Here is a 56,674-nt window from a genome sequence, read left to right as displayed (position 1 = left end):
CTTCACGCGCAATTCGAGGTTGTTCACTAAAGCACTTGTTTGAATTGGCATGGTTCAAATCAATGATAATTCCCGGATTATGAAAATCTCTTTTTTGATACATTTTAATCAGACGTTTAATATCCTCATAATGGTAGTTGGGAAAATTTCGACCATGCTGATCCACTGAACCTCTTAAAATAGCATGGGTCAGGGGATTCCCTGATGTTTTTACTTCCCAGTTTCGATAGATGAATGTATGGCCCGCCTGTGCGGCCTGGATGGAATTCAGCATAACAGTAATATCACCACTGGTGGGATTTTTCATACCTGACGGTATTTCCAGACCACTGATGACCAGACGATGCTGTTGATTTTCGACCGATCTTGCTCCAATTGCCACATAACTGAGGACATCCTCTAAATATGCGTAATTTTCGGGATAAAGCATTTCATCGGCGCAGGATAAACCGGTTTCTTCAATTGCTCTGATGTGCAGTTTCCGAATGGCTTTGATGCCTTCGACCATATTTGCCTTTTTATTCGCATCCGGTTGATGCAACATTCCTTTATATCCTTCACCGGTTGTTCTTGGTTTATTCGTATAAATTCTCGGGATAATAATGATTTTGTCTTCAACTTCTTTTTGAATTTTACTTAATCGACTCACATAATCGATAACCGCTATTTCATTATCAGCCGAACAGGGGCCAATAATCAATATAAATCGATCATCCCGACCTTCAAAGACATCTTTGATGATGCGATCACGTTCTGCTTTTATTTTTTTTCCTGCCTCTGACAAGGGTAGTAATTCAAATATTTCACTTGGGGACGGAATCTCCTGGATTAATTCAAAGCTCATTTTTCACTTCCTTATTCTAATATTGATAAGCTTCTAAATTATTAGTTTGTTTCGCATTAATATTCAATCGAGCTTACCATTCTGTAACTATTATAGAGAGTAATTCAACGCGTGACAAGTTTTTTATATCTTAACCACCCTTTAATTATAAAATTAATTTCTTTGTTCAATTTAATTTGAACGACATAAAACTCTATTTTGGCTTAGTTCCTCACAAGGAACTTGCCAAAATAGAGCTATTCATTAAAGTATATTCGGTTAGGTTAAAACATTTCCTTGCTCATTTTATCGATCGCTTCATCATTTGATTCGTATACGCCTGGGAAGCAGCCAAAATTCAAGCCATGACTTGCGCCTGGAATAAAGTATAATTTGCCACAGCTTTCACAGGCTTCTTTCGTTTTCTCAAAAATGATCTCCGGTGTCCAGCCTGGGAAATCGACGACGCCACTATCGATATCACCCATGAAGGAGATTTGGCCGCCGTATTTTTTGATCAGTTCGGGAACATTATTTGTTGTCATAACTCCCTGCCAAATGTCGATTCCCATTTCAATCATAAAAGGAACAAGATTTGCAGCGTAGGAATCACTGTGATGGACAATCAGTTCAACACCATTTGCTTTATAGAAGCCATAGATTTTCTTGTATGCCGGTAAAAAGAACTCTTCAAACATTTCAGGAGAAACGAATGACGAACGTTGACTGCCCCAGTCATCATGATGAAAAATACAATCTGGATGAAGGTGATCAACTATTTGTTTTGCATATGCCAATTCGTACTCAACAAGGTAATCAATCAGGTCATGCATGTCTTCAGGTTCTTCATAAAGCGCCATTAAAGCATCTTCCATGCTCATCAGATGATGCGTCATTTCAAAAATCCCAGGAGCAACAAAACACGTTACAAATTCTTCGTTGCGATCAATTGAATTGGCATGTTCAATCGCTGCCGCCCATCTTTCTTCTGGGTAGATAGCCGAAGGTGCTTTAACGAATTTCCGCCATTCAGTAATATCTTTTAATACTTTGTGTTCATCATCATGGACAGGGAACCCGCCCAACTGACCTTCTGGCCATGTGAATGTAATGCCCCAGTCATTCACAATTGTCTGCCCTGGACCTACCATAGCGCCCATTGGAGCTTCCATTATGAAATTCATATATTCATATTGTTTTACAAAGCGATCAGGTTTGCCACCTTTAATCGTTTCCATTAAATTTTGTCTTTTAGTTAACATTATATTACCTCCTTTTTTCATAGTCTAAGATTTTGTTTAGAGTGTCAAAAATCATTTTGACACTCTAACAATTTTCTTGTAAGTAATTTATATTTAAGCGACGATTTCTTTTGCTTTTACGGCTGCCGAGCCGGCATCCGGAGCATAAGCATCAGCACCGATTTCAGCGGCATATTCTGGCGTTACAGGTGCTCCGCCAACGATGACTTTAACATTTAATCCACTGGCTTTAATCGTGGCAACAGCTTCTTTCAGTGCCGGCATTGTTGTTGTTAGCAGTCCTGAACACGCTACTAATGTTACATTTTCATTTTCTTTAATCGCGGCAACAAATTTATCAGCTGGTACATCAACACCAAGGTCAACTACTGTAAATCCAGCACTTTCAATCATCATGGCAACAAGATTTTTACCAATATCATGTAAATCTCCTGCTACGGTACCGATAACACAGGTTCCCAATGAAGACGCACCATCACCGGCAAGAAGTGGTCGAAGTACATCAACCCCTTTTGACATTGCTTTAGCAGCAATCAGCATTTCAGGGACAAATATTTCTCCTGCCGAGAATTTTTCCCCTACAACGCTCATTGAATCAACCATCGCCTGAAGAATATCTTCTGGTTTATTTCCTTCATCTAGTGCTTCCTGTACCAAACCTGGAACAAGTTTTGATTTTCCAATTTCTACCTTAGCTTTTACATCTTCAATTTTTGACATTTTTTTCTTCCTCCTATTTTTTAATTAATTTTTCTTAACTATGTGTGTAGTTAAATTATATAATTATTTTTTCTATAATTATTTTTTCTGACCAAAAATACCTTCACGATAGGCACCGATATATTCCATACAGTAGTCGTCTTCACCCAGCAGCGCTTCGGTGGCAAAAAGCATTCCCATCAGATCCTGATTCAGCGGATCCAGGATAAAGCTGTCCATCCCGGCGTTCATCGCCAGTACAGCAAAGGCCTGGTTGACGATTTTTCGGGCAGGCAGATTAAAGGAAATGTTGCTGACGGCACCGGTGACATGAATGGTGGGATACTGTTCTTTAATGCCTCTAATGACTTCGGTTACCATGCTGATGCCCTCTTCTGAGGTACAGAGCATTTCAATTAAGGGATCAATATGGATGCGGGATGGATCGATATGATATTCTTTCACTTTTGCCATTAAATCGATAAAGACATCCAAACGGTCTTTAGCTGTTTTGGGAATGCCCTTATCACTGTTTAAAAGTGCCACACATTCCCATTTCGTGTTAGCGATTTCAGAGAATGCAATGTCAACTTTATCACCTTCTAATGATACGGAATTGAATAAACCTGGTTTGTTGCAATATTTCATCGCCTCAACGCAGGTATGTACATTCGGGCTATCTACGGCAATCGGTGTATCGGTAACTTCTTGCACTAAGTCAATCAGCCATTTCATGGTATCAAGTTCAATGCTATCCTCCACCGAAGCACAGACATCAATATAATCCGCACCTGCTTCTGTTTGGATTTTGGCAAGATTTCGAATAAAGTCTGCATCCTTTTCAGCAATTGCTTTAGCTGTCGAAGGAATAGCTCCGTTGATTTTTTCGCCAATAATAATCAATACTAATCTACCTCCTCGTTAAACTTCTATGTTCTGATCTTTTCAAAAGAGCAATTGTTTATTGACTCTTTTTTACGATAAATCAATTTTAAATCAATTTAATCTTTCTGTCAATCATTATTTAATAAAATTTTAATATTTACGAATTGGCTAATAAATTCACTTTTGTAAATTACGAAAGATCACTTGAGCAATTAATACTCTTGTTATATTTTCCTTTTGCAAAGCCTTTCAAGCGATTTATTTCAAAATAATAAACACTCCTACAAATCATTATTTTTCTTAAAAAAACTTTCTAAAATTTAACAAAAGAGTTTTTTTTTCTTGTTTCTCACTTTTCGAAAGCTGTATGTTTTATATCTATTTAATTTTTCCACGTTATTTTTATTAGCTTACATTTAAGTACCCACTTTGGGGTGTCGAAATCAAAATTTTAAAATAGATTATCTTGATTCTTTAGCTCTTTGATACGATCGCAACGCGTTAGAATTTATTTTTCTTTAAAAAATGTATCTGCGCAAGCATTAATACGGTCCCGTAAATTATCCCCCCCAGAATTGGCATCACCATCATTTGCAAACCGAAAAAATCTCGATTTGTAAAAGTCACAAGAATATCATAAACCGGTGGAAAAACCCAGCTAACTAAGCGAACTAATGGCAGTTCTTTTATTAATGATCCCTTTGCTACGGCCAATACTGCAACTAAAAACACCATCAAGATCGCTATTTTTCTGTTTTTAATAATTCTCGGATGAAAAAGCGAACCGGTCATAATCCCTAAGAATCCCATCGTGCAATGCAAAAAAAGTCCAAAGATAATATCCGAGAGCATTAAGCTTCTAGTAAATAATTGAGAATGATTAATCACATTGAAAATCACCGGATATAGCATTCCCATGACACTCATGATAACCCCAACGATCAGAAGAACTGTTATCCGACTCATATAATATAAATTGTCGTTATTGACTTTCAACAGTACCAATTGTTCGGTAACCGGATTCTCCATCTCAGTATAGCTGAATCCGACATAGGTCATCACAAAAAAAAGAACCCATGCTGATTCCGAAAAACTTGAAACAATTGAATAAGGCATAATACTATATGCCGTGCATAAGTAAATCAGATAAATCAAAAAAGGCAATAATAACTTATTTGATTTGAAATATACTTTAATATGATATCTTAACAGATTTTTCATTCTTCTTTTGCTCCCATTGACCGGAGCTTAAAATCATCCTTTAACATTTGCTTTAGAACCTCATCACTCATATTTTTTCTAACAATTAATTCTAACCGATTTTCAAAATCATTCAATTGTTCAATCCCTGCCATGATGCTGGAATCAATATTCTTGTCACGGTTGGCATCAAAAACCATAAAATCATAGTCAATTTCTTTTAAGCCGGTCAAATTTACCGGCATTAAATTTTTGTCGATTATTTCATAGGCTGTGTGCGATAACTGCTTGACAAGATAACGTTCATGGCAGGACATAACAACGGTTACCCCTTGATTAGTTAATTCTTTGCTTAGGTTAATAAAGGCCATTTGAGATTGACTATCCTGCCCTGATAAAGGTTCATCCAACAGTAAAACGTCGGGAGTCTGCAATAAAGCCTGTATAACAGCAACTTTTTGAATCGTACCTTTTGACAAATGTTTAATCGGAACATCCATCATCTCGTCCATAAAAAACTCATGAAATAATTCTCGACTTCTGTCATTAACCATTTTTTCAGGCATTCCCTCAATCAGTCCCATATAGCCAATGAATTCACGAGCTGTAAGATCTATCTTGGGGAAATGTTCAGGAACATAATTAAATTTTAATCGGGCTGTATATTCAATGTTACCTGAAGTCATATTTGTTAAGCCGCAGATCATTCTTAGCAAAGTGCTTTTTCCGCTTCCATTATGTCCGAGCAGAGCAATTGACTCACCCTTCTTGATAATCAAATTGATATGCTCTAAAATGATTCTCCTGCCAAAATTTTTGGATACATTGTTTAGAGCAATAATTACACCATCCATCTTCTCTCCTTAATTATTATTTAATCGCTAATCAAAGTGATTTGTAATCCGTTTAATAATGAGTTCTTGAAAATAAATACTGTTTCTTTCTTATCGCTCACATTTTATCGCAAGCCAGCGATATATACCTTAAAAAAAGCCGTATCTGTTTGAATCGACAAAACTGATTAATTGTGTGAATTCATAAATATAAATCACCATTTATTCGACTTGAATAGTATAATAGAAGACATGAACGAGAATTAATGTTGGTAAACCGTAGAGATTGATTTTAATGTGTAACTCCGTTTTCATTTATTTCACAGCTATTGGATTGGGCTTCAGGAAAAATGATTAAATTACTTGCTAAAAATCGTGTTAGAGGAGAATGTGTATATGGGTAACAATAGCAGTTCTAAAACAAGGGTAAACTCCTTAATGGCCAATTACGTCCAGGGAGATTGTAAACGTTTTATTAATCTCCTGAATCTGATGAACGACGGATACCGAAAAGACCGTTGGCAGGATCAGGATATTGGCACCATCGAGGCTGTTTATTATGACGGTTCCGACTTAAAAGAGAAAAGTCTCGCGCCCACAAAGTCTCGCTTGATCTGGCTTGTTGAGAATCTAAATCAGGCCAATGCAGGCCGAGTTCTTCCTGAAAACAAAACAACAAAAAAGAGAAATGAACTTATTTCCGGTGAAAAGCGAACGGTTTTAGAAGCCACCAATAATATCCTTGCCCATGATGAAACCGCCGGTTTCCCTCATAAATGGTGGATATTGGAAAGCAACTCACAGCCTGATATCTTTGTTCAAACCGACAAATTTATTTTTATCGGCGAAGCCAAACAGACCGAAAACGCTTTAACGAAAAGTACGAATTTAGATACCGACCGAATTGAAATGGTCCGTCAAATTGAAGGCGCGATGAAATATGAACAAGAAAATTACAACGGCGTCAATGAACGGGAAATAATCAGCTTTTATATATTAAGTGATGCGTTCCTTAATATCGATGCCAATCTTGATGATTTGGCAAACTCCCAAAGCGGCGATGTTTCCATGTGGGACAATTCCCTGAAACACTTATCTCGCCAAAGTATTAAGGAAATCAAAGAAACCTATCTTGGTTTTACTACCTGGGAAGAAATCGCTGAAACACTCAGTTTCAATTTTGATGATGCCTGTTAATTTATTTGACAGACGAAATCTGATTATTTTCATTCTCACCGTTTCCAACCGCCGATGATTCATCAGGCCGATTCATTTTTAAACATTCATTTTAAACTTGATCTGTTTTCTGGCACATTTTTTTAAAGTATAGTATAATATTTTAAAAACAATACAGCAGCATTTTAGAAGGAGAAAAAATGTGGATCGACCTCAGAAGTGACACCGTTACCCAACCGACAGCGGCAATGCGCCAGGCGATGGCTTATGCCGAAGTAGGTGATGACGTCTACGGTGATGACCCAACAGTCAACCAATTGGAAAAATTAGCAAGTGAACGGTTTGAAAAAGAAGCGGCCCTTTTTGTTCCCTCCGGAACATTCGGAAATCAGGTGGCCATCATGTCTCATACCCAACGGGGTGATGAAATTCTCGTGGGTGATGAATGTCATATCCTCATGCATGAAGTCGGTGGCGCAGCAGTCCTCTCCGGCGTTCAAACCCGTCCCTTCCCGACCGATGACGGGCGAGTTGATGTTTGCAAGCTGGAAAAGATGATTCGCGGCAATGATATTCATTTTCCCAAGACCGGATTGATCTGTATGGAAAATGCCCATTCAGCCGGAACCGCTATTCCGCTTAAAAATATGCAGACCGTCTACCAGCTTGCAAAATCGCAAAATATTCCCGTGCATATTGACGGAGCTCGCATTTTCAATGCCGCGGTTGCCCTTGGGGTGGATGCGAAAGAGATTGCCGCCTACGGGGACTCCGTCAACGTTTGTCTTTCCAAAGGTTTGTGTGCTCCAGTCGGATCACTTTTGTTAGGAAGCAATGATTTTATCCGCAAAGCCCGTAAAAACAGAAAACTCATGGGCGGTGGCCTCCGCCAGGCCGGAATTCTAGCCGCTGCCGGGATCATCGCCCTGACTGAAATGATCTCAAGATTATCGGAAGATCATAAAAATGCCCGTTATCTGGCTGATCGTCTTGAAGAGATTGATTCCTGCCATGTTCGTCGTGATCGTTTGGACATCAATATGGTGTTTTTCACTTTAGATGAGTCCGTCATCAACGAGTCCGCTCTTGTTTCCGGCTTAAATAGTGAAAAGATCAAAATCAACGGTCAAGAAGATGGCCTGTATCGCTTTGTCACTAACCAGGGCGTATCGGCAGCCGCCATTGATCAGGTTATCGAAAAGATGAAAGCACTGCTTGCCCAATAGCCACTTCAATTTTTTTGCATTTTTTAGCACACGTCGAAACAACGTGTGCTAAATGCTTTTTACCATTAATTTTTGCATACCAGTTTGTTGGGCCAAGCAGTTTTAGTTTCGAATAATCTCAATTTTATAGCCATCAGGATCGGCAAGAAAGTAGAAGCGGGGTTTGCCATCGCCACTGAGACCCTTTAGATCTGTAGGTTTATATCCCTTTGCCTGATGCTCAGCATGAGCCGCCTCAAGATCATCCACACGCAATGCCAGATGACCATAGCCGGTGCCTAAATCATACGGTACAACTTGACCATAGTTATAGGTAAGTTCCAATTGATGGCCATTCGATTCACCATCCCCTAAAAATACCAAGGTAAACTCGCCCTCAGGCTGATCATTTCGTTTCACTTCTTCAAAGCCTAAAGCTTCCTTGTAAAAAGCAAGCGATTTCTCCAAATTCAACACGCGAATCATCGTATGTGCCATTTTAAATTTTCCCATTGTTTTCTCCTTTTATTATATATTTTTTCTTAAAGCACTAATTTAAAGTTTTGTTTTAAGGGTCACTTTCGAATCCACCCTCTAATTTATAACTGCTGGTGATCTCCGCCGCAGCCATCGGATCCATCAACCGTTTTAATCAACGCCAATTTTCGCTTTTCCAGTAACTTCAGTGCCGCTGTTCCCGAATGACCGACTCCTGAATATCTGGTGATATAAGCATCGGCCAAAACATCAAAGGCAGCTGGATTAAGTTCGCCGGTTATGATGCCTTCACAACCGAATTCAATTACTTTTTGTGCCAAGTTTTCTTCTGAAAGATCAGCTTTATTCTCGATCACATTCAAACTTAAATCAGCTGTTTCCACGACTAATAAATACTTGCATAATTCAAACCGTTGCGAGACCTTGCTCGCCAACGTTTTTCCCTCCATTGTCATTGCCAGATACATTTTTTTCTCCTTTTTCACGATAATTATTGACTCTCTTTGTACCAGGGGAACTTATTTTATTTCCGATAAAGGATTTAGCAAACTTTTATAAAAAGTGTAAGCTTTTGATGATTTCCCAACGCAATAGCCAATGTAATGGTCCAATAAATCATTGACTTTTGTTGCATCTTCGATGGAAGCATCCTGTTCTTTTAATTCTTTGATCGGTTTTCTTAAAAAATCCCGTAAGAGCTCCAGCATCCCCGGACTTAATTTATAGGAATAACCGGTCGCCTGATGCTTGCAATTTTTACATAAAATACCGTAACTTTCAATACTGAAAACAGCCGGTTCCTGGTCTGATTTACAAATCATACATTGAGTAATCCCGGGCCGATATCCCAAAACACTGACGAGTTTCAACTGAAAGGCGCCAACTAGAACAAGATCATTTTTGGCTTTTCCTCCGGATAAATAAAACAACACGTGCAATAACAGTTTAAGGATCTCGGGACTCTTTTGATAAAAATCAAAGGCATTGTTAATGAGGTCCAGCAAATAAGCGGCCAATGCCATTTTTGTCAGATCATTTCTTAACGGATAAAACGCTTCGATTAAATTTGCCTGGTTGATGATGCCAAAATTCTTCCCGGGATAATAAACAAACTCACCATAGGCGAAAATCTGAGTGCTGGCCAAAAGGCCGCTTTTTTGACGGCGCACGCCTCGGGCCATGCACTGAATCTTCCCTTCATCTTCGGTGAAAATCGTCAAAATCTTGTCCTGCTCTTTATAAGCCTGTTCTTTAATAACCAGGCCTTTTGTTTTAATCAGTGCCATAATGCGCCTGCCCAAATGGGTTATTCAAAATAGCCCAAATCCTTGAGATCAAAATTGCTTTCCCGCCAGTCAGAACGGACCTTCACCCAAAGCTGAAGATTGACCTTGGATTTTAAGAAAAACTCGATATCCCGGCGAGCCTGACTGCCTATTTTTGTCAGCATAGAACCGCCCTTGCCAATCAGTATGCCCTTATGGGTTTTTCTTTCGCAATAGATGGTCGCTTCAATATCAATGATATCTTTTCCTTTTCGCGATTTCATGGAGGTGACTTCAACGGCTATCCCGTGGGGCACCTCATCATTCAACAGGTTCAGAAGTTTTTCCCGGATGAGTTCCTGGACGATCCAACGTTCGGACTGATCAATAATCATGTCGGCCGGGAAAAACATCGGACCCGGCTCTAACAATTTGGTAACGATATCCAATAGTTCTCTGATTCCATCGCCTTTGGCGGCTGAAATTGGAATGATACAATTGAGAAAATCATATTTTTGATACGCGGCCATGGTGACCAGAAGATCTTCTCTCGGTAACAAATCGATTTTGTTGATCACCAAAATAACCGGTGTTTTACTGGCTCTCAGCTTTTCAAGAATATACTGATCGCCCGGGCCGATTTTCGTCTCCGGCTCAACCAGATACAAAACAACATCGACATCCGAAATAGTATTTTCGGCGGCTTTTTGCATATAATCACCTAGTTTATTTTTGGGTCGATGCATCCCCGGGGTATCGATAAACACCATCTGGGCATATTCATCGGTATAGATACAACGAATAGCATTTCGGGTGGTTTGGGGCTTGGCTGAAGTAATGACCAGTTTTTCTCCCATAATATTGTTTAATAAAGTGGATTTCCCAACATTTGGTCGTCCCACAATACTGATAAATCCTGATTTAAATGGTTCGTTCATCGTTCACATTCTTTCTTTGGTTAGAAAAACCAATTGACTATTTTTGGTAAAAAGATAATAAGTCCCACACAGACCGACATGATCGCGGCAACCATCACCGCTCCGGCAGCGGTATCCTTGGCAACTTTCGCTAAATGGTGATATTCTTCTGTATAAAGATCAACCAGGGTTTCAATGGCAGTATTTAGTATCTCCAATATAAAAACAAAAAAAATGACTATCACCAGTGCCAGCCATTCATAACTTGCGATTCTAAAGGCAATCCCTGCCGCGATGGTAATTGTCCCAACGCCAAGGTGAATTCTCATGTTGGGTTGCGATTTTATCGTATATTTTATTCCATCGATGGCATAAGAAAAACTTTTTGTGAGCTTTCTTCTGATTTTTCCCACCTCCTGATTTTAATTCTCTTGAAAAACTTGGTATCCTAAGCATCGCCCATAATTTCTTTTTCAATACTGCGCATCACTGCTTTTTCATTCTCCTCCATATGATCATACCCCAAAAGATGAAGGACACTATGAACCGAAAGATAGCAAAGCTCACGGGTTAGCGTATTTCCATATTCTTCCGCCTGTGTCATGGCTTGCTGAATACAAATGACAACATCCCCAAGCAGCAACGGTAAGTGCGGGTTATCTTTAAGGATCATCATTCGATCATATAAGAAATCTTCATGCATGGGAAAGGAAAGAACATCCGTGACGACATTTTTGCCCCGATAATTGGCGTTCAGTTCTTTTATTTCTTCAGCATTTACAAATGAAAAACTAATTTCACATTCAACCCCAATTTCCTGATGAAGCAGGGTTCGTTTCATGGCATCTTCAATTTCCTCCAGCACGGTTTCATCTATTTCAACATCACTTCGATTATCATAAGCTACTACGAGCATAAGTTTTTCCTCTCAATTTTATTACTTTATTATTTCATTTTTGCAAAAATCCGATCAGTCAGTTGCGATAGCCGCTTTCATTATTGATATGTTTGATTCACCTAACGACGGCTGATCCACTATTAATTCATCATATGGCGGCGTCGTCATCGATGATAACATTCCAAAACCATCATTATAATTAACAACGGTAATGCTGCCTAACTTGATATCAAAATGCCATTTGCTGTCAATCGGAAGCTCTAAAAGGTTCGTGAGCATCCCATGAACAGTTCCCCCATGAGCCACCAGCAAGACGGTTTCATCGGGATTTAACTCCGCTAAGAATTCTTTACATAAAGTGTGGTATTCCCGCTGACTTTGGCCTTCCGGCACGACATAATCCAAATAATCATCCATCCATAAATCCCACTCGGTTTTGGCGGTTTCACAGCATTCATCGCTGGTTTTTCCCTCGAAAATTCCGAAGTTAAATTCTTGCAGACGATTATCGACCTGAATTTGTTTTCCCGTTGCGGCTCCAACGTCTGCGGCAATTTTAAAGGCCCGCGAAGTTGGGCTGGCGTAGATTTTATCAAAAGTCAATTTCTCATCCAGAGCAATTAATGATTCAACTAAAAGTTCTTTCATTGCCTCACCCCGACGGGTATATTGCGATTCTGTATGGCCATTTAGTCGGCGCTCTACATTACCGAATGTTTCAACATGTCTTACTAATACGAGTTTCATCTAAATTTTCCTTATGCTATTTTATTTTTCTTAATTAGTGTGACATTCACACTAATGTTTGTTTACATTTGATCTTTTATCTATTCATTATAACCCATTTTAATCCGAGAGGCCAAAATATTTTTGCTTATCCCAATCTTTTTGGTTATAATTAATTAATAACAGTTGGAAAGGAAATCACCATGGCTAAAACTTCAAAATACCCTCTTTATGCCGATCTTGGGCTTATCGCTGTGTCCTTTGTATGGGGCAGCGGCTTTGTAGCTTCCAAAAATGCTCTAAATTCCATGACTCCGATGATGCTGATGGCCTTGCGTTTTAGCATTGCAGCGCTTTTATCGGGGATTATTTTTCGGAAGAATTTAAGAAATCTGTCTAAAGAAACCATTAAGGCTGGCTGTATTATCGGATTTTTTCTGTTCTCAGCCTTTGCCGCTCAAATGATCGGTCTTCAATATATGCTGGCTGGAAAGCAGGCTTTTTTAACGGGTACCAATGTAATCATGGTTCCCTTTATATACTGGGCGGTCAAGAAAAACAAACCGGACAAATATAATTTTATGGCGGCTTTTATTATGATAACGGGTTTAGCTTTATTGACTATTGATTTTTCGGTTGGCTTTTCCTTCAATATCGGTGATGCCCTAACCCTGCTCTGCGCTTTTCTTTATGCCTGTCACATTGTCGTAGTTGGGATATTTTCAAAGCAACATGACCCCATTGCGCTGACGGTGATTCAATTGGCTTTTGCCGCCATCATCTCGTTGCTTTATGTCTTTTGGTCTGGAGAATTTACGATCGCCATCCCCGTTCCTGGTCTTTTAAACGGCCTATATCTTGGGGTATTTTGTACCTTCCTGGCGTTTTTAGTGCAAAACCTGGCGCAAAAGCATACTAGTTCTACGCATGCGGCAATTTTCCTCAGTTTGGAATCGGTTTTTGGAAGTACCCTGTCGATTTTGCTTCTAGGGGATCAATTTTCCTTTACCATGTTCCTGGGTTGCATCATTATTTTTCTTGGCATTATCACCGCCGAAACCAAGTGGTCTTTTCTTAAGATTAAACAAAATAACCCTGAAAAAATTACCGAGCATTAGCTTTTTTCTTTACTTTTTAAGTTTAATCATGCTATGATTACCTCCAAATGCAAGACTAATTGCAGAGGAGGTTTTTTTTTGAAATATCAGTTTAATATCGGAGATTTAGAATTCTCAAAACCCATTGTACAGGGGGGAATGGGCATCGGCATTTCGCTTTCCAGCCTGGCTGGAAATGTCTCGAAAAACGGCGGTCTTGGGGTGCTTTCCAGTGTCGAAATGGGGTGTGATTACCCAAACTACAAAACGAATCGGCTGCTTGCCAACCGCCAGGCCCTAGAGGATCACTTCAAACGTGCCAAGGCGATATCAGGCAATCGGCCAATCGGCCTCAACATCATGGTTGCCCTGACTCAATACGAACAAATCGTCAAGGATGCCATCGAAGTCGGTGTCGATATCATTTTTGCCGGTGCCGGTCTGCCCTTAACCCTTCCCGAGCTAACCCGAAATTCGGCAACTAAAATAGCCCCGATTATTTCATCAAAGCGGGTGGCAAAACTGCTTTTAAAACACTGGTGGCGGCATTACAAAGTAGCTCCGGATGCCATTGTGCTGGAGGGACCTTTAGCAGGAGGCCATTTAGGCTTCAAACTGGAAGATCTGACGCCCGAAAGATTATTGGCGCAGCCTTTGCCAGGTCTTATTCCCGGTGTTCTTGAAGAAATCAAACCTTATGAAGATTTAATAGGCCGAAAAATCCCCTTAATTGCCGGCGGCGGCATCACGACTGCAGCCGACGTCAGAGCGATCCTGGAAGCCGGAGCATCAGCCGTTCAAATCGGTTCCCGATTTGTCGCAACCGAAGAATGTGATGCGGCCTTAGCTTTTAAAGAAGCCATGGTCAATGCCCAAAAATCGGATATTGAAATTATCGTCAGTCCCGCCGGATTACCAGGGCGAGCCATTCACAATCATTTTTTAGAAGAAGTTTCAGACGGTTTAAGAAAACCTAAAAATTGTCCGTTTAACTGTATTAAATCCTGTGATTATAAAACGTCACCCTATTGTATCGGTTTGGCCCTGATGGCCGGAAAATGCGGAGATTTTGAAAACGGTTATGTTTTTTCCGGAGCCAATGCCTATAAAATCACTGAGATTACCACCGTAGCATCATTAATGAATGAACTGATGGATTTTTAATGCAACGAAGAAGCCTGTAATTTTTTAATTTTTCAGCGCTTTTCTTGACAAATATTTTTTTAACATTATAATTAGTTAGACTATCTAAATAATTACGGAGGTGTGTCTGTGGAATCATTTTCTTCCCAACTCAATGAACTTTTAGTGGAGACCTTTAACAATATTCTTAAGTTTGAAGAGGATCTTATTAAACATTCTGCCAATATTGATTTATCCATTAATGAAATGCACATCATTGAGAATGTGGGAAAAAGCGATAATAACGGTAAAACCATCAGCGATCTTGCCCAAGCCCAAAAAATAACGCTTCCTTCAATGACAATAGCCATTAATAAATTGGTTAAAAAAGGGTACGTAGTAAAAGAAAAAAGCAGTATCGATGGACGAGTCGTTTATGTACGACTCATGGATAAAGGTTTAAGGATCGATAAAATTCATCATTATTTTCATATGAAAATGGTGAACGATATTTCCAAAGAAATGGCCGATGATGAAAAAATAGTTTTGATTCACGGAATGGAAAAATTAAATGGATTTTTCACAAAAAAACTATCAGGGCTGTCAGAAAAGAATGAAACCACTGCCCCTTGATGCTTGGAGGAACAAATGTCCTTTTCAATTATTGGCACAGGATCTGCATTGCCAAAAACAATTCAGACCAATGAAGACCTAACCGAATTTCTTGAAACCTCAAATGAATGGATCGTTTCAAGAACCGGAATAGAGACAAGACATATTTGTGTTGCGGAATCCATTTTGGATATTGCCCTTGATGCAAGTCTCAACGCCCTAGACAATGCCCAATTAAAGCCGCAGGATCTGGATCTTATTATCTGTCCAACGCTTGGCGGCGACACCGTTACCCCGTCCCTCGCCTGTCTTGTAGAGAAAGAACTGGGTGCCGCCTGCCCCAGTTTTGATTTAAACGCTGCTTGTTCTGGATTTGTGTACGGGTTGGATGTGGCTGATGCATACTTTTGCCGAAATAAAGACATGAAAATTCTGGTGATCGCGGTTGATGCCATGTCAAAATTAGTGGATTGGAAAGATCGCAAAACGGCGGTTCTTTTCGGAGATGGTGCCGGTGCCGCGGTTCTTTCTTCAGGCGATGATCTCAAAGCCATTCATTTAACAGCAGCCGGCAATCAACATGCCTTGTGCATCCCCTGGCAGAAGGGAAATCACCCCCTTCTGAGAAATCAGGAAACGCTACTCCCTTATCTAAAAATGGATGGATCTGAAGTTTATCGCTTTGCCGTTTCTGCCATCTGTAAAGACTTGAAAATCGTTGTCAAAGAAGCCGGGATTACCCTGGATGATTTAGATTATGTCATTCCCCATCAGGCTAACCTGCGAATCATCGAAAGCGCCGCAAAACGATTAAAGATTCCCATGGAAAAATTTGTTTTGCAGGTAAGTTCCTGCGGCAATACCTCGGCTGCCAGTATTCCCCTGGTTCTGGATGAAATGAACCGCCAGGGCAAGCTTATCCCGGGAACCCAGATTGCTTTAACCGCTTTTGGCGGCGGACTGACGACTGGCGCCTGTATCCTGGAATGGTCCTGATCTTCTCACAAAAAAGCACAAAAATTTATTCTTAATCTTAGGAGGATTAATCAAATGGTATTTGAAAAAGTAGTCGAAATTTTACGTAATTATAAAGAGGAACCGGAACTGGAAGTAACGATGGAGTCCAGCTTTGAAGAACTTGAACTGGATTCATTGGATACGGTTGAACTGGTAATGGAAATTGAAGAATCGTTTGATACAAGCATTGAAATGGATTCAGAACTTAAAACGATTGGTGATGTTGTCGGCCTTATCGAAAAAGCAATCGCATAGGTGTGACAGTATGATAAAAACACCACTGTGTGATCTTTTAAATATTGAATTTCCCATTCTTCAAGGAGGAATGGCCTGGGTATCTGATGCCCAGCTTGCCGCTGCCGTATCCAATGCCGGTGGTTTGGGGATCATTTCTTCAATGAATGCCGATGAAAACTGGCTGCGACAAGAAATACATAAGGTCAAAAGCTTGACTGACAAGCCCTTTGGAATAAACGTCATGCTGATGAATCCCCATGTTGATAAAATCGCCCAGGTTCTCATTGAAGAAAAAGTACCGGTGATCACCACCGGCGCTGGAAACCCGGGAAAATTCATAAAGCTCTGGATAGCCGCCGGCATTAAAGTGATCCCGGTCGTTCCTTCCACCGGGCTGGCCCGCTTTGCCGAACGTGCCGGTGCAACGGCAGTCATCGCTGAAGGCGGTGAATCCGGCGGTCATGTCGGCGATATGGCCACCCTGCCGCTGGTTCCACAGGTCTGTGATGCCGTTTCCATTCCGGTCATCGCGGCCGGTGGCATCGGCGATGGTCGGGGCATTGCCGCGGCCTTGATGCTGGGTGCTGTTGGTGTTCAATTAGGGACACGATTCTTAGTCGCTGATGAAACCAATATCCATGAAAATTATAAAGACAAAATTATTAAAGCAAAGGACATCGACACGGTACTTACCGGAAAATCGTTAGGCCATCCCGTTCGAGCATTAAAAACGTCATTTACCAGAAGTTTTCTTAAAGCCGAAAACGACCCCTCAACCCCCAAAGAAACCTTGGAAGAATACGGTCGAGGCGCTCTGCGTATTGCCGCCCAGGAAGGGGACTCTCAAAATGGTTGTTTTATGGCCGGTCAAATTTCCGGATTGATTAAAGAGAAACAAAGCGCAAAAAACATTATCTTAACACTGGTAAAAGAAACCGAAACCGCCTTAAAAGGAGGACTTCAATGGGTAAAATAGCCGTACTCTTTCCAGGTCAGGGATCCCAGTTTATTGGAATGGGAAAACCATTATATGAACAGAGCCCTGCCTCGAAAAAAGTATTTGATCAAATTGAATCCCTTCGTGTCGGGACTTTAAAACTATGTTTTGAAGGTCCGCAAGAAGAATTGAATAAAACCATTAATACCCAGCCTTGTATTTTTGCTGTGGAGTTAGCTGCTTTGGCGGCTTTAAAAGCAATTGGCGTAGACATTCAAGGGCTTGCCGGCTTTTCATTAGGTGAAGCAACCGGTCTGGTTGCCGCCGATATGTTATCTTTGGAAGATGGCTTGAAATTCGTTATCAAGCGTGCTCAGGCGATGGAAGAAGCTGCTCATAAAACTGATGCTGCTATGGTCGTGGCTTTAAGGCGCAACAACACTCAGGTTGAAGCATTATGTTCAGAGTTCAATCAGTGCTATCCCGTTAACTATAATTGTCCCGGTCAACTAGTGGTGTCGCTATTAAAATCTGATGTAACGGCATTTGTTAAGCGTGTTAAAGATTCAGGCGGAAGAGCTATTCCGCTGAGTTTACCGGGCGGCTTTCATTCCCCTTTTATGACTTATGCAACTAAAATTTTAGAAAAAGAAATTTTCGAATTGACTTTTTCTAAAGGATCTAATCCCCTTTACTCTAATGTCGATGCCAAGCCATACCCGGAATCGCCCTTAGCTATCAGATCTAACATTCTTTACCAGATCAATCACCCGGTACTTTGGGAAAAAACAATCCGTAGAATGATCGATGATGGCTTCAAAACCTTTATTGAGTGTGGTCCCGGAACAACCCTGGGGGGCTTTTTAAAGAAAATAAATCCTGCTATCACTTACTATCATTGCGAGTCAATTTTCAAGGATTATATTGAAGCCAAAGATGCCGGAAAGGACTGGTCTTTCAAATGTTAACAGGAAAAACAGCACTAATAACTGGCGGTGCCAAAGGAATTGGCAGGGCTATTGCTCTGAAAATTGCTGAAGCACATGGAAATGTTGCGATTGTTTATCGTGGCAGCGAAAAAAGAGCCGAAGATACCAAAAATGAATGCCTTACCCTGGGAGTCAAAGCTCAGAGTTATCAATGTGACGTATCCGATTTTAATGCAACCAAGATTATGGTTGCCCAGATTATTAAAGATTTTGGCAATCTGGATATTCTTGTAAATAATGCCGGGATTACTAATGACAAGCTTTTGATTGCCATGAAAGAAGATGATTTTGACTCTGTCATTGCCACAAATTTAAAGGGCGCCTTTAACATGACCAAACATGTGGGCGCGTATCTATTGAAACAACGGAAAGGCCGAATCATCAATATTTCTTCGGTGTCAGGCCTGATGGGCAACATTGGACAATGTAATTATGCTGCTGCCAAAGCGGGACTCATTGGTTTAACCAAATCAACGGCCAAAGAAATGGCGTTGCGTGGAGTAACCTGCAATGCCATTGCCCCTGGTTTTATTGATACTGACATGACCAAAGATCTAAAACCTGAAATTCAGGCGGAAATTCTCAAGTTAATTCCGTTGAAACGTTTGGGACAGCCAGAGGATATTGCAAACCTCTGTGTATATTTAAGCAGTGAATATTCAAACTATATTACCGGAGAAGTCATCAAAGTTGATGGCGGTCTCTATATTTAGGAGTAATTAATGAAACGAAGAGTTGTCATAACAGGATGCGGTGCAATTTCCCCAGTGGGCAACACCGTGGACACCCTATGGAAAAACCTGGTTAACGGAAAATGTGGGATTGATTTTATTAAAAAATTCGACACCACTGATTTAAAAGTAACGATTGCCGGGGAAGTCAATGATTTTGAACCCCGGGACTATATTAAGAAAAACGAAATCCGAAAAACAGATCTTTTTACCCAATATGCCTTAGGCGCTGCCGTTCAGGCGATGGAAGACAGCGGTGTTCAGGAACACGTGGATCCAACCCGTTTAGGCGTCTACATGGGATCTGGAATTGGTGGCATTCACACCTTTATTACTGAATGCGAAAAAATGACCACCAAAGGACCTGGGCGAATCTCCCCTTTCTTCATTCCGATGATGATCTCCAACATTGCCGCCGGCTCCATCGCCATTCGCTACAATGCCCAAGGGCCCTGTCTGCCGGTAGTGACCGCCTGCGCCACATCAACAAACGCGATTGGCGAAGCCTACCGCGCCATTAAGCACGGGTATGCCGATGCCATTATCGCCGGCGGAACGGAAGCCAGTATTACCCCGCTTGCCATTGCCGGCTTTACGAATTGTATGGCTTTAACGACGGTTAACGATCCTACCCAGGCATCGATTCCTTTTGACAAACGCCGAAGCGGCTTTGTTATGGGCGAAGGTGCCGGAGCGCTTATTTTAGAAGATCTGGAAACAGCCTTAAAGCGCGGAGCAAAGATTTATGGCGAAATCGTCGGGTACGGAAATACCTGCGACGCTTATCATATCACCGCTCCCCACCCGGAAGCCATCGGTGGCGCTCGTTCCATTACCCAGGCCCTGGCTGAAGCCGTTGCTGCCGGAGTCATCCTTGAAGATTCACAGTTTTACATCAATACCCATGGTACCAGCACCCCCTTAAATGACAAATCAGAAACCATTGCCATTAAAAAAGCCATGAGTGATCACCTATCACGAACGCTGGTCAGTTCAACCAAATCCATGACTGGGCATATGTTGGGTGCGGCTGGCGCCATCGAAGCCATCGCTGCTATTATGGCCTTGAAAGATGGCGTTATTCCGCCGACCATCGGGTATGAAGAACCGGATCCGGATTGTGATTTAGATGTTGTTCCCAATGAAAAACGTTTGATCCAGAGCGATGTGGCGCTATCACTATCCTTGGGATTTGGCGGCCATAACGGTTGTTTGGCATTTGTAAAATATACAGAGGTGTAAATATGGAATTAACCACGGAAACAATCCAGATATTGGCTAAAGTCATGTCTGCCGAAAAACTAACCAGTCTTTCCATTGATCAGGGTAACCTTAAAATAGAACTGAAACGGGAGATTAGTTTGACTCAACCTTCAGAAAACTATTTTCAAGAGAGCGAGACCAAAAGTGTTTCGCACAAAACACAAATAGTTGAGGCTGAACCCATCGAACCACCAATTGACACTCAATGGAAAGAAATAAAATCGCCGATGGTCGGCGTCTTTTATCAAGGCAGCCAAGCGGATAAACCCCCTTATGTTTCGCGGGGACAGCATTTTGAAGAAGGTGATACGCTGTGTATCATCGAAGCAATGAAACTAATGAATGAAATTACCGCCGAAACATCCGGTACTATTATGGAAGTATGCGTTGGAAATGGCCAGATTGTCGAATATGGGCAGGTTCTGTATCGTATTAAAGAGGAAAATCAAGCATGAAACGTGAAGCATTAAAAAGCATATTACCCCATCGAGAGCCAATGCTCCTTATTGATGAGGCTGAAAAAGTTGATGAAACTACTGCAGTTGGCCGTTACACGGTAAAAGGTGATGAGTGGTTTTTACAAGGTCACTTTCCCGGAAACCCTGTGGTACCTGGTGTCATTCTTTGTGAAATCATGGCGCAGACCACGTGTGTATTACTTGCTGAAATCACTGGCACCAATAAAACGCCGTATTTTACCGGACTTAATAAAGTAAAATTTAGAAATAAAGTACTGCCAGGCGATACATTGGAAATTACCTGCCGTATTACCCGATCTAAACCACCTTTTTATTTTGCCAGTGGTTCCGGTTCCGTAAAAGGTAAAGTTGCTGTTGTCGGCGAATTTTCATTTGCCCTAATGGACTAAGGAGGAAACCTGTGTTTGATAAAATACTCATTGCCAATCGTGGCGAAATCGCCCTGCGAATCATCAGAGCTTGTAAAGAAATGGGCATTGCCACCGTCGCTGTTTTCTCAAAAGCGGATGAAGACAGCCTTCACGTCAGCTTGGCCGATGAGAGTATCTGTATCGGTCCTGCCCCTGTTACGGACAGCTACTTAAACATCTCCGCGATTTTATCAGCCGCCGTACTCACCGGCGCCGAAGCAATTCACCCGGGTTACGGTCTGCTTTCAGAAAATCCCAAATTTGCCCGTCTATGTGCCCAATGTGGACTTACCTTTATCGGACCAAACTGGGAGATTATCAAAAAAATGGGCGATAAGGATCAGGCCAGATCCACTATGGCCGCGGCCGGAGTTCCGATTGTACCAGGGACCGATATCATTGACGATCCTGACGAAGCTCAGAAAAAGGCCGATGAAATTGGCTATCCGCTCCTTGTTAAGGCCCGTTCGGGCGGTGGCGGCAAAGGCATTCGTTTAGTTGAAAAATCAGAAGATTTTATCAACGAATTTCAGCTGGCCCGTCAAGAAGCACAAAATACCTTTAACGATGATGGCGTCTATTTGGAAAAATTTTTAACCCATGTCAAGCATATTGAAATTCAGCTGCTCTGTGACCACTTCAATCATGTTGTGGCCCTTGGTGAACGGGAATGCTCGATTCAACGCAAGAATCAAAAGCTTTTAGAGGAAAGCCCCTCCCCATCCCTGACGCTTGAACTTCGTGAGTCGATGATGGCGGTCTCGCGAAAAGCTGCTCTATCCATCGGTTACGAAAATGCCGGAACCATTGAGTTCTTAATGGATGCCCAGGGGCATTATTACTTTATGGAAATGAACACACGACTGCAAGTGGAACATCCCATTACTGAAATGGTAACCGGGGTTGACATCGTAAAATGGCAAATTCGCATTGCCGCCGGCTTACCACTGACCTTTGGTCAGGAGGATGTTCACATCCAGGGGCATGCCATCGAGTGTCGGATCAATGCGGAAAACCCACTGCTTGATTTTAGGCCGAATTGTGGAACCATTAGTTTCCTCCATGTACCGGGGGGCCCCTGGGTACGCTTTGATACCCTGCTCTATCAAGGCTATACCATCCCACCTTACTACGATTCCATGGTTGGAAAACTGATCGTCCATTCCAAAACAAGAGAACTGACCATCCGGAAAATGAAAGCAGCCTTATGCGAATTAGTTATTGAAGGAATCGACCATACCAGCCAGATACAGCTCGATATTTTAAGTCATCCCCTATTTGTTAAAGGGGATTATTACACCGATTTTATGGAAAAAGAATTAGACAAACCCTTGTCTGAATAGGAAGGGAGTTTTTAAATGATTAGCAAAGGTCTATTTAAAAAACCAAAAAACGAACTAGAAGACCATCATTGGGTGAAGCGTCAAAGCGACCCTGCCATTCCTTCAGAACTTTGCCGCAGTTGTCCCTCATGTAAACAATTGAGTTTCACTTCGGATTTAGATAATAATTTTCATATCTGCCCTAAATGCGGCTATCATTTTCGCATTAATGGCCGGCAACGTCTGAATATGATTATCGATCCCGGCAGTTTTACCGAACATCATCAGAATCTCATTTCAACCAATCGATTGGAGTTTCCGGGATACGAAGAAAAATTGGAACAGGCCACCCTGTTTAGCCATGAAAACGAAGGAGTTATCACCGGCATCGGAAAAATTGGCGGCTATGATGTGGCTTTATTTGTCATGGAAGTAACCTTTATGATGGGTAGCATGGGACAAGTAGTCGGAGAAAAGATAACTCTTCTTTTTGAATATGCAACCGAACATCATCTCCCCGTCATCGGATTTACTGTTTCCGGCGGAGCCCGTATGCAGGAAGGCATGCTGGCTTTGATGCAAATGGCAAAAACAAGCGGCGGAGTAAAACGTCACAGTGATGCCGGTCTCTTGTATATTGCGCTCCTAACCGACCCCACGACAGGCGGTGTGACAGCCAGTTTTGCCATGGAAGCTGACATTACTTTAGCTGAACCAGAAGCTTTAATCGCCTTTGCCGGACCGCGGGTCATCGAACAGACCATTCGGCAGCGATTACCAAAAGGATTCCAACGAGCCGAATTTTTGCTTGAAAAAGGGTTCGTGGATGGGATTGTTCCCCGTAATATTCAAAAAGATGCCTTGATTAGATTGTTATCCCTCCACTCCATACCAAAAGGCGGTGACGACCATGGAAGCCTATAAACGAGTAACACTGGCGCGTAAGAAAACCCGCCCGACCGGGCAGGATTTTATAAACAATATTTTTACCGATTTTATCGAGCTTCACGGAGATCGCTGTTTCGGGGATGATCCGGCGGTCATTACCGGAATTGGCTATCTTTTAGATATGCCGGTAACGATTATCGCCCAGGAACGCGGGAAAAACACGAAATCGCGAATTAAACGAAACTTTGGTTCCGCTCATCCCGAAGGATATCGGAAAGCCCTTCGGCAAATGCATTTAGCTGAGAAGTTTAACCGTCCGATTGTTTGTTTGATCGATACCTCCGGAGCATTTTGCGGGATTGGTGCGGAAGAACGCGGTCAGGGGCATGCCATTGCCCAGAATCTGATGGAAATGATGAGCCTGAAAGTGCCAGTGATTTCCATTATTATTGGCGAAGGCGGCAGCGGCGGGGCTTTGGCTCTGGGTGTTGCCGACGAAGTTTGGATGCTTGAAAATGCCATTTATTCCGTGATTTCACCAGAAGGCTGCGCCAGTATCCTCTGGAAAGATTCTTCAAAAACAAAAGAAGCCGCTAATTGTCTTAAATTAACGGCCCAGGATTTACTGGAACTTGAGGTCATTGATAAAATCATCTCAGAAAACCATCGAGATTTCAAAAACGTGTATCGGGAATTAAAACTTAACCTCTATAAACGGTTTCGCAAAAGCCAAATTTTGTCTCCTGAAATCTTGACGCAAACCCGTTATAACCGGTTCCGAAAGTTCGGTGCCCTGGATATCACAAAATAATTAATAATCGGGGAACTCGTTTCAGCATTAAAAAAAGAACTGTCGCATTTGACAGTTCTTTTTTGTTTTTAATAATACCTCATTGAATGCATTGCTGAAGCAAGGATCATAACTACAATACTTGAAAATATAATCGAAAGAACAACGCCGATACCCATAAAGATTAATGCGGCCCAGGCAAAATGTTTTTTGTTAACATTTGTTTTTTCATCAACGCTCCAAATTATCAGCATAATTAGGTTGACAACCGGGATATAGGTCAGTAAAAGTGTCAGCATCCAGTCTCCCAGAGTCATAACTTCTTCAGTTTTAACAGTGACAGGCGATTTTTGAGGTGCCGTCTGAGCAGGCCCTGGATCATGTACAACATTTTCAGCAACAACGATCTCTTCCGCCACCACTTCATCAGCAGCGATTCCATCACCGATAATCTCATCGGCAACAATTTCTTCAGAAGATGTTTCATCATCTACGGTTTCAGGCACAATTTCTTTATCGGTAACATCATGAGAAAGATTTTCATGATCGAAAACGCCACTTGTGAAGTCTTCTTCAACAATATCTTTTTTTTCTAATTCTGCCCCACAATTACTACAAACGGTATCATCATTCCTTAAACCAGCATAACATTTTGGACAATACTTTGCCATTGCACTCACATCCTTTTTATTTTATTTTATCATATAAATATAATAATTTTAAAATATAATTTATGCTAAAACTTCAATCTTTTTGATCACTTGATTTTCATATGGTTTGTCTGACGGATCACGGTCAACCGCAACCACTGCATCAGCTGTTTCCATGCCTTTTGCCACCTTACCGAATGCTGCGTACTGACCATCCAAAAAGGGAGCATCCTCCACCATAATAAAAAACTGCGAACCCGCTGAGTTTGGCTGACCAGATCTGGCCATCGAAATCACACCGCGTTCATGCTTAATATCATTAGGAATAGCATTTCCGGAGAATTCGCCTTTAATATTATGTCCGGGCCCGCCAGTGCCATTGCCTAAAGGACATCCGCCTTGAATCATAAAGCCTGGTATTACCCGATGAAAAATCAAGCCATTATAAAAGCCATCTTTAACGAGGTTTAAAAAGTTTTCAACCGTAATAGGTGCAACTTCCGGATAGAGTTCGACCTCCATCGTTTGTCCATTTTCCATTTCTATTTTTACAATTGGGTTTGTCTCTGACATATTATCCTCCAAAATTTTAAATTCAATTTAATTTTTTATATCATCTATACTATACACTAAATCAGCTAAAATGAAAAGCGGAAAACAAACGGTCTTAAGATTTAGAAAATAAAAAAAGCCCGGCACCTATCGTGTCCAGACTTTTAAGTTTAATGCTTTAAAGAACTAAGCATAAAGGGATAATTCTATACGGTTTAAAGAAAATTGGTCAGGAAGCTTTTCCTTTAAATAACCAGATAACAATATTTCAAGTTCCGGGTCAAAATAATCACAGATTGCATTATCATTTTCATTATAGATATGAACATGAAACTTGGTGTTTGCATCGAAGCGCATCACTTCTTGATTATCTTTGAGTTTTAGAATCAATCCTTTTTCGGAAAATGTTTCTAAAATATTGTAAATAGTACCCACCGACATAATATAACCCTGGTTTTCAAGGGCTTCCATTAGCATTTCTGCACCGGGATGAGATGTCATTTCTGACAGTACTTTAAGGACACCAATACGTTGCGGGGTTGCCTTTAACCCCGCACCACGAATCATATCTGTATACATTTGAATTTGTTTACTTTTCATGAATAAGAATAACTCCTAATTAATAATTTGTATATTATTATATTATCAATTTGGTGTTTTGTCAAATAATTCAAACAAAATATTTGCTATTATTGTTCACCATATAATGCCCGAATAATATTCTGGGCACGTTCACTGACAACCTCATAATAAATTTCATTTCCAGTTCGTACACCTTTTACGATGCCAGCATTTTTCAACTTGGAAAGATGCTGTGAAACTCCTGATTGCGAAACCGCAAGGCATTCTTCCATATAGGAAACATTGCATCGACCATTTTCGATAAGTCCTTTTGTGATACAAAGTCGGATCGGATGTCCCAGTGCTTTTATTATTTCCGCAGTTTCCTCATAATCTTCTAAGTTCATATCCATAAATAACTCTCCCTCTTTCTGATAAACGAACTATTTTTGTATTGGCATACCATATTATTCTATCTATTAATAAGAACTTATACTCCTTATTTCTATTTGTTCATAGTGTTCTTATCTACTGATATCGACATTAGCGATCATTTGTTTAGCAATTATATAAAAAATAATTTCAGTCCTTTGATAACCGCCTTTACTGGTATCGGAAAGTTAATCAAACGAGTCCAATACAGCATCAAAAATTTGTATTTCATCAAAATCCGGATGTTCCACAATGATAACCAGCACTGCTTTTCCAATAAAATAAAGAAGATCATCCGTTGAAATGTTAAAACCATCTTCCTGAGCCAATTTAGCTAAATGTTCAAAAAGTCGATGTCGTTTTATTTCTTCATTATTGAGAACATATTCCTTTTTATTTTCAGTGCCATAAACCAATTCGTCAAACTTGCTAACGAGTCGATCCTTTAAACTAATTATCTCGCCTTTTTCGGCACTGAGTTTTTCTAATTTTCGTGCTGATCTTCCGTCGAGATCAATTATTCTTTGGAGCAGATCATCTTCAATGTTTTCTGGAATCATCGGAGATGCATAGTACCCCGCCGATACAAGCATTGGTTCATTATACCGAAAGCTGCCACCGGCAAGTAATTTTTCATTATACTCTGTCAGTGATTTACGGTTTTTCGCCAGATATTTTATAAATCGTTTAACTTCCGTTAATGCCATAAGTTACCCCTCCCACTGTTTTATTCGCAGACTGTAGTTGCTATTTTGTTAAACATTATCACATGCAAATATATTAATCAAGAGTATTGTTTTCTTTTCTGCCGTTAATTCTTTATTTTTACTTAATATTAATGATTGTATTTCATTATTGTGCTTTTTTAAAAAGCCAGTATACTTATACCTTCTTTTTTGTTTGTTTCATTACAAACTTGTAAAACTCGACAAAATCATGATATAATGATGAAAAATTTGGATAAAAAGGAAGTTAATATGAGAAATCGAGTTGGTAACTTGTTATGGGGCTTTTTATTAGTGGCCATCGGCCTGGGTTTTGCCGGTAATGCCTTTAGTTTATGGAATTTTCAACTATTTTTTGATGGTTGGTGGACTTTATTTATTATTATTCCTTGTGCCATCAGCATGTTTCAAAACGGAGTTCAACTTTGGAATTCCATTGGATTAGGAATCGGTGCGCTATTATTTGTATCTGCACAGGGCTATTTTAATGGCCAGTTGGTCGGGAATCTTATCTTTCCAATCATCATTATTGCAATTGGTTTGAGCATTATGTTTAAAGGAAAAATGAATAAAAATGTGAAAATGATAGAAAGTTTGAACAAAGACGGACTTTCAGAATACTCGGCTGTTTTTGGCGGTCAGGAATTAAATTTTCCTGGTGAAGAATTCAAAGGGGCCAACTTAACGGCCGTATTTGGCAGTATCACTTTAGATCTCAGACAAGCCATCATCAACGAAGATATCTGTATTTCAACCACGGCAGTTTTCGGCGGTGTCGATATTATGGTGCCAAACAACGTTCGTGTTGAAGTATCCGGCACGCCTATTTTCGGGGGCACCACAAATAAAGCAATGCAACCAATTGGAGAAAATCCCCCCACCGTCTATGTTAACAGCATCAGTATTTTTGGAGGCACTGAAATAAAATGAAATCAAACTTTGGATGGGTTAAATATTTAGCCATTGCCTTTGGCCTTGTTTTAGCATTAGGAATTATTTCCTCCCTTGTCCATGGTGGAATTTACGTATTAACAGGCTTAGGGTTAATTGAAAATAAAACACAACTTATTGAAAATGAAGCAGGTTCTTACAGTCAAGAATATACCGGAAGCTTAAGTTCCATTTCAATTGTCTATAACGTCGGTAGTCTGATACTTCAAACCAGTGATGAATTTAAAGTGGAAGGTACAAATCTATCGTCAGACTTAACGGCAAAAATGGAAGATGGTAAATTAATCATTCAGGAAAAGGGGCCCGACAACTTGCTGTCAAGTCTGTTTGACCAAAATAATGCCCCCAATTTGGTGGTAACCATTCCTAAAAGCTCGAAATTGGAAAGTGTCGATTTGGAATTGGGCGCTGGCAGGGGCGAAATCAACGGCATCACTACTGATAATTTAAGTATTTCCCAGGGCGCAGGGGAAATAACTGCTACCGATGTTCAAGCGAACGCTGGAGAACTCAAAGGCGGTGCTGGTTCCGTAAACTTTTCAAATGTAGCTCTTAAGGATTTTGACATTGATGGCGGGGTAGGACTTATTAAGATACAGGGAGCTATCACCGGAAAAATGAAAATAGACTGTGGCGTAGGTCAAACAAGTTTAAACATTTCCGGCAATCCGGATGACTATTTCATTAATGCTGATCAAGGTTTAGGAGCGATAACAATTAATGGTCAAAAAATTCCAGAAAAAGGTACCGGCTCAAAAACTGCATCTAATCGTATTGATATCAATGGTGGTGTGGGACCAGTCAATATCGTTTTTGATTAAAAAGCCGGAATCATTGGCTTTTGTATCTTCATCTTTAATTTTGTGTTATACTATAAACATTATTCGCAAATTGGAGATCATCATGAAAACTTATCTATTTCGATTTTTAAAATTAAACTTTGGCCTCTTTCTCTACGGATTAGGGATTGTGGTCACAATGAAAGGGAACGTCGGATATGCCCCATGGGAAGTTCTGCATAGCGGGATCAGCCAAACTCTGGGCATCAGCATTGGTTTAGTAAACACCGGAGTCGGTGCGATCATCGTCGTCATTGTCTGTCTGTTAGGGGAAAAAATCGGTCTGGGTACCATCTTTAATATGTTCATGATTGGTCTTTTTATGGATTTAATTCTTAAATCAAATATCATTCCCCTAATGCATAACTTTTGGCTTGGTTCACTTGTCATGATTCTCGGACTTTTTATTATTTCTCTGGGAACTTACTTTTACATTTCATCCGCTTTTGGAGCTGGTCCCAGGGACAGCCTGATGGTAGCGGTGACACGAAAAACAGGGTTTCCTGTGGGATTATGCCGTGGCATCCTGGAAGTCAGCGTCGTCATTGTTGGCTGGCTTTTAGGTGGGATGGTTGGCCTGGGCACCCTGCTTTCAGCTTTTGCCATCGGTTTTTGTATCCAAGTCACCTTCAAAGTACTCCGATTTGATCCTACCCTGGTTAAGCACGAAACATTTGGGGGGATGGTAATAAACATCCGTAATTTAAAGGAAAAATAGCCCAAAAAAACAGTTACTTCATATTTTTCGATCTTTCAACCGGTAAAACACCAGACATTTCCCCAATGACATTAATGAGTTGTGTATCAGACGGAATCACAATCTTGGCATTATTTTTCAACGCTATTTCAGTTGTTTCTAATTTTTTTAATAGTTGCGCATTTCCTACAAAATAGAGCTCAGCAGCTTCATTAACCAGTTTAATTGCCAGAGCTTCACCTTCAGCCGCAAGAATTTGTGACTGTTTAATTCCCTCAGCTTTCTTAATTTCTGCTCGTTTAACCCCATCGGCTGTTGTTTCTGCCGCCGTTGCAAAATCAATTGCGGCAACTTTTTCATTTTCAGCTTTAACAACCTTGTTCATGGTTTCCTGAACATCTTCAGGCGGATCAATTTCTCTTAATTCAGCTCGTACGATATCAATTCCCCATTTATCGGTCTCTTCCTTTAGCGTTACCAATAAATCCGTATTGATGATGCTTCGTTCGCTATTAGCCGATTTCAAAGTCATCGTACCAATGATGTTACGTAAAGTCGTTCTAGCGAGATTGACAATTTGATTTTTGTAATCATTTACATTATATACCGAATCTTTAACACTTTCTTCATCCGATTTAACTCTAAAGTAAATCTGAGCATCAACGGTAGCATTAAGATTGTCATTCGTAATAATAACCTGAGGTTCCGCATTAAACATCTGCTCAGTAACATTCACCACATATAGTCTCTGCACACCAATAATTATCCAATGATAGCCAGGTTCAGCAAACTTTGTGTACTTACCCAATGTTTCAATAAGTCCTCGGCTGGTGGGTCTGACGATGCGAATACCGGCTAAAAATACGGCCAGGACAAGGACCACAACAAGAACAATTATAAAATAAATCATGTGTTTTACTCCTTCTTTTTTAGTATTTCTTTAATTGGCTCTATTATATACGATCCTACTAGCTTTGTAAATTTTTATACTGCTATTTTACAAATCACGACAATAAGAATCATCATTCTTCATTCTTCATTCTTCAGTATTTTTTCAATTATGGCGGCATTAAGAGGCTTATAATAATAAAATCCTTGAATTTCATCACATTGGGATGTTTTTAAAAATGCGACTTGATCCTCAAATTCTGCACCTTCTGCCACGACAGACAAACCCAAACTTTTTCCCAGATCAATAATGGCAGTGGCAATCGCCTGATCTTTATGATTCTGACCGATTCCATCTACAAATTGCTTATCCATTTTAATGCGATGAATGGGTAATTCTTTAAGTCGGCCAAGGGACGAATATTCCGTTCCAAAATCATCAATCGCAATAGAGATGCCTAAATCTTTAATTTCAATTAGTTTGCCGACAATTTCAGAGAACTCCATAATAGCAATACTTTCTGTTATTTCTATTTCTAAAAATTCAGGTTTAAGGCCGGTTTTCTTAAGCACCTGTTCCACTTGCCTAATAAAAAGCGGGTTTTTAAACTGACTGGCAGAAATATTTACTGCCATTAAAATAGCTGGGATGCCCCTATCCTGCCATATTTTATTTTGGCAACAGGCGTTTTCCAAGACCCACTCCCCAATCGGATTAATGAGCCCAGTTTGTTCAGCCAGCGGAATCATCACACTGGGTGAAATAATGCCTAATTGAGGATGTTTCCACCGTAATAAAGACTCCACTCCGGTGATTTTTCCGGTATGAAGAGAAACCTGTGGCTGGTATTCAAGATAAAGCTCGCCGTTTTCCAGCGCCCGGTATAAATGACTGGTCAATTGCATTTCTTTTTTAACTGCACTTTTTATTTCGGAGGAACATAAAACATACTGATTTCTTCCCTTTTCTCTGGCTCTGGACTTGGCAATATCAGCATTCATAATCAGAGTTTCGGCATCTTTCCCATCGATCGGATATAGAGCAATACCGGCACTGGCACTTATGAAAAATTCCTGTCCTTTCAATAAAAAAGGTTCTTTAAACAAATTTATAATGCTTTTTGCAATTTGAATAATGGCTGCCTCATTCTCAAGATTATCAAGCATAATCAGAAATTCATCGCCGCTGAAACGTGAGATGATGTCAGATGTATTTAGGACACTTTTTAATTTTTCTCCAACCATAAATAAAAGTTCATCACCCATCCGATGACCAACCGTTTCATTAACGGTTCTAAACGAGTCCAAATCGACAAAAATAATTCCCATTTTTTTCTCAGTGAATTCTTGTTTAATAATATTAAAATAAACAAAATTTGTAAATAAGTTACGATTCGGAAGCTTGGTAATCTCATCATAATGAGCCATAAAGTTGATTTCTTTTTCTGTATCAATCCGAGTTAACGTATCCCCAATAATATTTGCCATAATTTTTGCAAAGTTAATATGATCATCTCGCCAATGAATGATCCTGGTTTCCGAATCAAATCCCCAAAATCCAATAACCTTTTCTTTACTGCTGATGGGAACCATGATCTGTGATTTCAGCTTGGTTAAACCAAGCTCTTTTAGTCCGTCACTGGTAAAAGATGGCAATTCATTTATATCAGAAACGACAAACAGTTCATTATCTAGTAATTTTTTTATTCGCCAGTGACTTCTATTGATGGGCACATGTTGAATGAGATTCATTTCAGACATAATGCTTTCACGACAATAATCTTGAATACAGGAAAAGCTATTCTCTTCGTAATCAAATATTGAAATATGGGTACGATCCAAAGAAAAGAAATCACAACACATTTTTAATATATTACCAATTTTTTCTTCGAAATTATGTTGATTGATGACCACACATTCTGATGAGATCTGAGTCAGAAGCTCCTGCAATTTCATTTTCTGGGTTGTTTCATTTAATCGCGTTACGAATATTTTATTCAAATAATAAGCTAGACATATCGCCAGGCATAAAAGGCCGATTCGTCCGAGGTAGTCGGCGGACTCGACTTTCACTGTCATGGTTGAGGCGAAAATCCATACCAGCACCTGGGTCAGAAGGATGGACACGGAAAGCATAAACAGTAGAATCTTGCGGCTGAAAATAAGAAATCCCAAGATTAAAATGAAGGGAAACGCCCAAACCGTGATACCGGCATATCCGATAAATTGAAAGGTAATGATTGGAATTAATAATGCCATCAGGCCAACACAGATGATGTCATTTTGATTCTCAGTTAAATCAAAATGCTGCACCGCTTGGAGTAAAACACTAAATAAAAAAAGGACGACACTTAAAAACAGGATATGAAAAAGATCCGGATTTTCGGCAAAATAATATTGCGAGATGAAATTTATTCCGCCCCCGATTATTGAAGCAATTGACAAATAATCATATATTTTTTTCTTAGAAATTTCAGTAAATAATACTTCTTCATTTTTTGGAAATGACGTATTAATTAATTCATAACGGCGAATGCTGTAATAGATGGCCAAAAACGGAATAACCATCACGATTGGGGCTAACTGGGGGGTTGTTATCAGAAAGAAAGTATTGCCGAGAGTATCAATTAGCGTACCAAGAATAAGTGCCATGCCAAGGGAAAAGCCAATTAGGCGCCCCTGCTTTTTTTTATTTTCATCAGTTGAGCGATGGCCCCATAAAAAGATTAAAATTAAGCTTGTGATGGAGTAGGTAATATAATAAACAGCGAAAAGCATGTCCCAAACGGTATTTTTGGCAAAGTTTATCCATCCCCATTGGGTATCTGCCAGGTTAAAAAGAGTGTGTGTTAAATCGTTTGAAATAGAAAAAGCAAATATGATAACGACCGCCGGTAAATAGATACCCAGATACAGCCACCACTTTTTCAGCAAATTTTTCTTTTCTGTTAAGATGAGCGAGGCATGCAAAAGAATGCCAAAAAAAGAACCCCAGCCTAATGCCGCTATCCGCCGCCAAAACAAACACGTTGCATAACTTGGCGCTGAAATAGCAATCGAAAAACTAAGCGTCCATAGACTCAAAGCTAGCAGCAAGGCAAGAGAAATTCGGTTAATGGCTTTTTGGGGGGCAGACATATAGACGTAAAATCCCAAAACTACGTATATGACAAAAAGAATAAAGAATAACAACGAAAATAATAATGCTGCTTTTTCCAAAAATGCACCTCGATTAAATGGAATTGATTCTTACATAAATTATAGCATTATTCTAAAATTTATAATAGGTATATTTGTCTTCTCTCAACAATCTCTCAATTTATTTTCTCGGATTTTTTAATCTAATTAGTCAAAAAAAACGGATCAAGTCTAGTCAGTCTATATTTTATTCGATTTGCGCAACAATATCATTCGCCCATTCCAACGCTATTAAATAATCTTCAAACAACATATTTTCATCAATATTTAATTCCTTTGATATTTTTTCGGCGGCCAGCCAATCGGCTTTTTCATAAGCAATTTGCAGTTCATATACCGGAAACAAAACGCCTTTATGGTCAATCAATGCTTCCAAGATGGCATTTGGCAGGGCGATGCCTTCCAGCGCCTCCTCCATGGTTTGATCTAATATTGCATCCAAAACGCTGAGTAATCCCATTAATGATGCTTCATGGGTCAAACTTTCTAATCCCATATGCCCCGCTATCGACGCTGAAAAGCTGCTGCGAATTAACGATATTTTCATCAATTCTTGCGGCTTAGATTTTCCTAAATCTTGAAGCATCAGGATGTTGATCCATCGTTCTATTTCGTTCAGACCCATATAGGTTAAGGCCGTCTTAATGGAATAAACCAGATTGCCGCCTTTTCGAAAACTGACCGCTCTTAAAAATCGATAAGCCAAAGTGACATCCTGCTCGACAATTCCTGACAATATTTCAAAAGACGGCTCTTTCTTTTTGAGCTCAGCAATGATCCGAATGTACTGAACTTTAGAAGCTGATTTATCGATTGATTTGCTGGCGATATGAGGTTTGCAAAAAAAATAACCCTGAAATAATTGGAATCCCATTTCTTTGGCCTTTAGGAATTCTTCTTCCGTTTCAACTTTTTCTGCCAATATAATTTTATTATTAATCAACGCCTTGTTGACATCTTTTACTATTGATTCTAATGGCGTCGCTATTAGATCATATTTAATAATATCCGCATATTCGATCAATGGATAGTCGCTATAACTTTCTCTGAAATCATCCAAAGCAATTCGATATCCCTTTTTCCGAACTTCTTTTAGGCGGTCCGTTAACAAGGCATCAATTATAACATCTTCCAACATTTCCACAATCAGTCTATCGGGATCAATCAGCTCCAATGCATCAGTATGAATAAATTTTTCATCAAAATTAATAAAGGCACATTTATCTTCGATAATGCTATCCAAACCAGATTCAAATAATCCATTGATTACTGACGCTGTTGATGCTTCAGATGATATCCCATCATATTCTTTTGATTGACTGCCAGAACGATAAAGTAATTCATAGCCAATAACTTCTATTTTATTATTAAAAATAGGTTGTCTTGCAATAAACATTTTTAAGTTCCTCCCTGAAGAAAGTTCTATTTTTGAAAAAATGCGTAACATGCTTTTACTCTTATCCATGCGAAAAAAATAATGATGAACGATTCCGATAAGCTATTGTAGCATTTTATGATCTTTAATGAAAGCGATAGAAGTATTTTATACTTATTTTTATTTATGCCGGAATGGGGTATATATAATTATATAATAGCGCATTTGTTAATCAGATTCAAATAAAAGGAGGTCTATTTATGTCTAACGTACCAAAAACTAAGGAAAATATAAAAAAGTGCCGGTGTCTGAAGTGTCCAAGTTACAATTTTTTTTGCAAAATCAAGTCAATGCCAAAAAATGTGAGTTTGAAAATTGGCGATGCCGAAGAAAAAGCGCATGCTGAAAAAATGTTTTGTGCTTTTGAAACAAGCCAATGTATTGATGAAAAGAAAGGCTGTCTTTGTGAAGATTGTGCGATATTCCGAGATTATGACCTCGATAAAGATTTTTTCTGTATGGTTAAAGGCGGTGAATCAACGCTATAAAGAAAGCAGTCCATTAGACTGCTTTCTTTTGTTACTATCAGTTAATAACTGACTTAAGCCAGTGTTTTTTTATATTCAATATATTCATCATAAGTTGATAAGCGATCTAAAACACCTTCTGCTCGGATTTCAACGATACGATTCGCCACCGTTTGCATAAACTGGTGGTCGTGGCTGGCAAAAAGCAAAATACCCTTAAAGTCGATCAGGCCGTTGTTTACCGCCGTGATGGATTCCAAATCCAAATGGTTGGTGGGCTGGTCCATAACCAGCACGTTCGAGCCAAACATCATTATCTTGGAAAGCATGCACCGCACCTTTTCTCCCCCGGATAAAACCTGAACCTCTTTGTAAATATCGTCCCCGGAGAAAAGCATCCGTCCCAAAAATCCCCGGATATAAGTTTCGGTGATTTCTTCGGTATACTGTTGCAGCCACTCACAAATATTTAAGGTGCAGCCATTAAAGTATTCATTATTGTCTTTGGGGAAATAGCTTTGCGTGGTACTGACGCCCCATTTAAAGCTGCCTTCATCCGGTTCCATTTCTTCCGTGAGGATTTTAAAAAGAGTGGTCATGGCAATTTCGTTATCCGAAACAAAAGCAATCTTGTCCTCTTTATTGACCCGAAAACTCACGTCATTAAGGACCTTAACGCCATCAACGGTTTTTGATAAATGCTCTACCGTTAAAATTTCTTTACCCGGTTCCCGATCAATTTGGAAACCCACCCATGGATATTTTCGCGATGACGACGGCATGTCGCCAATATCCAGTTTATCCAGCATTTTTTTACGAGATGTGGCCTGCTTGGATTTGGATTTATTCGCCGAGAATCGGGCAATAAAGTTTTGCAGTTCTTTTGCTTTATCTTCGTTTTTCTTGTTTTGATCTTTCAACAATCGCTGCACAAGTTGACTGGATTCATACCAAAAATCATAATTTCCGACATAAACCTTGATTTTGTTAAAGTCGATGTCCACAATGTGAGTACAAACATTATTTAAAAAATAACGGTCATGGGAAACCACGATGACAGTGCCATCATAATCCATGATGAATTCTTCCAGCCACGCAACCGCCTGGATGTCCAAATGATTGGTCGGTTCATCAAGAAGAATGATATCCGGTTTGCCAAACAAGGCCTGGGCTAACAAAACCTTTACCTTTTCGTTGCCGGTAAGGGTGTCCATCTCAGCATCGAGGATCTCCACACCCAGACCCAATCCCTGGATCAGGCGAGAAGCTTCGGATTCTGCTTCCCAGCCACCCATTTCGGCAAACTCCCCTTCGAGTTCCCCGGCTTTAATACCGTCTTCATCCGAAAAATCCTCCTTCATATATAAGGCGTCTTTTTCTTTCATAATGCTGTAAAGTCGTTCATTCCCCATCATAATGGTGTCCAGCACGGAGAAAGTGTCATAAGCAAAGTGATCCTGTTTTAAAACGGACAATCGCTCCTGTTCAGGAATAATGACATTACCGGTTGATGGGCTTAGTTCACCCGACAGGATCCGCAAAAAAGTTGTTTTTCCGGCTCCATTTGCACCAATAACCCCATAGCAATTTCCGGGTGTGAATTTTATATTTACGTTGGTAAAAAGATTTGTTCCACTAAAATTTAAACTTAAATCTGATACTGTTATCATTATATAGATGATCCTCCAATGTTTTTTTAATCGTTATGTTCCCGCCAAACATGCCCGGCCTATTTTTCTTTGACTCACTGGCTTAGTTTCGGGCTTCATCGCCTTCGCGTAAAGAAAAGGCCTTTACCAGTGTGTCTGATAAAGAGCCTCTACCATAAGCCTTTATATTGTATCCTTAATAACGAAAAATTTCCAGTCTTTTTACAAAATACTATATAATAACACATCTATCATCCCTGTCTATTAATAAATCTTAAAGCTTTATTATTTTGATATAACTTTATCCTCACTATATTTGTCATATCGATAATAATTAGCCTTTTTTTGAATTTTACCTTCGTTAAGGCAACGCCGATGATAACTGCCCCTACTTTATCAAGCGTTTGGCTCTTTCTCAGTTAGAATTAAGGCGATTTTTTTATTCCATCTCGTTTCTCTATTTCTTTTATTTTGTTGCTTTATAAATTAGCATGAAGGGACGGTTCTTTCATGTTATAACGAATGGAATCTGCACAGCAGAACTGTCCCTCCGCTTTAATCGAACATACCATACCTGACAGAGCTTGACTGGCAAACCTGATGACCTTCAATGCGCGAATTCTACATTTCTTTTTGATATTTGTTTATTAAATAAAGACCAGCAAAATGGTAAATAAGAAACACGATCACCACCGCCAGCGTGACCCATAAAGGTGCGGATATAAGGATGGTAATATAGGCGATACCCATAATTAACCACTGCGTGATGTCCCCAGCTTCAGCCTTTGCTCGATTACGGATTGTGATGTTTCGTTCATCGTTATAATCGATTTGAGACTGCTTTTCAAGGGTGGGATTTTTACGTTCCATATGCTTCGTGATCAGATTTGCAATGCTCATCCCAATAAAACCAGCGCCGATTCCGATTAAGCTGCCTGCGATGGGCTTCGCATTAGCATCATTAAAAAAGAAGCTTGCACCAATGCAACACATACCAACAATCAGCATAACAACATAAAATGATCGTTTTTTTAACATGGTTTTTCCTCCTCATAAATAAATATTTCTTCAATTGTCATATCAAAAAAGAGGGCGATTTTAAAGGCTAATAGGATCGATGGGTTATATCTACCATTTTCAAGAGAGCCAATTGTTTGCCTCGATACCTCCAAAGCGGTTGCTAGTTCTTCCTGTTTTATGCCTCGTTGTCTACGTATTTCTTCCAGCTTGTTTTTCAAAGCATTACCTCACTAACAAAATAACGGAAAGTTTACTTTCCATAACTAAGATACCATCATTAGCGCATTATGTCAAGTTAACTTTCCATATTATTTTGTATTGATGTTTGTCAATTACGACTTCTCCGCAAAAATAATCGATGGTGAATCGTAGGCTTGGTTTTGTCGATCTAGCGCCATCAACGTGATTCTGCTTTTATAATTCCTCCCAGCTATATAAACAGATTTTACTAAATCATTAATGTCAAATTAGAACATTTTCTTACTCATTCTATCGATGGCTTCATCTGTCGCTTCATAAACACCAGGAAAAGAACTGTTAGCACCACCCTGACTTGTTCCCGGTATAAAGTATAGCTTACCGTTTGTCTTACAGGCTCTTTCAACATGTTCATCAATTATTTCTTTTGTCCATCCCGGAAAGTCAACAACACCGCTGTTGATATCTCCCATAAATGTAATCTGGCCACCATATTTTTTAACCAGTTCCGGGGTATTGTTCGTTGTCATAACACCCTGCCAGATATCAATACCGATTTCGATCATGGCTGGTATCAGCGTAGCTGCAAAAGAGTCGCTGTGGTGAACAATCAGTTCTACGCCGTTCTCTTTCCAATGTTTGTATACTCTCTTATAAGGTTCTACAAAAAATTCAGCAAACATTTTAGGTGACAGAAATGTTGATATTTGGCTGCCCCAGTCATCATGGTGGAACATTGCATCTGGATGGATTTTATCGATTAACACATCAGCGAGTCTGATTTCATAATCAGCAATAAAATCAATCAATTCGTGCATCGCTTCCGGTTCTTCATAAAAAGCAATCAGTGCTCCTTCCATGCTCATCAGGTAATGTACCTGCTCAAATAAACCTGGTGCAACGAAAGCTGTTACAAATTCTTCATTGCGATCAATTGCTGCTGCCTTTGCCTGAATCTCCGCCCATGCTTTATCTGGGTAATCAAGATTTGGACAGTGAACAATATTTTTCCATTCCGTAATGTCTTTCAAAACAATATGCGCATCATCATGTACCGGGAAAGCGCCGATTTGACCTTCAGGCCATCTGGTTGTAACACCCCATCCATTTACAATTTCACCCCCGATTGATGGCTTGGGAGCCTGAGTAGGTGCCCCTGTAAGAGGCATGAAAGCTTCATACTGCTTTACAAAACGGTCTGGTTTCCCGCCTTTAATCGTTTCTAATAAATTCTGTCTTGGTGTCAACATTTGTATTTTCTCCTTAAAATTTAATTTTGACAATTCCAAAATATCTGCATTTTGTAATTGCCTCTTTGCTGTATTTTTTTAACATATACATAAAGGTAGACATTAGACTAGAGCACTCCTTCACTTAATCTGTCTATTTCTCTATTTACTTTATAATATGCCAAAGCGTGCGCTTACATTGTTAACTTATACTGTACACGCTTACCCTCGTGAAATAACAATATTTACGATTATTATAATTCTGTGAACATGTTTTGTCAATGTCAATATTTGATTTATATTCTATAAAATCAGTTTTATTGCCTAATTACGGTAATATTTGTATCTTTTAAGCTGATTATATATTATATAAATCAGTTTAGTGTATTGACAAATAATTAATTTATATATATAATGCAAAGGATTAATTTGGAAAGGAAGGATAATTTACGGAAGTATCGATTTTAAACTGAGGAGGAAATATTATGGAAACATCAAATTCAGCAAAAGGAGAAATTATTATGGAAACATCAAATTCAACAAAGCGATGGCTAATTCTAATACTCATGTTAGCATCGTTCGCCGCAACTTTTATGACTCGCTTTATCTGGTCACCGTTAGGTTCAACCGTTGCTCCTATTCTAGGCATTTCTAATACTGCCGTTGGTTCATTTATGTCAGCATTCTTTATCGGTTACGTAATTACACAGATCCCGGGTGGTATACTGGCGGATAGAGTCGGTACTAAATACGTACTGTCTGCGGGTGTACTTATTACTGGTCTTGCATCAATCGGCATGTCACTAGTAACCGTATATTCTATCGGATTTGTGATCAGAGTTATAACCGGTCTGGGCGCTGGTGTTGTTATGTCCTGCTGTAGTAAAACGATTGCCGAGAACTTTGAGCAATCAGAAAGAGGGATTGCCTTTGGTATTTTGTTATGCGGTCCTACAGTTGGTCTTACTATTGCAAATAAATTAGGCGTTTATTTGTTGACAACATATGATTGGCAAACCGCTTTCCGCGTTACTGGATTTATTGCCGTAGTGATTGCTATTTTGGTATTTATATTTGTGAAAAACATTAAATCCGAACCTTTGCCGTCAGGGGAAAGAACCTCTTTATTAGATGGGATTCGAACTGTCTTTACAAACAGAAATTTGACTGCTCTCAGTTTAACCGGGTTTTTCTTTATGTTTTTGAGTCTTGGTACAGCAACTTGGGCAAATTCATATCTTACAACCATCGGATTTGACAAAGTGACGGCTGGTTCCATTATGACAGTTTACAGTATAGCAGGTATCTTAGCCTCTCTTTTAACAGGGTTTATCGTCAAGTGGTTTAAACTTAGCGTTAGAAACTACTTGATTGCCGTTTTTATCCTGATTGGAATCGTTACACTGTTGTTCGGATTCCAGACAAATCTTAATGCTTTAATGATTATCGGATTTATCTTTGGATTTGTATCTTATTTACCAAACGCACATTTAAATTCTCTAATATTGAAATATTCACCTCAACGTCTTTCAGGATCAGTTATGGGTGTGCAAAATTGTGTTTTCCAGCTTGCTTCAATCGTTGCACCAATTGTTATTGGGATGAGTGTCGATATAACCGGTGCCTTCCGTGCCTGTTGGTTTACACTGGCAGCAGCACCGATCATCGGCTTAATATTCCTGTTTATGATCAATGATAAAAAAGAAGCTGTCGAATAGTCAAAAAATCAACAATGACTTGGCATTATTATGAATAAAGCCAAACAAACCTAAAAAGCTCAACAATCTAACCATCACTTAATAAATAGTATAATAAATAATAAAAAGAGACCGGAGAATTTGAAATTCCCGTCTCTTTTTTGTTGGACATTACGCCTAATACCGTCTTCTTTTTTTCGACCACTCAGTTTTTTTCTTTGCGTAACTAAAAACCGCTTATAAAAAACTATTATTAGCTGTTTAATAAATTTATTTTCATATCCGGATTCAGCGTTCGATCATTTTATTGTAAAAGTAATTACATTGATCAAAGAGGTGGATTATGTTATTATGAGAGTCGTGGCATTTCCAAAGCACCTAGAAATAAAAACATGAGGGGTTAGGTTTTAGTAATGATGAAACAGCAGGATAAAAAAGAGCAGATTTTTTTAGCCGCCAAAGTACTTTTTTATGAAGACGGTTTTACAGATACAACGATGAAAAAAATTGCCGAAAAAAGCGAAGTACCAGTGAGTACCGTGCATTATTATTTTAAAACAAAGAATACCATTATTCGATCCATTTATTATGATTTTCTGAATGCCATCGATTTTTTTCTGTACCAGAACAAACCGGAAATTTTCACCAATCATATTTTATCACATGCTGTATGCTCACGAATATATTACGATATTATTTTAAATAACGAACATAACAAACGTGTCTATTATGAGGTTTTGCAACAAAATTCAAACTATGAGATATTAAATACCTATGTCTATAAAATCTATCATCAGTACATTGACGATAACAATATTATCATTACTGATGAATTGTTTGAAACCTATGTTTACATGAATTTTGGAGCGAGACGTGAATTTTTCATCCAATACTTCAATGGAAATCTGAAGCTATCAGTGCAGGATTTTGTTACTGTCGTTAATGGTTTAGTCCCCCGTCTCTTTAAGCTTGATCAAAATTTCGTTGATAGCTTGATGTTGGATTCACTCCTTATTTATAATTCTCTGGATTTTCATGAATTTAAATTTTTGATTTGATGAATTATTCAATATTTGTTTTCCAAATTTCAGTGTGAATTTATTTAATATTTCCGCTAAAAATTTCAATTCATTTTCGCTTAATACAGACCTATGCGGAGAAGCCTGGTATTATATAACTTTTTCATCCTGACCAATTAGACGATTGCACGCTCTCTTTCTAGAAAAAATTCACAATCTCGTCAGTTGCCTTTATTTTTGGCATGATAGATTCCTAGGTACCGTATCCCAATGCAATCACAGCCACGATCATTGATTTCGACCGAGTTAAGCTCCAATATACAGTACCCGGCTCTTTCCGGCGGCGCAATGTGTATATGAATCCCGACGGAATGAAACGAATCTGAAAATTCGAATTAATGCCGTAGCCTGAAGGGACGGTTGTTTCGGGTGCTAACGAATAGCATCTGCACAAAACAACCGTCCCTCTGATCTTACTTTCTATTTCTGAAAATATTCCTGCCATGCCGGCAATTTGCTCATCATGTTCGCTACTGCTTTTTCAGCTACCCCTTTTTCTAACCCTTGCGTTTTGATTGTAAAATTAATCAGGCCCTGTTTTTTCTCTTCAAAGGATTGCATCGACCCATCAGGCCTTGCGCAATAAACACAATAGTCCTTTTTTGTGTCTCCCATTGCAAAATCGCTTTCTTTCTTCATCGGCATCCCACATGCTATACAATTTTTCATCCTTTTCCCTCCGTGTATAAAATTTAATATAATCAATTTCCCATTGATTAAACATAATCAGCCATGCCAAATCGATTGCCGAATATATCTTCAAATTCAACCGCATTACCTGTCCCAATTTGAAATGGCTTACTCAGAAAGTTTACCCCGTTTTTTTGAAGCCGTTTATATTCCTCTTCCACATTATCCACAACAAACCAGATGGTCGGTTTTACATCTGGAAATTTACTTTTTTCCTTTAAAATAATAGCCGGTTCTTCATGACCTACATGAAATGCAGCCATGCCCTTGTCTGAAAAGTCAAACTTTAAATCCAAACCGAACACATTGGTGTAATAGTTTTTTGCTTCTTCCAAATTATCAACGGGAAGAAAAAAATTATCGTACGCTTTCATATCATTGATCTCCTTTCATTTTTTAATTAATTTTATAAAATTACAAATTAATTCTTCTTTATATTCAGTTAATACCGAACCTTCTGTGAAAAGATAGCTATTGGTAAGATAATAGTGTACCAGGCCTAACCAACTGTTGAAAATTATATGCATCGGTATTTCTTTGATTGTCTTTTCTTTTTTACAACGCTCAATCACCTGATTAAAATGGAACGATACAACGGATTGCATATTTATGAATACAAACTTTGCTTCTTGCGGCAAACCATTAACTTCAGAAATAAGCCGTTTATAAAAAGCTTCATATCGGATTAGAACGTTAATATGTGCTTCTAAAAAGGTTTCTAACTGCTCGTTTTTTTCCGATAGACCATGTAACTGCCCATTGATTTCTGCGTTAAAATCATCAAGCAGACAAACAATAAGATTTTCAACCGTTGGAAAGTGAACAAAAATGGTTCCATGTGATACGCTCGCGGCTCTGGCTATTCGATTGGTTGTGGCGCTAAAGCCCTCTTCTGCATAGATGTGATAAGCCGTTTCCAGGATATGTAACCGGGTCGCTTCTTTTTGTACCTGACGTTTTGTTTTCATTTCATTGACTCCATGCTCAGTGACTTTTTACTTATTATACAAAACGATGACTATCCTGTCAAGAATATTCTTTCACCCAAAAAAACAAGTGACTATGATTGACCTCAAAACAGGCCATGCATCATACTCACTTATTCTTTTATTTTGTAGCATGAAGGGACGGTTGTTTCGGGTGCTAACGAATAGCATCTGCACAAAACAACCGTCCCTCTGATCTTACTTTCAAATTTCAGACGCCATTAATATTACATCGTCAATGGTATACCCTTCGGTGCTGCTGAAATTTTTATATTTTTTCTTCAGCTTTTTATAAAGTTTTCGCGTATAGGCCATTCTAAATGGAACATATTTTTCAATGGTTTTAATATACGCTTTACTGTAATAGGCCTGGTTTTGAGAAATTGCCTCAAAAATCAACAGCATCAGGTTTTTCTTTAAGAAGTCTTTCATTTTATCAGATTCATCCTGCTCAAGGTTCGCGTATGAATCCGCCATTATTTTATTGGAAAAATCAAACAAAGCATTGGTTATATTGTCTAAAGGCCATTTCCCCACGATCATTGAAACAATCGTCATCTGTCCGTTGTTCACGTCTTCTTTGGCATCCTGTAAATCATCACACAATTGAAGCAACATCCCGTAAGCAAATGAAAAATCGACCTGGCTATCCGACAGCTTGCCGTTAACTAAATAGGCATCCGCCAATACGGAAGCACCGCCCTTATCCGCACTCATTCCCAAGATATCCTTTTCGTAAGGTGAAATTATTTCATCATGCAGTGTCAAACTGTTACATTGGGCATCATGAATACACAAAAGGCTTTCATACAATTCGTCATGGGTTGCTCGGGAATACTGATTTTCAATCATGCCTACTAAATTAAATAACGCCTCTTCGTAGGCATTAACGGGTTCGATTTGTTGACCTTCTAATCTCAATCTGAATCTTTTACTGATCTTATTCTTATCTTCAATCGATACTTCGATGTCATCTAAATAATTATCGGTATAGGGATAAAGCATGCTATATGCAAAAACGGAAGGGGTATATTCGACCTTGATCTTAAAGAGCACCTGGAGCAGGTTCATGATCCAGGCATTTCTGAGCGCCTGCAGCATTTTATCCAATTTCATATCCGGATTAAATGCGTTAACATTGGCAATAAACGTATGGGTTATGATTGGTAGTTCTTTTGCAAACTCCTCATTAACGTCCTCTTCATCAAAACCCCATTGATGTCCAAAATTTTTGATCATCAACCACAACCTATTTTTCCAATCAACCCGCTGTGCTTCATTCTTCGGGCATTGTTTTAACAGAGAAAAGAGTGCATCGGTAAACTGATTCATCATTTTCTCCCGTGTTTTTTTTTCATTCATGCTAATTTCCGCACCAAGAGCAGGAAAGCATTTGCTCGTCGTCCACCATAATTTTATGTATTTATGTTTAAGTTCTTCCATCATTTCGTGTACCGTTAAGTCATTCAATGTCATCCAACGTCATCCCCCTGTTTATCTTTAACAATCTACGCATGGCGTTTGCAATAAAACCGAGCCAATTATTGTTTTATTATACGCTTTACAACTGAATTATTCAAATTCACCCGTAAAAGGCAATTTATGAATATGAAGGGTGCAAAGGTCATGAATGAACGGGGCTTTTGGGTTCTAACGAATAGCATCATCGAGAAATGCTTTTACCGCCAGATTTGCCTGCTCAGGCCGTTCGAGAGGTAATATATGCCCTGCGTTCTGAATGACTTCCAATTCGGCTTTTGTGCCACTGTCGATAGCTAGTTTTACCGCTCTGTCTATCTCAAACTGCTTCACCAGAACACTGTCCGCTCCTCTTAACCACAGAGTCGGACATTTAATCAACGGAATCCGATCAAGAAGGTTCCACTTTAATCTGAAAGGTCCGATACAGCTCAACTGCCAGTCGTCCATGTCATTTTCTCCATATTTATATCTACCCTTTATCTCATCCTCGAGAATTGAAGTCAACCGGTCCGGGTCCGTTGGTTTTGAACCACCCACATAAATAGATTCCAGCAATTTTCTGATCGCCGCATGGTCTTTCTTAATATACTTTCGGCTGAGTAGCCTAAGCATACCCGGCATCTTTATGTAAAGCCATACTAAAAACTGTGAATCGACCTTTTCGGTCAATCCGCCTGGCTCGAACAAAACCATTGATTTGACTTTATCCGGATGTAACGATGCATATTCGATGCTGAGGCTGCCACCCATGGAAAGTCCTACAAGACTGAAGTTTTCAAGTCCTAACTGGATAAATGTATTGTGCAGAATGTCCATCAGCCTAGCACGATCCAGATAACCTTCCCACGGCCTTGATTTTCCGTGTCGCGGCGAATCCAGTGCGAATACATGGTAATCCCTGCTCAAAAAGGGAAACAGCTGATCCCAGATAAACCTTGATTCATCGTACATTGCCCCATGCAACAGCACGACGATAGGTCTTCCCTTTTCGCCTGCTTCATAGACCGACATTGGCCCACCACAAACATTTAGATCATGATGCTTCAACCCCGGCACATTCTCAATACCGTTCGGTATTTCTCTCGTTTCAATCGTGTCATTCATTCTGTTCACCAACCTTTCTGTTCCTTTCAATCACAGCTTCTGTTACTACCTCTAAGAAGTATCTCCAGAATGTCAATCCATTCCTCAAAACCCTTTTCAAGTCCGTCTGGATCTATCTTGTCTGTAAATAGTTTTTCTTCCAGATATCCCTGAGAAACCCAGAGGATGAGTTGCTTTGCGATCGTCGGGGAAATATCCGCTCTTAATCCCTTATAAACAGCGATACCATCCGTTGTGATTTTATTTCCTGATTGGATTTCCCTCGTATTGAGTTGTGGCTTTCGATAATTTTCAAGCTCCATTCTGACAAGTTCCTTGACAAAGCAATCGTTATCGAAGGCTGCTGTATAAGAGAACTTGTAAATCCACGGATATTCCTTGAATAAAGAAAGTCTGGTTTTCGCGTTTCGCCGCATCAAAGAAAACATATCAGAATCGCTCCCTTCCGCGGCGTACGAAATTTCGTCCGCTTCGATAATGCTGTCTGATGCTAATCTAAAGATTTTCAAATAGAGCTTTTCTTTGCTAGAGACATACTTGAACAGCACGCTTTTCGATATTTCGGCCGCCTCGGCGATATCTTTCATGGATGCTTTTTTATAACCGTATTTTGCAAATACTTCGCAGGCAGCGTTGATGATTTTATTCTGTTTTTCCTTTTCAAGTTTTTCAAATATCATATTAATCCTAATTTCTTTAAATAGAATGTCACCCACTGTGACCGAATCGGTCACGTTCATTATAGCATTGCTTATCCTGATTGTAAATCTTTATCATATATAAAGATTACCGTCTAAGTACTATTTTAAATGGTTGGCGGAGATAAGTATCTGTCCAATAAGACAAAATTCAGACTAAGACTTAAAACAAATTAGTGTGGATTTATTTGGCAATACTTTGATATTAAAGTATAATGGCGTTTAATTAAATTTTTTATTATAAGGTATGTGGGACAGAAGTTGTAACAGCGCATACAGGCCGTACACCCCGGCAGAAAGGTAAACCCCGCCTCTTCATCAAAGCGGATGCTCTCCGTCGGGCAAGTGTTAAAACAGATCATGCAGTGGGTACAGGTTTCCGTATAGCATGAAAAGACGGAGCTTTCGTGTTTTAACAAATGGTTTCTCCCCAAAAGAACCGTCTCTCTGAGCTCCCTATTGTATTTTTCGTGCCCAGTTTATTTGTCAATATGTCTTGGACACTTGACATATAGACAAGTATCCATTATAATAAGTTTTATTCTAAAGAAAGAGGTTTTTTATGAATCGTGATGAAATTTTAAGTCGTAACAAAGAAGGCAATCCCAAAGATGAGGGTATGGAATATATAGAAGTTCAATCGAAGCGACATGGTGAAAATGGATTGTATATCTTCTTTGCTGTGCTGGTTCTGTACAATTTTTTTAAGGGTCTCCCTATCTATGATCTTCTTTCAGTTTTTTGGGGATATTTAAGTCTCGGCTATATTTATAAGTATCAGGCCTTCAAAACAAAAAAATCACTTCTCATAGCCATTTTGGGAATGGTTGCAGCGATTTGTTTTTTATTGTCATATATACTTGAGACTTGGTAATCATTTATGGAAAATAATTTGAAGTTAAACAATCATATCAGAATGTGGCGAGCGGAAAAGCGGAAAACCCAGGAAGAATTAGCAGAAATGGTTGGTGTTTCCCGGCAAACCATTTGTTCTATTGAAAATTTACAATTTTGCCCCAGTGCAAAACTGGCTTTGCTGATTTGCGTTGCGCTGGACAAAAATTTTGAAGATGTTTTTTATTTCGAATAATTTTAGCATTCGCATATTAGCATGAAGGGACGGGTCTTTAGGGTGCTAACGAATAGAATCTGCACAAAACAACCGTCCCTCCGTTCCCCTACTGCTTATAACACTAAGCGCCTTATTCCAGCGGCCCCTGATAGCGGGGTACCTCATCGGGATCGGCATAAACACCACCCATGGTGATGGCACCGGTGGGACAGTAGTTGTAACAGCGCATACAGGCCGTACACCCCGGCAGAAAGGTAAATCCCGCCTCTTCATCAAAGCGGATGCTCCCCGTCGGGCAATTGTTGACACAGATCATACAGTGGGTACAGGTTTCCGAATGGACACCCAAGGTCTGATAATGTCTGGCCACGGCATCCGGTGTTTTCTTGCGGATCATGGCGCCAATCATTGACTGGGGCCCGCGCCCTTTGATCCGCTTTTTGCCGGCCAGCAGGCAGTCCGCCAGTTCGGTCAGTTCTTCTTTCCCCTGGTTCATGCGTTTGTTCAGCATCCCAACGTCAACCGGTGCGGTCGTGTTGACATTGTTGCACAGCTGAATATTGACATAAGCGGTCAGCACCAGGTCGGAACCGGTCAGCCGCTTTTTCATCTCTTTGGGGCCAAACGCATTGACATAGCCAAACGTGTTGATCACAAAGGCTTTCTTTTTTGTCTGAACCGCTTTCAGGATCGTGACCAGCCGCTCGAGGAAGCCCTTCATAATCGGCGGAAGATCCCCGCCATAGATGGGTGTGGCCAGACCAATGCAGTCCGCTTCCTGGACAATTTCCAGAATCCGCTCATCGGTAAGCTTTTCCCCCAAGTCAATGGAAAACAAGTCGGCCTGATGGTTCTTTTCGGTAATGATGGCGTTAAAGGTTTCCACTGCCCAGCGGGTGTTGCCGGTGCCGCTAAAATAAAAGGTTGAGAATTTCATCGTTTACTCCATTTCTAATTTTATCAATTGGTGTCAGGCACTAAGGCCTTTTTTTAAAACACGAACAAATACTGTGAATTATCAGACTTATTCTGTTATCTCTATTCGATTTCCATCGTAGTCCAAAATGCAACTCTCGTAGTAACCATCTCCCGTATAACGCGGTTCACTTACTACCATGTAACCTGCTTTTCTTAATGTTTCAGTAAGGCCATTAACCTTTTCAATGCTTCCTACCGAAAAAGCAATGTGAATTAAGCCAATATATTGATTAATAGCATCATTTAAATTTGGAGGAATTGTCGTCATCTGCATAATTTCAAGTCGAGAACCTGATTCGAATTTAATAAAATATGATTCGAATTTCTTTTTGATATTAATATATTTATCCCCAGCAATGCCATCAAAATAATCTACATAAAATTTCTTTAGTTTTTCAATATCTTTAGTCCATATTGCGACATGTTCGATTTTCATATTAGTACATCCTTAATCTTAATTATCAATACATTATATCTTACTAATCTGACGTAACTCATGGAAATATTATACCATTTGTTTGTTTATGCAAGCCAACACAAAAAGTAGGTTTTTTGTGTTGGCATTATGTGATGTCACAAAACTATGGCTTTTATATTTTGAGACATCACAAAAGTAATATGGGGACTTGTGTGACAGTATTTATTGGCAAATATTGTCATATGGCTGTTTTTTGCACGAATCGTTACTCTGAATCATCGGTAACCGTGCATTATTCAAGTGGAATTGCCAAATGCTCTTGCCAGTCCTCAAATGCAGAATTTCTGGAAAAAATACCAGAAAGATTTTGACTACGCCAAAGAAATTTCATTTCCAATCTCCATTGGCTGTCAATCCTAGCCTTTGATAAGCGCCTCGACATCAGCTATCGACTTAACTATCGACTCAATTTTAAACAAAAGATCAGGATCAAATAAATTAATGCCAGACACCATCAATCTAGTTTCGATCAGAACAGATGATCTTTTCTTCGTCAAACAAGCTTTTAAAAAGAAAGAAACCGGAAAAAATCGGTACCACATTACGCAGTAATTCCAGAAATTTTGAGTTCGGGAAACTCATAATAACAACATTCGGATACAATCCCATAAAAGCCAGAACCATCCAGGCCATGGCAATCAGAAAAAGACCCTTTGTAAAATGAAAGCTGGGACGATCTTTCACATTAAGAAAAGCCAGCAGCACCCCCAACACGAACCATTGGAAAAATTTTGTCAGCGCAAGCTTCAACGCAAATAGCCGATAAAAATTTTCGTCCAAAGACATCATCGTATAGGGTGAATTTTCAATGTTGGCAAACAGCTCCTGCATTAGTAAAAAGAACAGCAGATAAAGAATAACTACGGCTATCTTGACTAATTGTATTTTATTGATTTTCATTTTTACCTGCTTTCAAAGGAATTCATTGATATCCAGGATAACCTGCGTGCGCAAGCGGCAATAATTGATTTCATGGTTCACCTCGTTTTTGGTTGTGATAAGTTAAGTTCAATAAGTTAAGGGGCAGGCACCGCTAGTTGTCACTAGGGCTTAACAACCGTCAGCCCTCCATCGGTTCCAGCAGTATGTTTCGTCCGGCGCGGTCTGACCCTCCGATCTCTAAAAATAAATCGTACTCAATGGAAATATTGTAACATTTTATTGCCACCAATAACAGGACTAAATGCATAAAAAACGACCAAAACTGTTGTTATCAATTTTGGTCGTTTTTTTATAACTTCAATGCAAGCCGAACAGGGTTACCGGGAGATTAATTTTGAGAAAATTGATACTGGGTCTAACATCCTAAAAATACTTTTTTTTCAATGCTTCCAGAGTTTCGTATTGCCAGAACTCTTCGATAATCAGTTCGAGGGAAGCCGTATTCAAGGTTTCCATCGTTGCCAGATCTTCTTTCGAAATCGTCCCTTCGATCCACAATATTGCCGGTTCCACTGAAAGAATTTATCAAGTTTATAAGTTGGTGTCAGGCACAGAGGCACACGATGCTTCTATTATTATCCATTTTTTATTTTACAGATTTTTTAATTATCCCACTCTAGTTTCAGTCCTTTGAATTAGCGACATAGTTTTCAATTAAATTATCAACTGCCGCTTGTTTTAAAAACCATCTTGACAAAATCAAAGAATCATTTTAAAATAAAACCGACGGTCGGTTTTATTTTAAGGAGGAGATATTATGGCTAAATGGGAAACAAAAGAAAAACGAATGGATGACATCGTGAATGCAGCTGTCGAGATTTTTCTTGATAAGGGTTATGAGGGCGCATCCATGGAGGCGATTGCCAAAAGAGCACAAATCAGCAAAGGCGGTTTGTATCATCACTTTGGCAGCAAAGATGAAATTTTATATTATGCCAACGAGAAATTAAATGAACCAATTTATGAATATGTCCGCCTCGCTGCCGAAAATCCCGACCCGGTGGATGGGCTTCGACGCTACATTAGGAACTATATCAGTTACTGGCTGGTTCACAAGAAGGAGCTCACCTTTTTCTTTCTAACTATGATTAAAGCCATCTCATCGCCGGAAATGTGGAAAACGTATGAAGATTACTATAACAATATGATCGACTTTATTAATACGCTCTACACCAAAGGTATCAGTAGCGGTCAATTTACCGAGCATAATACCCAAGCAAGCGCAGTAACCCTGATGTCCGCACTGGATGGTGTCTTATCTTACCTGGTGATGAACGAAAACATCAAGCTTGATGCTGTCATCGGATATTTTGAGGACAAATTTATCAGTTCAGTATTAATTCATAAGATTTAAGGTTCGATAACCGGGAAGGACTATTGAAATGAAAAGAATTGGGATTTTCTACTTTTCAGGTACCGGCAATACTGAAATTATTGCCAGGTTGTTATCTGAATCATATGAACGAAAACAAATAGAGGTTGAATTATTCAGAATTGAGGATATTGTGACTCATAAAAAATCATTCGCCATCAATGATTTTGATATGATCGGGGTGGGGCATCCGGTACTGGGGTTTGGCGCTTCGGGTATTACTGACCAATTCGCCAGAATGTTGCCCAGCTGTCCGGGAAAGAAAACTTTTGTCTTCAAAACTGCCTCTTCTCCTCACTACATTAACCAGGGGGCCTCTGCTACGGTCATTCAGGCAATGGAAGAAAAGGGCTATCAGATATTTCATAATTCTATCATCGCCATGCCCTGTAACTGGTATATTAAATATGACGATCAGTTGAATAAACAGTTGTACGAAGCGGCGGTGAAAAAAGTCGAAAAAATAGTCGTGGATACTCTCAATGAACAAGAACAGCACTTAAAAATCAATGGGCTTCTAAGAAAATTACTCCGGTTTCTTTACTATGGAGAAGAACATTATGGAGCCCGATACTTTGCGAAAGGGCTGGCTGCTTCTGCTAACTGCAACCGTTGTAAAAAATGTGTTCGTGACTGCCCGACGCATAATATTTCAGAGACAAAGGGGCAAATCTGTTTTGGTGCCAATTGTATCTGGTGTATGCGCTGTATTTACGCCTGTCCCAATCATGCCATCCAAGCCAAAAATTTGACTGGCTGTGTGCTAGACCCCTACACCGGCGGATTCAATATTGATCAACTATTAAATAACCCTCGGATTGATGGAAACTATGTCACCGAAAAATCAAAAGGTTATTATAAGCATTTTATAAAATACTTTAAAGAAGCTGAGTAGTTTTTTATAAAAATTCATTAGCGAAATTTTGTTGCATTTAAAATTATTTATTCTAAAAGAATAGGGTCTGTGATAAAATTGTTTCGTAAACTTTTGTGAAGCGATTCATTCTTTGCCAAAGTAAATAATAACTAAAGGAGTGTACCCCGTGATGAAGAGAAAACTGCTGCCCTTATTACTCATCTTAGCACTGCTGTTAACCGGCTGTACAACGACCGGCTCCACCAAAGGTAATCCCGATACCCTTTCAAATGCAACGTCCTCGCTGCAGAAAGAAATGGACGAGATCCAGTCCATGTTGGAAGAGATTGGAACTTCCGTCGGACAAAGCCCTGCTGGTGATGAAAAAGCCTATTCGCTGATGAATGAAAAACTCAACAGCAAGACTTATTTCTTTGATATCCTGGTCTGTGATGCTGCCTCCAATGTGACCCAGGTTGCCACTAAAATGGACAGCCCCTTTATCGGTCTCAACTTAAAAAGCATCAACCGTCATCCGGAACTGTTTGTGGACACCCCGGCAATAGTTATTAAAACCAACACCGCCGCCGATGATACACCCTATCTCTACGCTTCAGTTCCCATCAAAAACGGAGGCTGGGTGATTGCCTACATTGACCCCTATACCTTTGGTACTGAACTAAGCAAGCTTGCCATCGGACAAAATCTGGAGCTTGGCGTCATTGACACCAACGGAACCAATGTCTACACCAGCAATATGACCGAAATCGGCAAGAATATTTTGACCGATCCAATTTACAGCAGTTTTGTTGAACTTCAGACCCTGATTAAAAATAAAATGATCCCTGATGCTCAGGGCGAAGGAAGTTATTCCTATAATGCCGCTGGCACCAACGAGCCAGTGCGAAAAGAAGTAAAATGGGACACTGTAAAAGCCTTTGACTCCGAGCTGCGGATTTATGTCAATACCGAACCCGGTGCCGCAGAGACGGCTACAACCACTGGTGAACTGCGCCAGTTTACCACCGAGGAATTGTCTTGGTTGGACACGGCCAGTAACGTTATCTATGATGAATTTACAAATCTTGAAACGCTCACTAAAACAGCGGTCACCGCCTATCAACAATCTGGAGAAAGCAGCGAAACCTTCTCAAGCGCTTTGGCGGCCATCTCAAAGGATAGTCCGATCGCCAAGAATGTGGTCTTTGTCAATAATGAAAATATGATAACCAGCGCCTATCCCACCTATTTTAAGGGTATTTCCTTTGATCTTTATGACAAAAACATTCCTGCCATCAGCCTGAATAAACAGCCTTTTATTACCGAATTGACCATTGCCGATCATCAGTCTCCGGCGACGCAGCTTTTGGCTTTTGTCACTCCAGTGGAGAAGGATGGACAGATTGCCGGATATATTGTGGCTCAGGTGCGGCTTTATGATTTTGCCGCTTACCTAACCAATCTGGAAAACATTGGCAAAAATGTCAACTTTATGCTCACCAACAACGACGGAACTATTCTTTACGATGGTGATCTCACCGAAGTTGGCTTGAACACGTATGATGACAGCATGTACTCAGAAGGAACCCTCAGCGACTATATTCAGAATGAATACCGGCCCAATCGGGAAGGTCAGTCCCAGTACGAATTCTATGGTGCCGGGATGACCGAAATTATTCCCAAACGAGTTGTCTGGAAAACGATGACCTTCATGTCGAATGACTTTAAACTCAGTATGAATTCCGAATGGAAGCCAGCGAAGTAAAAATAATATCACCCCTTTTTTAAGTTTTTCCATTTTACTATCAAAAACAAAAGCCGGCTCAAAGACGTCAGATTTATTCTTCCGCTATTGAACCGGCTTGGCTGATTTTTGATCAGATTAGGATTTAGTTTGCCGCTTTAACCGGGTAGGCCTCAATATACCCCCGATACCCCATGGGTATCAGCTGGAATCTCGGTGCTGCTTCCGGTGCCCACTGGTAGCCGTAAACGGTTGGATCAAACCGTTTTACATGTTCCCAGATCGCATTAATTTCCGCCATAAAATCGGTATCATCATAGGGTTCGCCCTGAAACACCATCATCGTGGAGGGGGGCAGCTCAATCAGCTCATAACCGTCAGGAATGACATTGGCATAATCCAGAGGAACTTCCACCCCCTGGACATACTGAGACGTCCCTTCCCGGATCAGATGCTCGGGCAGCCACATCCCGATGGGTTCGTACAGAGCTTCTTTGACACTGGTGAGGACTGACCAGATCTCGCAGCCGACTTCTTCACAATAGCCAAAATACTCAGTTGCTTTGACGCCACGTTTTAAAAGCAGCTTCCGGGCCGGTCGTTCAATCACCTGGACAAATACGGTTCGGGAATTTTGCTGCTCATTCATTTGCTGTTCATTCATTTTTTTCTCTCCTTTATGCATGGACTGGTAGGTATCGAAAACTTTCTGAGGCATAAACAATTGGATTGGCGGGGTCTGCCGACCATATTTGCTCGGCGCCATCCCAAATTCCCGAGAAAATGCCCGGGTAAAGCCTTCATGGGAATCAAAGACAAAATCCATAGCCACATCCACAATCTTCATCTCTCCATCCCGGAGCAAAAGCGCCGCCTCGGTGAGCCGTAAAGCCCGGATATAATCAAAGGGGGCTTTTCCAACCACTTCTTTAAACAGCCGTGCTGCATGCCAAGGCGAATATCCCGCCGCACTGGCCAGTTCCTTTAAGGTAATCTTTCGGTTTAAATTGGTTTCGATATAGTCCTGCATCCGTTGCACGGCTTGAAGAATCTGTGCCTCTTCCATTTTTCTCACCTCCCTTATCTTTATTCTAGACCATCAAGGAACGAATTGCTTGACTGCCCTTGCTAAGTATCAGGTCCCTAAAATATTTTTCATGCCGATCTGTCTGATAATTTCTAAGAAATGCGCAGCCCCAACCATCTTCAACCAATACCAGCCGCAACCGATTTGCTTATTTCTTATCAAATTGACTTGACCTGTCTATGATATGGTGATAAATTTTAATAAACATCATTTGAATTTGGAGGTTACTCAATGGAATGGAGTCAAAATTTTGAAAAAAACAATGAGCCGACACTGGATGACATGATCCAATTCGTCAACAATCCCCTCTGGATTGAACTGCAGAGCTTTATTGAGGACGTTTATCAAATCAAACCGATCATGAATTATAGCCGCTGTTCTGCCCAGAAAGGCTGGAATCTAAAGTACCGGAAAAGCGGAAAGTCCCTTTGCGTTCTCTACCCCATGGATAATTATTTTATCGCCCTGGTAGTAATCGGAGACAAGGAACTGACCGAAACCGAAGCGTATTATAATGTGCACGCTTGTCAAGACACGAAATCAAAATATTTAAGATAACTCTCCTTTCGTGTGATTGATTATGCTGCCAGGGTCTGATTTTCATAAAATACAACTGCTGGAGTTTCATAATCATACC

General features: G+C 39.8%; 66 protein-coding genes (1 of these 66 cut by a window edge). 28 read left to right on the top strand and 38 right to left on the bottom strand.

Annotated elements, in window-relative coordinates; translation table 11 throughout:
• The 6 genes from FZC40_RS04630 to FZC40_RS04605 form a co-directional block, all read right to left on the bottom strand.
• Positions 1 to 844: the 5' portion of a 3-deoxy-7-phosphoheptulonate synthase gene (locus tag FZC40_RS04630; RefSeq protein WP_148602757.1), read on the bottom strand. 185 nt of this gene lie to the left of the window's left edge; the window shows 844 of its 1,029 coding nt (coding positions 1–844); it begins with the start codon at positions 842 to 844; its stop codon lies beyond the left edge, outside the window.
• 263 nt (positions 845 to 1,107) lie between these two features.
• Entirely contained in the window at positions 1,108 to 2,085 is a 978-nt protein-coding gene (locus FZC40_RS04625; RefSeq protein WP_148602756.1) for a uroporphyrinogen decarboxylase family protein, read from the bottom strand.
• 93 nt (positions 2,086 to 2,178) lie between these two features.
• Positions 2,179 to 2,805, bottom strand: coding sequence for a corrinoid protein (locus FZC40_RS04620; protein WP_148602755.1), 627 nt, complete (start codon positions 2,803 to 2,805; stop codon positions 2,179 to 2,181).
• Positions 2,806 to 2,883: 78 nt separating this feature from the next.
• Positions 2,884 to 3,687, bottom strand: coding sequence for a methyltetrahydrofolate cobalamin methyltransferase (locus FZC40_RS04615; RefSeq protein WP_148602754.1), 804 nt, complete (start codon positions 3,685 to 3,687; stop codon positions 2,884 to 2,886).
• A gap of 483 nt (positions 3,688 to 4,170) precedes the next feature.
• The gene (locus FZC40_RS04610; RefSeq protein WP_148602753.1) at positions 4,171 to 4,890 is read right to left on the bottom strand and encodes a hypothetical protein; all 720 of its coding nucleotides are present in this window, start codon (positions 4,888 to 4,890) and stop codon (positions 4,171 to 4,173) included.
• On the bottom strand, positions 4,887 to 5,723 hold the full coding sequence (locus FZC40_RS04605) for an ATP-binding cassette domain-containing protein (protein WP_148602752.1): 837 nt from the start codon (positions 5,721 to 5,723) through the stop codon (positions 4,887 to 4,889). Before FZC40_RS04605 ends, FZC40_RS04610 begins: the two co-directional genes overlap by 4 nt.
• Positions 5,724 to 6,098: 375 nt before the next feature.
• On the opposite strand from FZC40_RS04605, the gene FZC40_RS04600 reads away from it, so the two are divergent.
• Both FZC40_RS04600 and ltaE read left to right on the top strand, forming a co-directional pair.
• A complete protein-coding gene (locus tag FZC40_RS04600; protein ID WP_148602751.1) occupies positions 6,099 to 6,899 on the top strand; it encodes a hypothetical protein in 801 nt (266 codons plus the stop codon).
• A gap of 179 nt (positions 6,900 to 7,078) precedes the next feature.
• Positions 7,079 to 8,104 carry a low-specificity L-threonine aldolase gene (gene ltaE, locus FZC40_RS04595; protein ID WP_148602750.1) on the top strand — a complete coding sequence of 342 codons (1,026 nt, stop codon included), beginning with the start codon at positions 7,079 to 7,081 and terminating at the stop codon, positions 8,102 to 8,104.
• A gap of 102 nt (positions 8,105 to 8,206) precedes the next feature.
• Here the strand turns inward: ltaE and gloA are convergent, their stop codons facing one another.
• The 7 genes from gloA to FZC40_RS04560 all read right to left on the bottom strand — a co-directional run bounded on the left by gloA (position 8,207) and on the right by FZC40_RS04560 (position 12,408).
• Positions 8,207 to 8,596, bottom strand: a complete 390-nt coding sequence (gene gloA, locus FZC40_RS04590) for a lactoylglutathione lyase (RefSeq protein ID WP_148602749.1) — start codon at positions 8,594 to 8,596, stop codon at positions 8,207 to 8,209.
• A gap of 86 nt (positions 8,597 to 8,682) precedes the next feature.
• Positions 8,683 to 9,048 (bottom strand): NifB/NifX family molybdenum-iron cluster-binding protein, encoded by a 366-nt coding sequence (locus tag FZC40_RS04585; RefSeq protein ID WP_148602748.1) that lies wholly within the window; start codon positions 9,046 to 9,048, stop codon positions 8,683 to 8,685.
• Between the two features lie 51 nt (positions 9,049 to 9,099).
• Entirely contained in the window at positions 9,100 to 9,867 is a 768-nt protein-coding gene (gene recO, locus FZC40_RS04580) for a DNA repair protein RecO (RefSeq protein WP_148602747.1), read from the bottom strand.
• A gap of 20 nt (positions 9,868 to 9,887) precedes the next feature.
• On the bottom strand, positions 9,888 to 10,784 hold the full coding sequence (gene era / locus FZC40_RS04575) for a GTPase Era (protein ID WP_148602746.1): 897 nt from the start codon (positions 10,782 to 10,784) through the stop codon (positions 9,888 to 9,890).
• A 20-nt stretch (positions 10,785 to 10,804) separates the two neighbouring features.
• Positions 10,805 to 11,176, bottom strand: coding sequence for a diacylglycerol kinase family protein (locus tag FZC40_RS04570; RefSeq protein ID WP_148602745.1), 372 nt, complete (start codon positions 11,174 to 11,176; stop codon positions 10,805 to 10,807).
• A gap of 35 nt (positions 11,177 to 11,211) precedes the next feature.
• A complete protein-coding gene (gene ybeY / locus FZC40_RS04565; protein WP_148602744.1) occupies positions 11,212 to 11,679 on the bottom strand; it encodes an rRNA maturation RNase YbeY in 468 nt (155 codons plus the stop codon).
• A gap of 54 nt (positions 11,680 to 11,733) precedes the next feature.
• A complete protein-coding gene (locus FZC40_RS04560; protein ID WP_148602743.1) occupies positions 11,734 to 12,408 on the bottom strand; it encodes a histidine phosphatase family protein in 675 nt (224 codons plus the stop codon).
• Between the two features lie 182 nt (positions 12,409 to 12,590).
• Between FZC40_RS04560 and FZC40_RS04555 the strand changes: the two genes are divergently transcribed.
• The 14 genes from FZC40_RS04555 (at position 12,591) to FZC40_RS04490 (ending at position 24,302) form a co-directional block, all read left to right on the top strand.
• Positions 12,591 to 13,505, top strand: a complete 915-nt coding sequence (locus FZC40_RS04555) for a DMT family transporter (RefSeq protein WP_148602742.1) — start codon at positions 12,591 to 12,593, stop codon at positions 13,503 to 13,505.
• 78 nt (positions 13,506 to 13,583) lie between these two features.
• Entirely contained in the window at positions 13,584 to 14,648 is a 1,065-nt protein-coding gene (locus tag FZC40_RS04550; RefSeq protein ID WP_186843662.1) for an NAD(P)H-dependent flavin oxidoreductase, read from the top strand.
• A 108-nt stretch (positions 14,649 to 14,756) separates the two neighbouring features.
• The gene (locus tag FZC40_RS04545; RefSeq protein ID WP_148602740.1) at positions 14,757 to 15,239 is read left to right on the top strand and encodes a MarR family winged helix-turn-helix transcriptional regulator; all 483 of its coding nucleotides are present in this window, start codon (positions 14,757 to 14,759) and stop codon (positions 15,237 to 15,239) included.
• A 15-nt stretch (positions 15,240 to 15,254) separates the two neighbouring features.
• Complete coding sequence (locus tag FZC40_RS04540; protein WP_148602739.1) at positions 15,255 to 16,214, top strand: beta-ketoacyl-ACP synthase III; 960 nt, start codon at positions 15,255 to 15,257, stop codon at positions 16,212 to 16,214.
• A 54-nt stretch (positions 16,215 to 16,268) separates the two neighbouring features.
• Positions 16,269 to 16,490, top strand: a complete 222-nt coding sequence (locus FZC40_RS04535) for an acyl carrier protein (RefSeq protein WP_148566001.1) — start codon at positions 16,269 to 16,271, stop codon at positions 16,488 to 16,490.
• A 10-nt stretch (positions 16,491 to 16,500) separates the two neighbouring features.
• Positions 16,501 to 17,448: an enoyl-[acyl-carrier-protein] reductase FabK gene (gene fabK / locus FZC40_RS04530; RefSeq protein WP_243135753.1), complete on the top strand. Its 948-nt coding sequence runs from the start codon at positions 16,501 to 16,503 to the stop codon at positions 17,446 to 17,448.
• Positions 17,436 to 18,377: an ACP S-malonyltransferase gene (locus FZC40_RS04525; RefSeq protein WP_148602738.1), complete on the top strand. Its 942-nt coding sequence runs from the start codon at positions 17,436 to 17,438 to the stop codon at positions 18,375 to 18,377. Before fabK ends, FZC40_RS04525 begins: the two co-directional genes overlap by 13 nt.
• A complete protein-coding gene (gene fabG, locus FZC40_RS04520; RefSeq protein WP_148602737.1) occupies positions 18,371 to 19,111 on the top strand; it encodes a 3-oxoacyl-[acyl-carrier-protein] reductase in 741 nt (246 codons plus the stop codon). Before FZC40_RS04525 ends, fabG begins: the two co-directional genes overlap by 7 nt.
• Positions 19,112 to 19,120: 9 nt before the next feature.
• Complete coding sequence (gene fabF, locus FZC40_RS04515; RefSeq protein WP_148602736.1) at positions 19,121 to 20,371, top strand: beta-ketoacyl-ACP synthase II; 1,251 nt, start codon at positions 19,121 to 19,123, stop codon at positions 20,369 to 20,371.
• 2 nt (positions 20,372 to 20,373) lie between these two features.
• Complete coding sequence (gene accB / locus FZC40_RS04510) at positions 20,374 to 20,847, top strand: acetyl-CoA carboxylase biotin carboxyl carrier protein (protein ID WP_148602735.1); 474 nt, start codon at positions 20,374 to 20,376, stop codon at positions 20,845 to 20,847.
• The gene (gene fabZ / locus FZC40_RS04505; protein WP_148602734.1) at positions 20,844 to 21,260 is read left to right on the top strand and encodes a 3-hydroxyacyl-ACP dehydratase FabZ; all 417 of its coding nucleotides are present in this window, start codon (positions 20,844 to 20,846) and stop codon (positions 21,258 to 21,260) included. The genes accB and fabZ overlap by 4 nt, the downstream gene beginning before the upstream one ends.
• A gap of 11 nt (positions 21,261 to 21,271) precedes the next feature.
• Positions 21,272 to 22,624, top strand: coding sequence for an acetyl-CoA carboxylase biotin carboxylase subunit (gene accC / locus FZC40_RS04500; protein ID WP_148602733.1), 1,353 nt, complete (start codon positions 21,272 to 21,274; stop codon positions 22,622 to 22,624).
• Positions 22,625 to 22,639: 15 nt separating this feature from the next.
• Positions 22,640 to 23,527, top strand: coding sequence for an acetyl-CoA carboxylase, carboxyltransferase subunit beta (accD, locus tag FZC40_RS04495; protein WP_148602732.1), 888 nt, complete (start codon positions 22,640 to 22,642; stop codon positions 23,525 to 23,527).
• Positions 23,514 to 24,302, top strand: coding sequence for an acetyl-CoA carboxylase carboxyltransferase subunit alpha (locus FZC40_RS04490; RefSeq protein ID WP_148602731.1), 789 nt, complete (start codon positions 23,514 to 23,516; stop codon positions 24,300 to 24,302). The genes accD and FZC40_RS04490 overlap by 14 nt, the downstream gene beginning before the upstream one ends.
• Positions 24,303 to 24,370: 68 nt before the next feature.
• Here FZC40_RS04490 and FZC40_RS17250 read toward each other — a convergent pair whose 3' ends face one another.
• The 5 genes from FZC40_RS17250 to FZC40_RS04465 all read right to left on the bottom strand — a co-directional run bounded on the left by FZC40_RS17250 (position 24,371) and on the right by FZC40_RS04465 (position 27,183).
• Entirely contained in the window at positions 24,371 to 24,952 is a 582-nt protein-coding gene (locus tag FZC40_RS17250) for a zinc ribbon domain-containing protein (RefSeq protein ID WP_207706698.1), read from the bottom strand.
• Between the two features lie 60 nt (positions 24,953 to 25,012).
• A complete protein-coding gene (locus FZC40_RS04480; RefSeq protein ID WP_148602730.1) occupies positions 25,013 to 25,504 on the bottom strand; it encodes a peptidylprolyl isomerase in 492 nt (163 codons plus the stop codon).
• Between the two features lie 165 nt (positions 25,505 to 25,669).
• On the bottom strand, positions 25,670 to 26,083 hold the full coding sequence (locus FZC40_RS04475; protein WP_148602729.1) for a Fur family transcriptional regulator: 414 nt from the start codon (positions 26,081 to 26,083) through the stop codon (positions 25,670 to 25,672).
• An 89-nt stretch (positions 26,084 to 26,172) separates the two neighbouring features.
• The gene (locus FZC40_RS04470; RefSeq protein ID WP_148566013.1) at positions 26,173 to 26,457 is read right to left on the bottom strand and encodes an ArsR/SmtB family transcription factor; all 285 of its coding nucleotides are present in this window, start codon (positions 26,455 to 26,457) and stop codon (positions 26,173 to 26,175) included.
• A 207-nt stretch (positions 26,458 to 26,664) separates the two neighbouring features.
• A complete protein-coding gene (locus tag FZC40_RS04465; protein ID WP_148602728.1) occupies positions 26,665 to 27,183 on the bottom strand; it encodes a hypothetical protein in 519 nt (172 codons plus the stop codon).
• 270 nt (positions 27,184 to 27,453) lie between these two features.
• Between FZC40_RS04465 and FZC40_RS04460 the strand changes: the two genes are divergently transcribed.
• The 3 genes from FZC40_RS04460 to FZC40_RS04450 all read left to right on the top strand — a co-directional run bounded on the left by FZC40_RS04460 (position 27,454) and on the right by FZC40_RS04450 (position 29,709).
• Positions 27,454 to 28,131 (top strand): LiaF transmembrane domain-containing protein, encoded by a 678-nt coding sequence (locus FZC40_RS04460; RefSeq protein ID WP_148602727.1) that lies wholly within the window; start codon positions 27,454 to 27,456, stop codon positions 28,129 to 28,131.
• Complete coding sequence (locus FZC40_RS04455) at positions 28,128 to 28,973, top strand: DUF4097 family beta strand repeat-containing protein (protein ID WP_148602726.1); 846 nt, start codon at positions 28,128 to 28,130, stop codon at positions 28,971 to 28,973. Before FZC40_RS04460 ends, FZC40_RS04455 begins: the two co-directional genes overlap by 4 nt.
• A gap of 82 nt (positions 28,974 to 29,055) precedes the next feature.
• Positions 29,056 to 29,709, top strand: a complete 654-nt coding sequence (locus FZC40_RS04450) for a YczE/YyaS/YitT family protein (protein ID WP_148602725.1) — start codon at positions 29,056 to 29,058, stop codon at positions 29,707 to 29,709.
• A gap of 13 nt (positions 29,710 to 29,722) precedes the next feature.
• Here FZC40_RS04450 and FZC40_RS04445 read toward each other — a convergent pair whose 3' ends face one another.
• The 3 genes from FZC40_RS04445 to FZC40_RS04435 form a co-directional block, all read right to left on the bottom strand.
• Positions 29,723 to 30,598: an SPFH domain-containing protein gene (locus FZC40_RS04445; protein ID WP_148602724.1), complete on the bottom strand. Its 876-nt coding sequence runs from the start codon at positions 30,596 to 30,598 to the stop codon at positions 29,723 to 29,725.
• 119 nt (positions 30,599 to 30,717) lie between these two features.
• Positions 30,718 to 33,795 (bottom strand): EAL domain-containing protein, encoded by a 3,078-nt coding sequence (locus FZC40_RS04440; RefSeq protein WP_186843663.1) that lies wholly within the window; start codon positions 33,793 to 33,795, stop codon positions 30,718 to 30,720.
• A 166-nt stretch (positions 33,796 to 33,961) separates the two neighbouring features.
• Complete coding sequence (locus tag FZC40_RS04435) at positions 33,962 to 35,170, bottom strand: EAL and HDOD domain-containing protein (RefSeq protein WP_148602722.1); 1,209 nt, start codon at positions 35,168 to 35,170, stop codon at positions 33,962 to 33,964.
• A 239-nt stretch (positions 35,171 to 35,409) separates the two neighbouring features.
• On the opposite strand from FZC40_RS04435, the gene FZC40_RS04430 reads away from it, so the two are divergent.
• Positions 35,410 to 35,697 carry a DUF2769 domain-containing protein gene (locus tag FZC40_RS04430; RefSeq protein WP_148602721.1) on the top strand — a complete coding sequence of 96 codons (288 nt, stop codon included), beginning with the start codon at positions 35,410 to 35,412 and terminating at the stop codon, positions 35,695 to 35,697.
• A 53-nt stretch (positions 35,698 to 35,750) separates the two neighbouring features.
• Here the strand turns inward: FZC40_RS04430 and FZC40_RS04425 are convergent, their stop codons facing one another.
• The 4 genes from FZC40_RS04425 to FZC40_RS04410 form a co-directional block, all read right to left on the bottom strand.
• Positions 35,751 to 37,346, bottom strand: a complete 1,596-nt coding sequence (locus FZC40_RS04425; protein WP_148602720.1) for an ABC-F family ATP-binding cassette domain-containing protein — start codon at positions 37,344 to 37,346, stop codon at positions 35,751 to 35,753.
• A gap of 600 nt (positions 37,347 to 37,946) precedes the next feature.
• On the bottom strand, positions 37,947 to 38,363 hold the full coding sequence (locus FZC40_RS04420) for a DUF2178 domain-containing protein (RefSeq protein WP_148602719.1): 417 nt from the start codon (positions 38,361 to 38,363) through the stop codon (positions 37,947 to 37,949).
• Positions 38,357 to 38,563, bottom strand: coding sequence for a helix-turn-helix transcriptional regulator (locus tag FZC40_RS04415; protein WP_148568605.1), 207 nt, complete (start codon positions 38,561 to 38,563; stop codon positions 38,357 to 38,359). Before FZC40_RS04415 ends, FZC40_RS04420 begins: the two co-directional genes overlap by 7 nt.
• 249 nt (positions 38,564 to 38,812) lie before the next feature.
• Positions 38,813 to 39,793, bottom strand: coding sequence for a uroporphyrinogen decarboxylase family protein (locus FZC40_RS04410; RefSeq protein WP_148602718.1), 981 nt, complete (start codon positions 39,791 to 39,793; stop codon positions 38,813 to 38,815).
• 464 nt (positions 39,794 to 40,257) lie between these two features.
• Between FZC40_RS04410 and FZC40_RS04405 the strand changes: the two genes are divergently transcribed.
• Together FZC40_RS04405 and FZC40_RS04400 are read left to right on the top strand one after the other, a co-directional pair.
• Positions 40,258 to 41,490, top strand: coding sequence for an MFS transporter (locus FZC40_RS04405; protein ID WP_148602717.1), 1,233 nt, complete (start codon positions 40,258 to 40,260; stop codon positions 41,488 to 41,490).
• A gap of 392 nt (positions 41,491 to 41,882) precedes the next feature.
• Positions 41,883 to 42,527, top strand: coding sequence for a TetR/AcrR family transcriptional regulator (locus tag FZC40_RS04400; protein WP_148602716.1), 645 nt, complete (start codon positions 41,883 to 41,885; stop codon positions 42,525 to 42,527).
• A 214-nt stretch (positions 42,528 to 42,741) separates the two neighbouring features.
• Here FZC40_RS04400 and FZC40_RS04395 read toward each other — a convergent pair whose 3' ends face one another.
• The 8 genes from FZC40_RS04395 to FZC40_RS17735 all read right to left on the bottom strand — a co-directional run bounded on the left by FZC40_RS04395 (position 42,742) and on the right by FZC40_RS17735 (position 47,927).
• Positions 42,742 to 42,993, bottom strand: coding sequence for a hypothetical protein (locus FZC40_RS04395; RefSeq protein ID WP_148602715.1), 252 nt, complete (start codon positions 42,991 to 42,993; stop codon positions 42,742 to 42,744).
• Entirely contained in the window at positions 42,969 to 43,217 is a 249-nt protein-coding gene (locus FZC40_RS04390; RefSeq protein WP_148602714.1) for a zinc ribbon domain-containing protein, read from the bottom strand. The genes FZC40_RS04395 and FZC40_RS04390 overlap by 25 nt, the downstream gene beginning before the upstream one ends.
• A 47-nt stretch (positions 43,218 to 43,264) precedes the next feature.
• Positions 43,265 to 43,612, bottom strand: coding sequence for a VOC family protein (locus tag FZC40_RS04385; RefSeq protein ID WP_148602713.1), 348 nt, complete (start codon positions 43,610 to 43,612; stop codon positions 43,265 to 43,267).
• A gap of 15 nt (positions 43,613 to 43,627) precedes the next feature.
• Positions 43,628 to 44,206 (bottom strand): TetR/AcrR family transcriptional regulator, encoded by a 579-nt coding sequence (locus FZC40_RS04380; protein WP_148602712.1) that lies wholly within the window; start codon positions 44,204 to 44,206, stop codon positions 43,628 to 43,630.
• Between the two features lie 222 nt (positions 44,207 to 44,428).
• Positions 44,429 to 45,700, bottom strand: coding sequence for a hypothetical protein (locus FZC40_RS04375; protein WP_148602711.1), 1,272 nt, complete (start codon positions 45,698 to 45,700; stop codon positions 44,429 to 44,431).
• A 174-nt stretch (positions 45,701 to 45,874) separates the two neighbouring features.
• Positions 45,875 to 46,810, bottom strand: a complete 936-nt coding sequence (locus FZC40_RS04370; protein ID WP_148602710.1) for an alpha/beta fold hydrolase — start codon at positions 46,808 to 46,810, stop codon at positions 45,875 to 45,877.
• Between the two features lie 26 nt (positions 46,811 to 46,836).
• Complete coding sequence (locus tag FZC40_RS04365) at positions 46,837 to 47,550, bottom strand: TetR/AcrR family transcriptional regulator (RefSeq protein ID WP_148602709.1); 714 nt, start codon at positions 47,548 to 47,550, stop codon at positions 46,837 to 46,839.
• Positions 47,551 to 47,681: 131 nt separating this feature from the next.
• The gene (locus FZC40_RS17735) at positions 47,682 to 47,927 is read right to left on the bottom strand and encodes a 4Fe-4S dicluster domain-containing protein (protein WP_186843665.1); all 246 of its coding nucleotides are present in this window, start codon (positions 47,925 to 47,927) and stop codon (positions 47,682 to 47,684) included.
• 143 nt (positions 47,928 to 48,070) lie between these two features.
• On the opposite strand from FZC40_RS17735, the gene FZC40_RS04355 reads away from it, so the two are divergent.
• Complete coding sequence (locus FZC40_RS04355; RefSeq protein ID WP_148602707.1) at positions 48,071 to 48,382, top strand: DUF6442 family protein; 312 nt, start codon at positions 48,071 to 48,073, stop codon at positions 48,380 to 48,382.
• Between the two features lie 6 nt (positions 48,383 to 48,388).
• Entirely contained in the window at positions 48,389 to 48,598 is a 210-nt protein-coding gene (locus tag FZC40_RS04350; RefSeq protein ID WP_148602706.1) for a helix-turn-helix transcriptional regulator, read from the top strand.
• Positions 48,599 to 48,710: 112 nt separating this feature from the next.
• Here FZC40_RS04350 and FZC40_RS04345 read toward each other — a convergent pair whose 3' ends face one another.
• From FZC40_RS04345 to FZC40_RS17040, 4 genes are all read right to left on the bottom strand, one after another.
• On the bottom strand, positions 48,711 to 49,517 hold the full coding sequence (locus FZC40_RS04345) for an EFR1 family ferrodoxin (RefSeq protein WP_148602705.1): 807 nt from the start codon (positions 49,515 to 49,517) through the stop codon (positions 48,711 to 48,713).
• Between the two features lie 87 nt (positions 49,518 to 49,604).
• Positions 49,605 to 49,994 carry a VOC family protein gene (locus FZC40_RS04340; protein WP_148602704.1) on the bottom strand — a complete coding sequence of 130 codons (390 nt, stop codon included), beginning with the start codon at positions 49,992 to 49,994 and terminating at the stop codon, positions 49,605 to 49,607.
• Positions 49,995 to 50,495: 501 nt separating this feature from the next.
• Entirely contained in the window at positions 50,496 to 50,936 is a 441-nt protein-coding gene (locus FZC40_RS04335) for a hypothetical protein (RefSeq protein ID WP_148602703.1), read from the bottom strand.
• Between the two features lie 405 nt (positions 50,937 to 51,341).
• Positions 51,342 to 51,491, bottom strand: a complete 150-nt coding sequence (locus FZC40_RS17040; protein ID WP_186843666.1) for a hypothetical protein — start codon at positions 51,489 to 51,491, stop codon at positions 51,342 to 51,344.
• 244 nt (positions 51,492 to 51,735) lie between these two features.
• Between FZC40_RS17040 and FZC40_RS04330 the strand changes: the two genes are divergently transcribed.
• The 3 genes from FZC40_RS04330 (at position 51,736) to FZC40_RS04320 (ending at position 54,971) form a co-directional block, all read left to right on the top strand.
• Positions 51,736 to 52,332 (top strand): TetR/AcrR family transcriptional regulator, encoded by a 597-nt coding sequence (locus FZC40_RS04330; protein WP_148602702.1) that lies wholly within the window; start codon positions 51,736 to 51,738, stop codon positions 52,330 to 52,332.
• A gap of 28 nt (positions 52,333 to 52,360) precedes the next feature.
• Complete coding sequence (locus FZC40_RS04325) at positions 52,361 to 53,245, top strand: EFR1 family ferrodoxin (protein WP_148602701.1); 885 nt, start codon at positions 52,361 to 52,363, stop codon at positions 53,243 to 53,245.
• A 148-nt stretch (positions 53,246 to 53,393) separates the two neighbouring features.
• Entirely contained in the window at positions 53,394 to 54,971 is a 1,578-nt protein-coding gene (locus FZC40_RS04320) for a cache domain-containing protein (protein ID WP_148602700.1), read from the top strand.
• 124 nt (positions 54,972 to 55,095) lie between these two features.
• Here FZC40_RS04320 and FZC40_RS04315 read toward each other — a convergent pair whose 3' ends face one another.
• Complete coding sequence (locus FZC40_RS04315; RefSeq protein WP_148602699.1) at positions 55,096 to 56,016, bottom strand: helix-turn-helix transcriptional regulator; 921 nt, start codon at positions 56,014 to 56,016, stop codon at positions 55,096 to 55,098.
• A 252-nt stretch (positions 56,017 to 56,268) separates the two neighbouring features.
• Between FZC40_RS04315 and FZC40_RS04310 the strand changes: the two genes are divergently transcribed.
• Complete coding sequence (locus tag FZC40_RS04310; RefSeq protein WP_148602698.1) at positions 56,269 to 56,595, top strand: DUF3788 domain-containing protein; 327 nt, start codon at positions 56,269 to 56,271, stop codon at positions 56,593 to 56,595.
• Positions 56,596 to 56,674 lie beyond the last annotated feature (79 nt).

The organism is Acetobacterium tundrae (assembly GCF_008086615.1).
Lineage (GTDB): Bacteria > Bacillota > Clostridia > Eubacteriales > Eubacteriaceae > Acetobacterium > Acetobacterium tundrae.
Note: the sequence above shows the minus strand (reverse complement) of the source record. Positions and strands in the feature narration are given on the sequence as shown.

Bases quoted from the DNA above. Each gene is read 5' to 3' on its own strand.
- FZC40_RS04625 (WP_148602756.1), bottom strand. From the start codon at position 2,085: ATGTTAACTAAAAGACAAAATTTAATGGAAACGATTAAAGGTGGCAAA.
- FZC40_RS04620 (WP_148602755.1), bottom strand. From the start codon at position 2,805: ATGTCAAAAATTGAAGATGTAAAAGCTAAGGTAGAAATTGGAAAATCA.
- FZC40_RS04610 (WP_148602753.1), bottom strand. From the start codon at position 4,890: ATGAAAAATCTGTTAAGATATCATATTAAAGTATATTTCAAATCAAAT.
- FZC40_RS04605 (WP_148602752.1), bottom strand. From the start codon at position 5,723: ATGGATGGTGTAATTATTGCTCTAAACAATGTATCCAAAAATTTTGGC.
- FZC40_RS04600 (WP_148602751.1), top strand. From the start codon at position 6,099: ATGGGTAACAATAGCAGTTCTAAAACAAGGGTAAACTCCTTAATGGCC.
- ltaE (WP_148602750.1), top strand. From the start codon at position 7,079: ATGTGGATCGACCTCAGAAGTGACACCGTTACCCAACCGACAGCGGCA.
- gloA (WP_148602749.1), bottom strand. From the start codon at position 8,596: ATGGGAAAATTTAAAATGGCACATACGATGATTCGCGTGTTGAATTTG.
- FZC40_RS04585 (WP_148602748.1), bottom strand. From the start codon at position 9,048: ATGTATCTGGCAATGACAATGGAGGGAAAAACGTTGGCGAGCAAGGTC.
- recO (WP_148602747.1), bottom strand. From the start codon at position 9,867: ATGGCACTGATTAAAACAAAAGGCCTGGTTATTAAAGAACAGGCTTAT.
- era (WP_148602746.1), bottom strand. From the start codon at position 10,784: ATGAACGAACCATTTAAATCAGGATTTATCAGTATTGTGGGACGACCA.
- ybeY (WP_148602744.1), bottom strand. From the start codon at position 11,679: ATGCTCGTAGTAGCTTATGATAATCGAAGTGATGTTGAAATAGATGAA.
- FZC40_RS04560 (WP_148602743.1), bottom strand. From the start codon at position 12,408: ATGAAACTCGTATTAGTAAGACATGTTGAAACATTCGGTAATGTAGAG.
- FZC40_RS04555 (WP_148602742.1), top strand. From the start codon at position 12,591: ATGGCTAAAACTTCAAAATACCCTCTTTATGCCGATCTTGGGCTTATC.
- FZC40_RS04540 (WP_148602739.1), top strand. From the start codon at position 15,255: ATGTCCTTTTCAATTATTGGCACAGGATCTGCATTGCCAAAAACAATT.
- FZC40_RS04535 (WP_148566001.1), top strand. From the start codon at position 16,269: ATGGTATTTGAAAAAGTAGTCGAAATTTTACGTAATTATAAAGAGGAA.
- fabK (WP_243135753.1), top strand. From the start codon at position 16,501: ATGATAAAAACACCACTGTGTGATCTTTTAAATATTGAATTTCCCATT.
- FZC40_RS04525 (WP_148602738.1), top strand. From the start codon at position 17,436: ATGGGTAAAATAGCCGTACTCTTTCCAGGTCAGGGATCCCAGTTTATT.
- fabG (WP_148602737.1), top strand. From the start codon at position 18,371: ATGTTAACAGGAAAAACAGCACTAATAACTGGCGGTGCCAAAGGAATT.
- fabF (WP_148602736.1), top strand. From the start codon at position 19,121: ATGAAACGAAGAGTTGTCATAACAGGATGCGGTGCAATTTCCCCAGTG.
- accB (WP_148602735.1), top strand. From the start codon at position 20,374: ATGGAATTAACCACGGAAACAATCCAGATATTGGCTAAAGTCATGTCT.
- fabZ (WP_148602734.1), top strand. From the start codon at position 20,844: ATGAAACGTGAAGCATTAAAAAGCATATTACCCCATCGAGAGCCAATG.
- accD (WP_148602732.1), top strand. From the start codon at position 22,640: ATGATTAGCAAAGGTCTATTTAAAAAACCAAAAAACGAACTAGAAGAC.
- FZC40_RS04490 (WP_148602731.1), top strand. From the start codon at position 23,514: ATGGAAGCCTATAAACGAGTAACACTGGCGCGTAAGAAAACCCGCCCG.
- FZC40_RS17250 (WP_207706698.1), bottom strand. From the start codon at position 24,952: ATGGCAAAGTATTGTCCAAAATGTTATGCTGGTTTAAGGAATGATGAT.
- FZC40_RS04480 (WP_148602730.1), bottom strand. From the start codon at position 25,504: ATGTCAGAGACAAACCCAATTGTAAAAATAGAAATGGAAAATGGACAA.
- FZC40_RS04475 (WP_148602729.1), bottom strand. From the start codon at position 26,083: ATGAAAAGTAAACAAATTCAAATGTATACAGATATGATTCGTGGTGCG.
- FZC40_RS04470 (WP_148566013.1), bottom strand. From the start codon at position 26,457: ATGGATATGAACTTAGAAGATTATGAGGAAACTGCGGAAATAATAAAA.
- FZC40_RS04465 (WP_148602728.1), bottom strand. From the start codon at position 27,183: ATGGCATTAACGGAAGTTAAACGATTTATAAAATATCTGGCGAAAAAC.
- FZC40_RS04460 (WP_148602727.1), top strand. From the start codon at position 27,454: ATGAGAAATCGAGTTGGTAACTTGTTATGGGGCTTTTTATTAGTGGCC.
- FZC40_RS04455 (WP_148602726.1), top strand. From the start codon at position 28,128: ATGAAATCAAACTTTGGATGGGTTAAATATTTAGCCATTGCCTTTGGC.
- FZC40_RS04450 (WP_148602725.1), top strand. From the start codon at position 29,056: ATGAAAACTTATCTATTTCGATTTTTAAAATTAAACTTTGGCCTCTTT.
- FZC40_RS04445 (WP_148602724.1), bottom strand. From the start codon at position 30,598: ATGATTTATTTTATAATTGTTCTTGTTGTGGTCCTTGTCCTGGCCGTA.
- FZC40_RS04435 (WP_148602722.1), bottom strand. From the start codon at position 35,170: ATGTTTATTGCAAGACAACCTATTTTTAATAATAAAATAGAAGTTATT.
- FZC40_RS04430 (WP_148602721.1), top strand. From the start codon at position 35,410: ATGTCTAACGTACCAAAAACTAAGGAAAATATAAAAAAGTGCCGGTGT.
- FZC40_RS04425 (WP_148602720.1), bottom strand. From the start codon at position 37,346: ATGATAACAGTATCAGATTTAAGTTTAAATTTTAGTGGAACAAATCTT.
- FZC40_RS04420 (WP_148602719.1), bottom strand. From the start codon at position 38,363: ATGTTAAAAAAACGATCATTTTATGTTGTTATGCTGATTGTTGGTATG.
- FZC40_RS04410 (WP_148602718.1), bottom strand. From the start codon at position 39,793: ATGTTGACACCAAGACAGAATTTATTAGAAACGATTAAAGGCGGGAAA.
- FZC40_RS04405 (WP_148602717.1), top strand. From the start codon at position 40,258: ATGGAAACATCAAATTCAGCAAAAGGAGAAATTATTATGGAAACATCA.
- FZC40_RS04400 (WP_148602716.1), top strand. From the start codon at position 41,883: ATGATGAAACAGCAGGATAAAAAAGAGCAGATTTTTTTAGCCGCCAAA.
- FZC40_RS04395 (WP_148602715.1), bottom strand. From the start codon at position 42,993: ATGGCAGGAATATTTTCAGAAATAGAAAGTAAGATCAGAGGGACGGTT.
- FZC40_RS04390 (WP_148602714.1), bottom strand. From the start codon at position 43,217: ATGAAAAATTGTATAGCATGTGGGATGCCGATGAAGAAAGAAAGCGAT.
- FZC40_RS04385 (WP_148602713.1), bottom strand. From the start codon at position 43,612: ATGAAAGCGTACGATAATTTTTTTCTTCCCGTTGATAATTTGGAAGAA.
- FZC40_RS04380 (WP_148602712.1), bottom strand. From the start codon at position 44,206: ATGAAAACAAAACGTCAGGTACAAAAAGAAGCGACCCGGTTACATATC.
- FZC40_RS04375 (WP_148602711.1), bottom strand. From the start codon at position 45,700: ATGACATTGAATGACTTAACGGTACACGAAATGATGGAAGAACTTAAA.
- FZC40_RS04370 (WP_148602710.1), bottom strand. From the start codon at position 46,810: ATGAATGACACGATTGAAACGAGAGAAATACCGAACGGTATTGAGAAT.
- FZC40_RS04365 (WP_148602709.1), bottom strand. From the start codon at position 47,550: ATGAACGTGACCGATTCGGTCACAGTGGGTGACATTCTATTTAAAGAA.
- FZC40_RS04355 (WP_148602707.1), top strand. From the start codon at position 48,071: ATGAATCGTGATGAAATTTTAAGTCGTAACAAAGAAGGCAATCCCAAA.
- FZC40_RS04350 (WP_148602706.1), top strand. From the start codon at position 48,389: ATGGAAAATAATTTGAAGTTAAACAATCATATCAGAATGTGGCGAGCG.
- FZC40_RS04345 (WP_148602705.1), bottom strand. From the start codon at position 49,517: ATGAAATTCTCAACCTTTTATTTTAGCGGCACCGGCAACACCCGCTGG.
- FZC40_RS04340 (WP_148602704.1), bottom strand. From the start codon at position 49,994: ATGAAAATCGAACATGTCGCAATATGGACTAAAGATATTGAAAAACTA.
- FZC40_RS04335 (WP_148602703.1), bottom strand. From the start codon at position 50,936: ATGAAAATCAATAAAATACAATTAGTCAAGATAGCCGTAGTTATTCTT.
- FZC40_RS04330 (WP_148602702.1), top strand. From the start codon at position 51,736: ATGGCTAAATGGGAAACAAAAGAAAAACGAATGGATGACATCGTGAAT.
- FZC40_RS04325 (WP_148602701.1), top strand. From the start codon at position 52,361: ATGAAAAGAATTGGGATTTTCTACTTTTCAGGTACCGGCAATACTGAA.
- FZC40_RS04315 (WP_148602699.1), bottom strand. From the start codon at position 56,016: ATGGAAGAGGCACAGATTCTTCAAGCCGTGCAACGGATGCAGGACTAT.
- FZC40_RS04310 (WP_148602698.1), top strand. From the start codon at position 56,269: ATGGAATGGAGTCAAAATTTTGAAAAAAACAATGAGCCGACACTGGAT.